The sequence below is a fragment of the Winogradskyella sp. ABM4_392 genome, assembly GCF_056160445.1.
This window is the reverse complement of sequence record NZ_JBSWXE010000002.1, coordinates 519,045-565,105: the sequence shown is the minus strand read 5'-3', so window position 1 is coordinate 565,105 and position 46,061 is coordinate 519,045. Positions and strand designations below refer to the sequence as shown.

Here is a 46,061-nt window from a genome sequence, read left to right as displayed (position 1 = left end):
CCCGTTTGCGCCGATGGTACTGCACTTGTGGAAGAGTAGGTCGCCGCCTTTTTTGAAGACCCTTACTAAAACTAGTAAGGGTCTTTTGTTTTTTATATTATTTTTTCTTGTTAAATATGCTATCCATTATTGTATTTAAACCAATATAAAGTATTGCAATAGCTGTAATACAAATTAGAATGGCTACCATTAAAATAGGATAGTATAATGGTTTTTCGCTATTGCTAAAAGCAATATGAAGAAGAGTTGGTCCTAAGAACATCAGGAATAGACAAACAACTAAGCGTTTTATGCCTTTTCTAAGAAGTTCTTTATCAGTTTTGTTGTTTTCTTCCATTTTCGATACTTAGTCTTACGGATTTATATTTTTTAAGTAGTGATTCTGCTGTGGCTAGTGGTATGTTAAGTTCTTCCATTATTATTTTTATACCTCGATTTACAAGCTTATTATTACTAAGTTGCATATCTACCATACGGTTTCCTTTTACATGTCCTAACTGTATCATTACCGTAGTGGTAATCATATTAAGAACTAACTTTTGTGCAGTTCCAGCTTTCATTCTTGAACTTCCTGTTAAAAATTCTGGTCCAACAGTCACTTCAATTGGATATTGAGCTGTAAGACTTAAAGGACTATTTTTATTGCAAGTTATACAGCCTGTAATGATATTTTCGATATTACACCTTTCTAATGTATGAACTACATATGGTGTTGTACCGGATGCAGCTATACCAACAACAACATCCTTTTTAGATATTTTATATTGTTCTAAATCTTTCCAACCTTGAATTGTAGAATCTTCTGCATTTTCTACAGCTTTTCTAATTGCTGTGTCTCCACCAGCAATTACCCCAATTACTAAATCGTGTGGAACACCAAAAGTTGGTGGACATTCAGACGCATCTAAAATTCCTAATCTACCACTTGTGCCTGCACCTATGTAAAATAGTCTACCACCACTTTGTAATTTTTCGACAATAACTCTAATTAATGTTTCGATTTGTGGTAAAGCTCTTTCTACAGCTTTAGGTACGGTTTGATCTTCGTTGTTGATGTTAGTTATAATCTCTTTGATTGTCATCTTTTCGAGATGATTGTAATGAGATTCTTTTTCTGTAGTTTTTTCAAAATTCATAGGCTAAAATTACAGAATTTAAGATGTAATTGTTGTTATTGAACTGTATAAATTAATTCATCTACTTCAGATAATCTAAAATAACCAAACGGATAGTTTTCAGGGTTTGTATTATTTATACAATTACCTCTAACTGTAGCTGGTTGCGTTTCAAAGGGACCTCCAGACTCTTCACTTCCTTGTTGTAATAATATAAACATATAGTCGTAAAACTGTTCTGAAACCCCATAATTTCTTATAGTTACAATATCATTTGTAGCTAAATCTTCCTCTGTATAAAATCCAAATATTTGATTTCCGTCTGTAAAGCGGTCTTCATATACTTCTAACGTTGGGATGACGGCAATGTCACTTATAAACTCAAAAAAATAGTAATTTTCAATATTTGCAGGATCTGTATAAAATGCTTTTAATTCAATATCCTCACCAGAAAACCCACCTTCGTCATTTTGTTCTACATAATCGATTGGAACGACTGACTTTAAAGTTTCTGTAGCCGTATAAGTTTCACCTTCGTAAATAATAGTTAATACGTAAGTGTTGTTTATAACAGGTATAAAGTTATTGTTTCTATATATCCCTGTTTGACCATCTTCAGCGAAATTAAATATATTGTTATTAGCATCTGTAATACTTACTATGGCATTATTGGCTGGTGGAACTGAGTCATTAAAAAAGGGTGCAGTCAATGTTAATTTTATGCTTTGTTCATTTCCTGAAGTATTTTTGAACCAGTTAATTGATGCATCAATAACCAACCTTGGTTCAGCAGTATTTAAGTCCACATCTATAACATCTTCACAATTTGTAAACACAAGAACAATTAGGAAAAGGGTTATAATCTTTTTCATGATTTAAAATTTAAAATTATAAGAAATAGAGGGTACGATACCAAAAATAGCAAGTCTTACAGCTTCATTAACTCCAGTAATTCTATCTTCTCTAAATGTAATATTAGCAGCATTTCTTCTGTTATAAACGTTATATATTCCAAAAACCCATTCACCTTTAAATCGCTTTTGACTATCTGGATTTGGGTTATAGGTTGCAGAAACATCTAATCGATTATATGATGGTAATCTACTTGAGTTTCTGGCTTCGTAACTTGGTATTACAATACCATTATACTCATATTGACCGTTTGGAAAAGTGGCAGGTTGGCCAGTTTGAAAAATAAAATTGGAACTCAATTTCCATTTTTTATTTAAATCATAGCTTGCTGTAAGAGAGATATCATGCGTTTTGTCAAAAGGAGTATTGTACCATTCACCATTATTAATACCTGTTTCTGTTTCTGTTCTTCCTGGTGTTTTTTGTTCAGATTTTGATAACGTATAAGCTAACCATCCTTTTAATCGTCCTTCATTTTTTCTAAATAGAACTTCCAGGCCATAAGCTCTAGCTTCTCCATTAAGAATAACTTGTTCTATGGCATTGTTTGCAATAAGATCTGCCCCATCAATATAATCTATTCTGTTGTCTATGGTCTTAAAGAACGTTTCAATTTCTAATGAGAATGTATTGTTTTTAAAAGTTCTAAAATAACCTAGCGCATACTGATCTAAAAGTTGTGGTTTGATATACTTACCACTTGGAGTCCACACATCTAATGGTGTTGGTGAATTTGTATTAGATAGAAGGTGAAGATATTGAGACATTCTATTGTAACTTGCTTTTATTGACGAATAATCATTAAGCTGATATGCTAAAGAAAAGCGTGGTTCAATATTGGCAAAAGACTCAATAACATCACTTCTACTAAAGGACTCTGTGTCTATTGGTTCTGCTTTTTCATAAATGCCTAAATCTGCATTGAAAATAACAGGATTGTCATTTTCATAACTATTTAATTCGTCTTGACCTAAGCGATGAAATGTACTGAATCGAGCTCCATAACTAAGACTAAGCTTTTTACTTAGTTTATGTTCTGCATCAAGATAGACAGCATTTTCAAAGGCATATTTATCTATTAGCTTAAAAGGATTAATACCAGAATCTTCGGTATTAGGGTTAATTTCTCCTGGATTAAATTTATAATAGATACTATTTAGACCATATTCTAATTTAAAATTATTGTTTATATAATGTTTTAAATCATACTTAACATTAAAGTTTCTTATACCAGATTCCCATTCAAAACCTACAAAATTTAAATCTAAGCCATAATAATAATCAGAGTAAATGAGCGACAGGTTAGAAAATAATTTATCTGAGAATAAATGATTCCACCTAAAATTAACTACAGTATTACCGTAAGTGTTTTCAAAACTATCCTGAATACTAAATACGTCTCTACCAAAATAACCTGATAAGAAGATGCTGTTATTATTATTTAAGCGGTAACTTAATTTGGTGTTTAAATCATAAAAATAGGCCACATTATCAAGGTCGAAAAGCGGAAGAAACAAATGGGCATAACTACTGCGACCTCCAAACAAAAAGGACCCTTTATTTTTTTTAATAGGTCCTTCTGCTAACAGTCTACTAGAGATTAAACCAATGCCTCCATTCATGCGAAAGTTACTACTATTGCCTTCTTTTTGATAAATATCTAAAACAGACGATACACGTCCACCATATTTTGCAGGAATTCCACCTTTGTAGAGTTTAATATCTTTTATAGCATCTGGGTTAAAAACAGAAAAGAATCCAAATAAGTGTGATGAATTAAAAATTGTGGCTTCATCTAATAATATAAGATTTTGGTCTGCGGCACCACCACGTACATTAAAACCTGAAGAACCTTCACCTGCGTTAGTAACACCTGGTAAAAGTGTGATGGATTTAATAACATCAACTTCACCTAAAACTACAGGCATTTGCTTTATCGTATTTATGGATAAGGCATTAACACTCATTTGTGGTTTTCTGATGTTAAGTTTTTCAACATTTTCGGTAATAACCACTTCGTCTAAACTCTCAGCAGCCTCTGTAAGTTGAAAATTTTTAGATAGGTCATTAGTTAACTCGATAGTTTGGCTTATGGTTTTAAACCCTAAATAGCTTATTTGAATGTTGTAAGTTCCTTTAGGAAGTGTAATAGAGTAGAAGCCATATTCATTGGTCATGGTACCAGATTGAATTTCTGGAATAAGAACATTCACACCAATCAAGGTTTCGTTACTTTCACTATCTGTAATCGTTCCGCTTAATGTAAATTTTTCTTGTGCTGTTAGTACACTTGGGCAAAAAAATAATAAGAGTAGTATAACTCTAAAGGTTAAAGCCATAGTTTATAAAATTGATGTTGATTATAAAACGATTGTATAGCGCATTTGTAACACAAATTTACGGATATAAAAAAAGCTTCATTTTTCAATGAAGCTCTTTTTAACAAAAGTTTAATTTAATATGGAATTGAGTGTATTGCTAGGTCGCATAGCACTGCTTGTTAGGGTTTCGTTAGGGAAATAGTAGCCTTCAATTTCTACCGGTTCTCCTTGACAATCTATAAGTTCTGCTACAATTTGTTCTTCTTTAGATGAAAGTGTATTAAAAATTGTGGTGAACTCTTCTTTTAAATCAGCATCTTTATTTTGGTTTGCTAAAGCTTCTGCCCAATATAATGCTAAATAGAAGTGGCTACCTCTGTTATCTAGTTCGTTTACTTTACGAGAAGGCCCTTTTTTATTTTCTAAAAGTTTCTCGGTGGCATCATCTAAAGCTTCACCTAAAACACGTGCCTTAGCATTGTCATTAACTTCAGCATAATGATCTAAAGAAACAGCAAGTGCTAAAAATTCACCAAGAGAATCCCATCTTAAGTGGTTTTCTTCAACAAACTGCTGTACGTGCTTAGGAGCAGAGCCACCAGCACCAGTTTCAAATAAACCTCCACCATTCATTAATGGAACAATAGACAACATTTTTGCACTGGTTCCTAATTCTAAAATTGGGAATAAGTCTGTTAGGTAATCTCTTAAAACATTTCCGGTTACTGAGATTGTATCTTTACCATCCTTGATGCGTTCTAGAGTAAAATTAGTAGCTTCAATAGGTGCAAGAATTCTAATATCTAAACCTTCAGTATTGTGATTAGGAAGATATTTATTTACCTTTTTGATTAATTCTGCATCATGAGCTCTGTCTTCATTTAACCAAAACACAGCAGGTGTTTGCGATGCTCTTGCTCTTGTAACTGCTAATTTAATCCAATCTTGCACTGGTGCGTCTTTAACCTGGCACATTCTCCAAATATCACCAGTTTCAACGTTATGACTTGTTAAAACAGTTCCGTTAGCGTCAATAACTTCAACCTTTCCATTTGATGTTATTTCAAAGGTTTTATCATGAGAACCATATTCTTCAGCTTTTTGAGCCATTAAACCAACATTTGGTACAGTACCCATGGTTGTCGGATCGAAAGCTCCGTGTTTTTTACAGAAGTCTATTGTAGCTGTATAAACACCAGCATAACTACTATCTGGAATAATAGCTTTTGTATCTTGTTGCTTACCATCTTTGTTCCACATTTGTCCTGAAGTACGTATCATGGCAGGCATAGAAGCATCAATAATAACATCGCTCGGTACGTGTAGGTTGGTAATACCTTTATCAGAGTTAACCATAGCTAAATCTGGACCTTCGTTAAAAGCAGCATCAATATCTGCTTTAATTTCCTTGCGCTTAGCTTCTGGTAATTCCTCAAGATTATCTAATAAGTTACCTAAACCGTTATTAACATCAACACCAATACTTTTTAAGGTGTCAGCATGTTTTTCAAAAACAGGTTTAAAATATGTTCTTACAGCATGACCGAAAATGATAGGGTCAGAAACCTTCATCATCGTAGCTTTCATGTGTAAAGACATTAAAATATCTTGAGCTTTAGCATCTTTAATTTCTCTTTCTAAGAAACGTAAAAGCGCTTTTTTACTCATTACGGTAGCATCAATAATTTCTTCAGCTTGTAATGCTAAATTATCTTTTAAGATAGTGGCATTACCATCTGTATCTGTGTGTATTATTTTTACTACAGTAGCTTCAGTTGTGGTATATGATTTCTCGTTGTGTGCAAAATCTCCTTCACTCATTGTTGCAACATGAGTTTTAGAATCTGCTGACCAAGCTCCCATACTGTGTGGGTTTTTCTTAGCATAATTCTTAACAGCTTTTGGCGCACGTCTGTCTGAGTTTCCTTCTCTCAAAACAGGGTTTACTGCACTACCTTTAACTTTATCGTAGCGAGACTTGATTTCTTTTTCAGTATCATTTTTTGGCTCGTCTGGATAATCAGGAAGTTTATACCCTTTTGCTTGAAGTTCTTCTATAGTATCTCTTAATTGAGGAATAGAAGCACTAATGTTTGGTAACTTTATAATATTAGCTTCTGGCTTTTTCGCTAATTCACCCAACTCGCTAAGGGCATCTGATACTCTTTGTTCTTCAGTTAAATAATCAGGAAACACGGCTAAAACTCTAGCTGCTAATGAGATATCTTTAGTTTCAATAGTTATACCAGAAGATTTGGTAAACGATTGAACAATTGGTAAAAAAGAACGTGTTGCTAAAGCTGGCGCTTCGTCTGTTTTTGTATAAACAATCTTTGCTGTTTTGGTCATAGGTTGTTAAATATAATGTGAATATGCTTAAGCTTATTTTTAAGCTGTGCAAATATACAAAATTGATGCAGTTTAGCGGTTGTGAGATTGCTAGTAATTGAAGGATAATTTTGAGAATTTATTTAGCAAAATACTCAAACAATTAAATTTATTATTTAATCTTTATTTTGAAGGTATTTAATAGCCCTTCAATATTATTTTTTGAAAATTGGGCGTCTTTAAGATTGTTTTCAGAGGGATTAATATTGAAGTTAAAAGCTGTTGAAAAATCTGCTTTTTCAAGGTTGGTGTTATTAAAAATTGAATTCATTAAGTCGCACCGAGAAAATTTTGATTCTTTTGCTTCTGTAAATGTAAAATCAACTTGATGCATCTTACAATTGCTAAAACATGTTTTGTTGATGTTCATATCAGAAAACGAGCTAAGATTAAGGTTGCAATTTTGAAAGTTGAAGTCGATTAGAAACTCACTACAATCTTTAAAATTAATACCAACGAGCTTGCAGGAATTAAAACTTACGTCATTAAATGTTGTATGCTTTACGTTGATATTGCTAAAGTTGCAATCCACAAATTCACATTCCAGAAAGACGTTGTTAGAAATATCTGAATTCTCAAAATTGCAGTTTGTAAAGGTGCAATAGCTGTATTCTGCTTTTGGAAGTAGGTTGGTGGTGTAGTCTTTATTGCTAAGGTTCTGGTCAGATATGCTTTGTAAATTCATAAAACAAATATAGAGGAAAGTAGGATACGAATTTTCGTCAGTTAGAGTGAATTTTACGCTTACAAAGCTTAAAATTTGTATCGAAAACAAGAAAATTCATCATACTAGTTTACTTCTCGATACAAAATTCCATAAGAATTTCACTCGAAGTGACAAGTATTAATCTTTAGGTATATAAAAGTAAAAAGCCATATCACTACAGTAAAACTGTTCTGACATGGCTTCTTTTTGAAACAGTACTAACGTGACCTATTTAGCTTTCACTAACTCAGCTGTATGATTTTCATCATCATCCTTTTCAGTTCAAGTGTTCCTACTTCAAGTGAAACGTTTCATATCTTTCAAAATGTATTGACCTGATACTACTAAGTTTCATAAGACTTGTTTTTCTTGATGATTTCTTCTTTGTTCTTCACTTGCGTGTCCTACACGTCCAAAAACATTGCTCATCCTTTTCGCGTTCACTTTCGCTTCCGTTACTTTTTCAAAGCTTTCCGCTTACGCTTTATAATCTGCAAGCATACTATAAAACTTAAGCTTCATGATTAACTATCCAACACTTGCCTACACAAGCGGTTCGCCAACCTCAAAAAACAATCTTATTATTTTAAAGAACGTTACTTTAAACAATTAACATAAATTTAAAATTTCTTTTAAAACCAAACACTGTTTGTTGTTGATTGTTTAGCTAAAGTAGATTTATATTTCGAATATGCAAATTTTTTAACGGTTTAGATATGCACATTTTATAAACCGTACTTATCAACAAAAGTTAATAACTAAAAAAGCCTTCAGTAATGAAGGCTTTTTTAATGTTATGTGTGTTAGATTATCTTCTAACTTCTTTAATTCTTGCTTTTTTACCAGTAAGACCTCTAAAGTAGAATATACGTGCTCTACGCACTTTACCACGCTTGTTCACTTCAATTTTTTGTAAAGCTGGTAAGTTAATTGGGAAGATACGCTCTACACCAATAGTACCAGACATTTTACGGATTGTAAACGTTTCTGAAGCTCCGCTACCTTTACGTTGTAATACAACACCTTTAAAGAACTGTGTACGCGTTTTATTACCTTCTTTAATTTCGTAGTATACTGTGATTGTATCACCAGCACTAAATTCTGGTAAGTCTTTTTTGGTTACAAATTCGTCTTGTACAAATTTTACTAAAGAATCCATGTTTTCTCTTTTATAATGGTTGTTTCAAATCAACATTCACGGTTTTCGCCAGAGGTTAATCCAAAAGTGGGTGCAAAGATAATTATTAATTGGTAATTGGCAATTATTAATTAATAATTTTGAAAAGATTATTCATCCAGTAAATCTGGTCGTCTTTCTTTGGTACGTTGGTAGGCTTGTTCTTCTCGCCATTTTTCTATTTCACCAAAATTACCACTAAACAATACTTCAGGGACTTTCATGCCTTTATAGTCTCGTGGTCTTGTATAAATAGGTGGTGCCAACAGATTATCTTGAAACGAATCGGTTAGGGCAGAAGTCTCATTGCCCAAAACACCTGGTATTAATCTAATAACGGCATCGCACAACACAGCTGCACCCAATTCTCCACCAGACAACACATAATCTCCAATTGAGATTTCTCTTGTTATAAATTTATCGCGCACACGTTGGTCTACACCTTTATAATGACCGCAAAGTATGATGATGTTTTCTTTTAAGGATACTTGGTTGGCTATACTTTGGTTAAGACGCTCACCATCTGGTGTCATGTAAATAATCTCTTCATAGTTGCGCTCTGCTTGCAAACCAGAAATACATTTATCTATAGGCTCTATCATCATAACCATACCTGCACCACCACCAAATTGGTAATCGTCCACAGATTTATAATTATCTGTAGTGTAATCTCTAAGGTTATGAAAATGTACTTCTACCAAATCTGCTTCTATGGCACGTTTAAGAATAGATGCTTCAAACGGACTTTTTAAAAGTTCTGGTAAAACAGTAATGATATCTATGCGCATGGTCTTTATAAATGGAATGCAAAGGTAGGTTTTTTAAGTAATTTTAATTCTATAACACCTTCAAGTTTTGAGGTTGTGTATAAATGAATTTATCACTCTATCTTCTAAGAAAAGCGGATAGAATTAAAGTAAATAATATAAAGCTATGATTCCTCCAATCCAAAATATCATACCAAGATAGTATAGTATAATTGCTTCATTTTTTTCTTTTTTTGTTATACCAGGAATGCTTCTAAAGTAATTAAAACCAGAAAACATCATTATGAAAATTCCACCAAAAAAAATCAAAAGCTTATGTTCTAGCTTTAAACCTTTACTCATGACAATTATTTAGGAGTTGAAAAAGTTGAACAAAGTTTTTTTATAATCAAGTTCTTATAATCTTATAAGATAAAAAAAATCCGCAATAATAAATTGCGGATTTTCAATATTTATAAAAGGTAATTGCTAAGCCTTATTCTTATTAATCTCATCTTGAAGCTGACGTCTTACTTTTTGTTCGCGTTCTAAAGCGTTGCGTCTGTGTTCTTCAAACTCAGTTTCTACTTCTTCGAGTTTATGTTTAGCTTCCTTGGTTAACGAGTTACTGTTTTTAAACTTATAAATAAAGAATAATAAAAAGGCAGTTAGTGCAGCAATGATACTCCACATAATAACATTATAATTAGTTTTGCTAGTTTGCATACCCAATAATGCCATGTTGTTTTTTTCTTCGTTGGTTTGGTCTAAAGTGGTTTGTGTGTTTCCAAGCTTTGCTTTTAGATCGTTAATTTCTTTAACTTGATTGGCAACAGTTGCTTCAGAATTGGTTAAATCTTTATATGTTGTTTTAAGCGAATCTAAAACGTTGGCCTTTAATTTTAATAACCAAGCTTGTTTTACAGCTTCGTAAGGTTGCCCATTGGTGCCTTTAAAGTTTCCAGATTTTCTAAAAACATATTCAAATTGACTATCAATAGTACCACTGTTTAATGAGTACTGTTCTTCAGTATCGGCTTGCTGAGTTTGTGCGGTTAAGGTTTGTAGGTTAAAGGTAACTATAAGAATTACAGTGACTTTAGCTAAAAACTTCATATTGTAATTGTTTTGGTTGTGTTCGGTTAATTAGGTGCCAAGATAATGAATTTATGTGCATTTGTTTCAATAAATAATTAAAACAAATGCAACATCATTTAACTTAACAGTTCATATACGCACTTTGTGTTGCTTTGGATGTTTTAAAACAAAAAAAATCTTGCCAAACGACAAGATTTTTCTTTTTCCTTTTTCAAGAGATTCTAATAATAAGTATAGCGTCTTACCTTAGAAATATATTTTGCAAGTCTAATAACTTGATGACTGTATCCATATTCGTTATCGTACCATATATATAAGATAGCATTTTTACCATCTGCTCTAACAATGGTAGCTTTACTGTCATAAATTGATGGTGCTGAGCTACCGACAATATCGCTAGATACTAGCTCGTCACTCATTTCATATTTTATTTGCTCTACTAAGTCGCCTTCTAGAGCGTATTTTTTCATGATGGTATTCATGCTGTCTACAGAAGTTTCTTTTTCTAATTCTAGGTTAAGAATAGCTAAAGAACCATTTGGTACAGGTACTCTAATCGCATTAGATGTTAATTTACCCTCTAATGATGGTAATGCTTTGCTTACTGCTTGTCCAGCACCAGTTTCTGTAATTACCATATTAAGACCAGCAGCTCTACCACGTCTATATTTTTTGTGGAAATTATCTACCAAGTTTTGGTCGTTTGTGTATGCGTGAATGGTTTCTAAGTGACCAGATTTTACACCAAAAGAGTCTTCAACAGCTTTTAATACAGGTGTAATGGCATTTGTAGTACAAGAGGCTGCAGAGAAAATTTTCACCTTATCAGGATTGTGCTCTAAGTGGTTAACACCATGTACAATATTAGGTACTCCTTTTCCTGGTGCAGTAAGTAACACTTTCTCAACACCTTTAGCTTTTAAGTGTCTGCCTAGTGCCTTGTCATCTCTAAACGCACCTGTATTGTCAATTACTAATGCGTTATTGATGCCATATTTTGTGTAGTCGATATCTTCTGGTGCGTTTGCTGAAATGATGTTTACCGTAGTACCATTAATAATTAGTGCGCTATTTTTTACATCAACGCTAACCATACCAGAGAAATCTCCATGTACAGAGTCGTTTCTTAATAACGATGCACGTTTTTCTAATACGGTTTCGTTAATCTCACCACGTGTAACGATAGCTCTTAATCGCAGTTGGTTACCTTTGCCAGTACGTGTCATAAGCTCTCGCGCAACAAGTCTACCAATTCTACCAAAACCATAAAGAATTACGTCTTTAGGTTCTAACTCCTTAGACTTATTCGCTTCTTTTAATTTAGCTGCAACAAAAGCAGTGGCATTATCGTACTTCTGATCTTCTAAGTGATACTCATAAGTTAACTTACCAATATCTAATTTAGCTGGTGGTAAATTTAATTTTTTGATTGCCTGAGCAATTTCTACAGAATCAAAAATTGAAATTGGTTTCTGAACAAATTCACCTGCATATTCGTGCAAGTTTAAAATTTCGCTCACTTTTCTGTCAATTAATTGATTTCTGAATAATACAAGCTCAATGGAATTGTCGTACCAAAGGTCGCTCACTGTTTTAATAAATTCAACCGTTGCTCTTCGACGGTCTGCCTGAAACGCTAACTCTTTTTCGTAAGTGTCGTTAAAACCCATTTTTTATTGGTTTAGTGTTTTTTAATTTGGCGCAAAAATACATATTTCAAACGTTTTCGTAATACTTTTTACCGAAAATAAAAACCCTTCAAAGAATTGTACTTTGAAGGGTGATTTTAATCTGTTTTTAAGGTCTTTTATCTAAAGTTGTAGACTACTTTTTCACCTTGTTTGTTTATGACCTCGATCTGAAGAGGGTCATTCATACTCCTCGTTTTCATTGCATTTTGAGCATCATCTACTGAGTATAGTTTTTTACCGTTAATACGCGTAACGATACTACCTTCTTCTATGCCTTCTCTGTTCCAATAGGCTTGGTAGCGCTCATCGAAGCGCGAAATTTTCACACCATAATCGGTTTTGAATTTCTTTAAGTCATTCTTTGAAGCATTTCTTATAATACCTATGGTTTGAAGTTCAAAAATTGGATTTTTTAATAATGTCACAGGAACTACTTCTTGGTTACCATCTCTTATTAGTGTTACATTAACCACATCGTTTGGACTTTTAGTTTTTAAGTAGCCAGCTAAATCTGAGAACTTATTAATCTCAACATTATCTAGTTTTTTGATAATGTCACCTGTTTTAATTCCAGCTTTTTCAGCACCAGTATCCTCTGTAACATCACTAACGTAAAAACCTTCCGTCATGTCAGTACCTATTTGTTCAGCTGTTTGACTATTTAGAGCGCTTCCGATTACACCAAGAATACCATTTTGCACATTTCCGTACTCCATAATGTCGTTTACAATTTTGCGTGCAATGTTGCTAGGCACAGCGAAAGAATAGCCTATATAAGATCCATCTCGAGAAGAGATTGCTGTATTAATACCAATTAAATCTCCATTTGTGTTAACTAGAGCTCCGCCAGAATTTCCAGGATTCACAGCTGCATCGGTTTGAATAAATGACTGCGTATTTTGACCGCTTAAATCTCTCGATTTTGCACTTATAATTCCAGCTGTCACAGTAGAATTTAAATTAAACGGATTACCTACAGCTAAAACCCATTCGCCAATTTTAGCACTATCTGAGTCACCAAAGGCTAAAAATGGTAAATCTTCATCTGCTTCAATTTTAATAAGTGCGATGTCTGTGGCTTCGTCAGTACCAACTAATTCTGCCATGTAGGTTTTGTTGTTATTTAATGTGATGCTAATCTCATTTGCATTTTGTATCACGTGGTTATTGGTTACAATATAACCTGTTGGTGAAATAATTACACCACTACCTGTACCAACTTGTGCACGAGGTTGTGATCGACCAAAAAAGTAATCGCTCATCGTAACAGGTGCAGATACAATTGCAGTATTTTTAACGTGTACTACTGCATCTAAAGATTTTTCTGCGGCTTCAACAAAGTTTGGTGTTATTGCGGCAGAGTCATTAATTGTGGTGTTTGTTGGGACATATATAGGTAAGTCAGAAACCTGTTCTACAGCTAACTGCTCTGGTTGTTGTTCTTCAATAAAAAGCTTGTAACCACCTAAGGTTAGTAGACCACCTAATACCGAAACACCTACTAATGTTAGAATCTTCTTCATAATTTTTCAGGATTTAAGTTTTCTTATTAAACGTTTAAATTTAAATATATATTGAATTTTAGTTTTCATTTTAACGACTATTTAACTTCAACTTTAACTGCCTTTTAACATCGTTAGTTACAGTCTTTAATTCTTATATTTGCTCAGAATTATGACAATGACATTTTATAAATATCAAGGTACGGGAAACGACTTTATAATTGTTGATAATCGTTTGCAACGCATAGACAAAAACAATACCAAACGTATAGCGGAATTATGCGACAGACGTTTTGGCATTGGAGCAGATGGTTTTATACTATTAGAAAATGACACATCTTCAGATTTTAAGATGGTGTATTATAATTCTGATGGTAACCAAAGTACTATGTGTGGCAATGGTGGCCGTTGTATCGTCGCTTTTGCAAAGTTTCTTGGCATTATTGAAAATGAAACTGAATTTTTAGCTATTGATGGTTTACATAAAGCTATAATTAAAGATGATATTGTGCATTTGCATATGCAAGATGTGGAAACTGTTGAAGTTTTTGATAATCATTTATTTCTAGATACAGGGTCTCCACATCATGTAGAAATGGTTTCTAATATTGAAACATTAGATGTGAAATCTAGAGGGTCTGCTATAAGATATGGCGCTCCTTATAATGAAGTAGGAAGCAACGTTAATTTTGTTGAACAATTGACAGAAAATCGATTTGCTGTTAGAACTTATGAGCGAGGAGTAGAGGATGAGACCTTGTCTTGCGGTACTGGTGTTACAGCTGTAGCCCTAGCAATGCATAATAGTAATAAAACTTCTAACACTGAAGTTGAACTTAAAGTTGAAGGAGGTGAGCTTAAAGTACACTTTATGAAAAGTCCTGAAGGTTATAAAGATATTTGGCTGGTTGGTCCAGCAGAGCAAGTATTTAAAGGTGAAATAGAATGGTAAGTTTAAAAGGAAAACATATCTTTTTAAGAGCCTTAGAGCCCGAGGATCTCGATTTTATCTATGAAATAGAAAACGATACTTCACTTTGGGTACTAAGCGATACGCAAACACCTTATTCTCGATTTTTGATAAAGCAATATTTAGAAAACGCACAGCAAGACATTTTTGAAGCCAAACAATTGCGATTAGCTATTTGTACTGCTAAAGGAAAAGCTATCGGTCTTATAGATGTGTTTGATTTTGATATAAAAAACAAACGTGCTGGCATAGGTATTTTAATCAAAGATGAAGCTAATCGTTATAAAGGATATGGCAAAGAAGCTTTAAGTTTGCTAGTAGATTATTGTTTTAAAATCCTTCATTTGCATCAGGTATATGCTAACGTTTCAGAAAGTAATGAAGCTAGTTTAAAATTATTTGAGAACAATGGTTTCAAAAAAATAGGATTAAAGGAAGATTGGAGTTTCGATGGACAACAATTTTCAAATGAATATATATTACAGCGTATTAACAGATAATCTATGTATATAAAGAAAATACTTTGGGCAGTTGCCGTAATCGGTTTATTAATTTTTGGTGCTATTGCTTACTACATTTATGGTGCTATGTTTCAGCCCAATACAAATTTTGAAGCACAAACAGCTTATATTTATGTGCCTACTGATGCTAATTATATGCAAGTAAGACAGCAGTTAGAACCGTTGTTAAAAGATATAGGTTCTTTTGATGCATTGGCTAAACAGAAAAAGTACACATCTAACATAAAAGCAGGTCGATTTGCCATTTCTAAAGGAATGAATAATAATGAGATTATTAATTCTATAAGAAGTAGAAACTTACCTTTAAAAATAGCATTCAATAACCAAAATAGTCTAGAGGGTTTGGCAGGAAGAATTAGCACTCAGATTGAAGCTGATAGTTTGTCGCTGCTTAAAGCTATGACAGATAAAGATTTCTTGGAGAAGAATGACTTCACAGAGGCAACAGTATTAGGCATGTATTTACCAAATAGTTATGAGTTTTTTTGGAATACTTCAGCGGAAGGCTTTAGAGATAAAATGCTAAAAGAGTATAACCGGTTTTGGAATGAATCTAGGTTAGCAAAAGCTAAGGAATTAAACTTATCTCCAGATGAGGTAATGACTTTGGCATCAATTGTACATGAAGAATCTAAACAAGCAGATGAGCAACCAAGAGTTGCTGGAGTTTATCTCAATAGATTACGAATAGGTATGCCATTGCAAGCAGACCCTACCTTGAAATTTGCAGCTTATCAGTTACCAAAATATAAGAATACAGTGATAAGACGAGTTTTAAATATTCATAAAGAAATAGATTCCCCTTACAACACTTATAAGAATTTAGGTTTGCCACCAGGACTTATAGCAATGCCAGACTTATCTGCTGTAAAAGCTGTTTTAAATCCTGAAAAGCATAATTATCTCTATTTTGCAGCTGATGCAAAACGTTTAGGTTATCATAAGTTTGCAAAAACTCTGGCACAACATAATAATAATGCCAGAGAATATCAAAGGTATCTGTCTTCACAAGGTATTAATAGGTAAGGCTTGAAGTGTGTTATAACACATATCATATTTCTGCTTTGTGTTAGTGGGTCTGTTTTCGCTCAATCCAAAATAAATCAGTTTTTAAAGCCAAGTGACTCCCTTAACAAGTCACGAAGAAATACGGTTCTTATTTCCGAAATTTCTTTAGCTACTACCGCGTTGATAGGTCTAAATCAATTATGGTATGCCGATTATCCGCGTTCAAAGTTTAAAACACTAGATGATAGTAGTGAGTGGTTGCAAATGGATAAGTTAGGACATGTATTTTCTTCTTATCAATTGGGTAGATTGGGTGCAAATACGCTTAATTGGGCAGGTGTAAGTAAAAAAAATCAAATCATCTATGGTTCAGCATTAAGTCTTGGATTTTTAACTACTGTTGAGGTCATGGATGGCTTTTCTGAAGAATGGGGTTTTTCATGGACTGATATGGCTGCTAATACTCTTGGTACTGGACTTTTTGTTGGTCAGGAATTATTATGGGAAGAACAGCGCATACTATTAAAGTATTCGTTCCATCAAACAAGATTTGCAAAGCAGCGACCAGATAAGTTAGGAAATGGTTTAGCTGAAGAATTTTTAAAAGATTATAATGGTCAGACCTATTGGTTGAGTGCAAATCTTAATTCGTTTTTAAAAACTGACTATATACCAAATTGGTTAAACCTTGCCTTTGGTTATGGTGCAGATGGTATGCTTACTGGTGAACCTGACGACCCTTTGTTTATAAATCAAAATAGAACACGGCAATATTACCTAAGTCTAGATGTCGATTTAAGTAGAATTAAAACAAAATCTCATTTTCTAAAAACCATTTTTGACGTTTTAAACGTAATTAAGGTGCCTTTCCCAGCATTGGAATTAAATAGTAAGGGACGTTTAAAGATGCATTATATCTACTATTAATAACTTTTAACAAACCTTAACAGGTTGATTTTCAATATTTAAATAAAATTCGTATATTTGCACGCGATTTTGATAAATACTTATGGGGAAAGTTTTATCAGTTAAAAATTGGCTGTTATGATAAAAAATAGCGTTAAGAATTACTTGTTGCCATTTTCAATTTGCTTAGTAATTGCATTGGCACTTTATCCAAATTCCTCTCTAAATGCAGAAATGTATTCTACAGAAGGTTTGGATTTAAACTACAATATCAAGTCAGATTTAGCCATGTCCCAAGGTAATGATGCTGCTAAATCAGATATTTTTACACCACATTTAGGTAAGTCCTTCGAAGGTTTTAAAGAAGCACTTGCATTTAAAGAGTCTAGAGGAGATTACTTTACTGTAAACACATTGGGTTATTTAGGGAAATATCAGTTTGGTGCTGAAACTTTAAAGTTAATTGGTGTTTATAACCCTAATCAGTTTCTATATAATCCAGAACTTCAGGAAAAAGCATTTATGGCAAATGCATCACGAAACAAATGGATTTTGAGAAAGGATATTAAGCGTTTTGAAGGTAAGTATATCGGTGGAGTTAAGGTAACTGAATCTGGTATTCTTGCAGCAGCACATCTCGCTGGTCCAGGAACGGTTAAAAAGTTCTTACGTAGTTATGGTGACTACAACCTTTCTGATGCTTATGGCTCTACTGTAAAATACTACATGAAAAAGTTTTCTGGTTACGATACAACTATTATTAAGCCAAACAAAAAGGCTAAAGCAAGAATTTAACTTTTTTGAACAATAAATATAGCAGGCCTTTTATGTAGGTCCTCTTTATTGTGTTTCCAATCTTTAGCTGGTTGTGTTTTTATAAATTCGCTAGGTAGTGTAAGATCACAAGCCACACAAACTCTGGTTTCAGGATGTAATACATTGGCTAAATCATCAAGCATTTTCATATTTCTGTAAGGGGTTTCAATAAAAATTTGAGCTTGATTGTGCTCTGAAGATAATCGCTCTAAACTTTTTAATTTAGACTTTCTTTCAGCTTTGTCTATTGGTAGATATCCGTTGAAACAAAAACTCTGCCCATTCATACCAGAAGCCATTAAAGCTAATATTATTGAAGAAGGTCCAACCAAAGGCACAACTTTTATATTCATATTGTGTGCTAAGCTAACAATATCAGAGCCTGGATCTGCAATAGCAGGACAACCAGCTTCAGAAAGTAATCCAATGTTATGACCATCTAAGCATGGGTTTAAAAACGTATTGCGTTCTTCTTCTGTTGTATATTTATTAAGTACACTAAGCTTAAGTGAAGGCTGTGATTTGCTAGGCGAAATACGTTTGATAAATCTGCGTGCTGTTTTTTCGTTTTCAACAATATAATAATCAATATCTTCAATTACTTTTTTAATAGAGATTGGTAAAACCTCTAAAGGAGGATTATCTCCTAATCTTGTTGGGATGAGATATAGCTGGCCTTTTGAGCTTGTCATTTAATTTATAACGAATTTTTTAGTGAGTTTTTTACCGTTTTCAGATTTAAGTTTTATGATATAAAAACCACTTTTTAGTTCTGAAATATTTATGCTTGTAAAAGTATCATTATTATCTTTTAAAATGGACTTTATTAATTTTCCTTGTATGTCATAAATATCAATATTTGTTGAATTACCAGATGTGTCATTTGGAAAGTCTATATTTAAAGTAGTATTAGCAGGATTAGGATATATAGATATTGAATTTTGGGTATTCTCATCGATACTAAGAAGAGAATCCGTAACTTTAAAAATACTGCCACCAAGACTAGAAACATAGAGCTCTCCGTTTATATCTTCACCAAAAGCTACCCAATTACCAGAAAAACCTTCAAAAGTTGAATTCCAACTACCGTTTTCAAATTTTAAATATCCAATTTCTTGCGTACATACGTCACCAAACAAATATGTGCCAACCAGATTAGGGTAAGTTGAGCCTCTGTAGACATATCCACCAGTGATGGAGCATCTTCCTCCAGAATGAGTGTATTCAGCTACAGGAAAAGTTAGCGTGCTACTACTTGGGCAACCGCTAGTGTTATACGTATTATTACCTTCGTAGCATCTCCACCCATAATTGAGTCCAGCATCAGTAAACGCAGCCTGATTAATTTCCTCTCTGGCATTTTGCCCAACATCTGCAATCCATATATCATCATTTGCGCTATCGAAGGAAAATTTCCATGCGTTACGTAGTCCATATGCCCAGATTTCGTCTCTGGCTGAGGGATTACCAACAAAAGGGTTATCTGCAGGAATATCGTAAGGATTTGAAGCTGTTGAGTTGTTTACATCAATCCGTAAAAGCTTGCCAAGTAAACTGTTCAGATTTTGACCGTTGTTTTGAGGATCTCCACCAGAGCCACCATCTCCACTTGAGATGTATAAATAACCATCGGAACCAAATTGTAATTCGCCACCATTGTGATTACCGAAAGGTTGAGAATAAGATAGTATAATAAGTTCAGAATTTGGATCTGCAATGGTAGGATTGACTCCGATTCTAGAAAATCTTGAAATTACAGTATCACCTGAGTTGTTCGTGTAGTAAACAAAAAAATAACCATTGGTGTCAAAATCTGGATGAAAAGCTAAGCCCAACAAGCCCTGCTCATTACCATTACTACCTACAATATTATCAATATCTAAAAAGTTGGTACTTTCAACTGTTCCGTCAGAATTTACGATTTTAATAATACCGTCTTGTTCAACTACAAACAACCTATCATCACCAGCATGTTTTATGTTAACAGGACGATTAAATCCTGAGGCAAAAGATTCTAATTCTATGTCTTGGGCAAGTGAAAAGTAAAAACACAAAATGCATAAAAGAGTAATTGTTTTTTTCATAGCCATAGTTTTTTGGAAGTGTTGACGTTTCTAAGTTACAAAAAATCAAAGACTTGGTTTTAATCTTCTAAGAGCCTTTTTGCAATAATTACTGAAGTTGTTTCGATTAAATCAAAAACATATTCAAAATCACCCATATCACCATAATAAGGGTCAGGTATATTTTTGTTGGAGATATTAGGGTTTTCTTCAAGGAATAGTTTCACTTTTCCTATATCCGAATTGTTCCTTGCCAAGCTAATAATATTAGTGTAGTTAGAGGTATCCATTGCATAGATATAATCAAACCTGTCAAAATCTGAAGCTTTAAATTGCCTGGCTGTTTGGTGACTAATATCTATATTATTGTTTTTTGCAACCTTAATGGATCTGCGATCTGGTTGATGACCAACATGATATGCTGCTGTACCAGCAGAATCAACATAAAATTCAGAAGTATTAAGTTTGGATTCTAAGATACCATGAGCTAATGGTGAACGACAAATATTGCCAAGACACACCATTAAAATTTTAGTCATGTTTTAGATGTTTAAAGCGATAATTTTTTGGCTAAATCTTCAACGTATTTTCTGAATTGTTTATCAGTAGAAGATAGGTTGTCAACGGTTTTACACGCATGTAAAACCGTGGCATGATCGCGTTGCCCAATTTGAGAGCCAATACTTGCTAATGAAGCTTTAGTGTATTTTTTTGCAAAAAACATAGCCAACTGACGTGCTTGTACAATATGGCGTTTACGCGTCTTAGATTGCAGTGTGCTCACATCCATTTGGAAATAATCTGAAACGACTTTTTGAATATAGTCTATAGATACTTCGCGTTTTGTGTTTTTTACAAACTTATCTACAATATCCTTTGCTAGGTTTATTGTAATTTCTTTTTTGTTGAAAGATGATTGTGCTATTAAAGAGATTATAGCACCTTCAAGTTCTCTCACATTTGTTTTTATGTGCTTAGCAACATACTCTACAATTTCATCTGGCATTTCTACACCATCTCTGTAAAGTTTGTTTTTAAGAATAGAAACTCTGGTTTCAAAATCTGGAGTTTGTAACTCAGCTGAAAGTCCCCATTTAAAACGAGATAATAAACGTTGTTCAATATCTTGCATATCAACAGGTGCTTTATCACTTGTTAAAACAACTTGCTTACCGTTTTGATGTAAGTGGTTAAAGATATGGAAGAATACATCTTGTGTGCCTGTTTTACCAGATAAGAATTGTACGTCGTCTATGATTAAAACATCAATGATTTGATAAAAATGAATAAAGTCATTTCTGTTATTCTTTTTTACAGAATCAATATATTGTTGCGTAAACTTTTCAGCAGAAATGTAAAGAACAGTTTTTTCTGGATATTTATCTTTTATATCGACACCAATTGCATGTGCTAAATGAGTTTTTCCTAAACCAACTCCTCCAAAAATTAAAAGCGGATTAAAAGATGTTCCACCAGGTTTGTTAGCTACTGCAATTCCTGCATTTCTTGCCAAACGGTTAGAGTCGCCTTCTAAGAAATTTTCAAAAGTATAACTTGGGTTAAGTTGAGACTCAATTTTTACGTTTCTAATTCCTGGAATTATAAACGGGTTCTTAAGTTCTGGACTCTTGTTGTTAAAAGGCACATCTACATCTTGAGACTTTACAGGTGTTCTGTTAGAACTTGGAATTTTTTCTGTAAACGGTTGTTTGTTGCCATAGGTGTTTTCCATTTTAATAACGTAAACCAATTTGGCATCATCACCTAACTCCTTAGTAAGTGCAACTTTAAGAATTTTAACATAATGCTCTTCCAACCACTCATAGAAGAACTTACTTGGTACTTGAATGCTCAACGCGTTACCAGCAAGTTTTACAGCTTGTATGGGTTCAAACCATGTTTTATAGGCTTGAGGTTGTATATTATCCTTAATAAAAACGAGACAATTACTCCATACAGAATCCGCTGTGATCTCCATTAGTTAAATTTAGATTTTAAAATTGTTAGTTAGATTAGCAAAAAAAAAGAGAATTAGGATTCTCTTAGCATTTTGAACATGACAAATATGTGAACAAAATTTTTAAAAAAAAAATCAATTCTAATTGAATTTAAAGAATTTTTTTCCCATGTTTAAAATCTTCTAAAACTACAAATTTTTTATTAAAAATTATCTTAAATTTTGAATTATAACGAAACAGAAATACGCGTCCGCTATGGAGAAACAGATCAGATGGGTGTTGTGTATCATGCCAATTATGCTGTATACTTTGAGGTAGGTAGAACAGAATGGTTAAGGGAGTTTGGATTAAGCTATAGTGCTATGGAAGCAGAAGGTATAATGCTTCCGGTAATTTCACTTAATATAAACTACAAAAATTCAGCACGTTATGATGATGTGCTTAAAGTAAAAACTAAGTTGAAGAAAATGCCAACTGCATCCATAGAATTTGATTATGAATTAACAAATCATAAAGGTGAATTATTGGCAACTGGCGATACTGTTTTAGCTTTTATTGACGCAAAAAGAAATAGACCTACAAGATGCCCAAAATATCTTTTAGATAAACTGCAAAATTATTCGTTATAATTCATCAATTTCAACACCATAAAATTGATTAAATAATTCAAATATCTTTGAAGCGTTACCTTTTCTGACAGATATTTCTAACAAACAGTCAAGTTCTAACGTTTGTTTTAATATTTCTATCTGATTTTCTTTAAGAATACGCATCACCTTACTCATGTTTTTGTATTCAAACTTTATTGAGAAATGCTTATTAATTGTTTTTTCAATAATATCTGATGCCTCAATAGCAAATTGAGCACCGGTTTTGTAGGCATTGATTAAGCCGCCAACTCCAAGTTTTACTCCACCGTAATACCTAACTACAATAATAAGAATATTCGTTAGCTCAAATGATTGAATTTGTCCATATATTGGCATTCCAGCTGAATTTTTAGGTTCACCATCGTCATTTGCCCTAAAAGTTATTTTTTCTGTTCCTAATTGATAAGCATAACACCAATGCCTAGCAGAGTGATGTTCTTTTTTAACCCCTTCAATATGGGTTTTTATTTCATCTTCATTTTCAACAGGAAAAGCATAACCAATAAACTTGCTGTTTTTGTCTTTAAATAACTCTCCAATCGAAGGTTTAGAAATGGTTTTATATATGTCTGCTGAGTCCATAATTAAACACGAAACTACCATATTATATTAAGGAATATGACAAATAGTTGGTTTTATTGAAAATATAACAATGAACATTCTTGATTTTTTTAACAAAATTGAGTCTTTAAAGCGTTAGAAATATTTACATTTTTGACTATCATTCTATATATTAGCAAAAAAAATTAAAGCGATGAAAAAAATTACTTATTTAGCTATTCTGCTCCTTATTAATCTATCATTTGGGCAGGAAACAATTGGACTTATTTTTGAAGATATTAATGCTGAATTGGCAGATGGTTATACGTTATTTAAGCCTACCTCTGATCAACGTGTTTTCCTCATTAATAATTGTGGAGAAGTAGTTAACCAGTGGACTTTTTCTGGTAATAATGCAAGAAATGCATACCTTCTAGAGAACGGTAATCTATTACAAAGTAGTGGGTTGCAAGCAGAAATTAGAGACTGGAACGATAATGTACTTTGGAGTATAACATACCAAGACGAGTTTGGTTGGAGAATACATCATGACATAGAGCCTTTACCAAATGGTAATTTTTTGGTTTTGGTAAGACAAAGTTTAACAGATACTGAGATGTTTGCTCAAGGGTTAGATACATCGTATGATAATCCTACGCTAGTTTTAGATAGGGTTGTTGAGATAGAGCCAGTAGGAATAGACTCAGCTAATATAGTTTGGGAGTGGAGGTTAATAGATCATATTATTCAAGATTTTGATAATACAAAACCGAATTATGGTGTTGTTGGTGATAATCCTCAATTATATAATATTAATTATGTAAATGGAAATGGCTCTAACCCGATTCATGCCAATGCAATAGATTACAATGCAGATTTAGATCAAATTGCTGTTTCAGCGAGACATCTAAGTGAGGTTTTTGTAATTGACCATAGTACTACAACAGCAGAGGCAGCTTCCCATTCAGGTGGTGTTTATGGGAAAGGAGGCGATTTTCTATGGAGATGGGGAAATCCTGAAGCCTACGATCAAGGTGCTGCAGCAGATAGAACACTGGGTAGACAGCATGATATTAAATGGATAACAGAAGGACCGCACGCAGGTAAGATGTCTGTTTTTTGTAATGATGGATATGGTAGTGATATGACTGCTTCATCGGTTCATATAATAGACCCTAGCCATACAAATGGTGTATATTCAATGAGTGCAGATAAATTTCTGCCAACTACATATGATTGGTCTTGGGATGGCACAATTATGTCTGAAGTAATGCACGCAGGTGCCCAAAGTGGTTTTCAGACTTTACCAAACGGTAATGCACTTATTTGTGAGTCTGATATAGGTAGACTTACTGAGATAAACAGTGCTGGAGATGTTATTTGGGTTTATAGAATACCAGTTGGTGCTGGAGTGGAGTATGCACAGTTTGATGAACCTTCAGGTAACGGATCGTTTAGAGCGCATCGATATCCATCAAATTATCCTGGTTTTAATGGTGTTACCTTTAATAATACAGGAAAAATTGAAGATATAAATGCCTTGACTGATGATTGTGTTAACCGCTTATCTATAGATGAAGTTCAGTTGATAGACTTAAAAGTTTATCCTAACCCTACACAAGGAATTGTTAACTTTGAGTTTAATGAAGTTGTTGATACGATAGAGGTTTTTAACCTCACTGGTCAATCAGTTTTAATAGTTAAAGAATCAAACAGAATAGATTTAAGTTCATTCTCAAATGGATTGTATATGGTAAAGTTGTCTACAGGAGCGTCAACAAAATTTGTTAAAGTTCTGAAGGATAACAATTAATTAAATTGATTTTAGTATTAAAAAAGAGCCATCATTTTTAGAATGATGGTTTTTTTATTTATAAGGTTACCAATATTATAGAAATTAAGGCTAAGCCAATACCAATCCAGTTTTTAGAGGATATTATTTCTTTAAAAAGTAATAAGCCTGTTAAGCACGATACAGCAACAATAGCAACATTGTTTATGGTAAAAATTGTAGAGCTTTCAAATCCGTCTACTCGCAAGGCTTTTAAAAGAAAGTACATAGAGCTGTAATTGACCAAACCAAGTGCAATACCAAACGGAATGCTTTTAGGATTGAATTTTTGTTTATTCTGTTTGGTTTTTAATGTTATTAAAACTAAGCCGATTAAAAAAGCACTTCCAAAAATAATAGCAAGAAACAAAGGCATAATGCCATCTGGTGCAAAATGATTAACACTGGTGTCAATAACTCCAGAACCTAAAAACAAAATAATAGGTAAATAAATAGCCTTAGTTAGTACAACGTTAGATTTTGGTTTTATTGAAGTAAGGTAAACAGCTAAAAGTGCTAATATTATACCTATGACTTTCTTGAAGCCAATACTTTCGTTATAAACAATAATACCAAATAGTATTGGTATAATCACACTCATTTTGCTGGCTACAGATGCCACAGATAGTCCATTTTTTTGAGCAGTAAGTGCCATAACATTAAAAATGCTAATAAATAAAAAACCTAAACCTAGCGCAACATAAAACCAAGTTTCTGATATAAAACTGTCGACATTTATAGGTTTGTCATATAGCAAAATTCCGCAAGTAAATGCTGTTATGTAATTAAATACAATAGCTTGAAGTGTATTTATATTGTACTTGTTGAAGAGTTTAAAGAGTACAAAAATAGCTGTAGATGATAAAACGCTAAGTATTAAAAAAATCAAAAGTGTGTACTATTAAGGTTAAACAGGTTTGTTACATCTTCACGAGTCTCATCAATGTTCCAAACTTTAATACCTAAAGATTTAGCCGTATCAGTATTTTCTTTTGTGTCGTCAACAAAGAAACACTGTTCTGGTTTTAAGTTGTTGTTTTCTAAAACAAAATCAAAAATATCTTTATTAGGTTTTCTAAGGTGAATTTCTTGAGATAAGTAAAACTGATCAAAACAGTTTTTAAAGTCTTCATAAAAACTAACGTTATCTTTTATAAAGTCTATATGCATATCATTCGTGTTGCTTAATAAAATGAGTTTATAGCGTTGTTCCTTTGCTAGTTTTTGAAGAAACTCTAAGCGATATTTTGGAAAATCTTTTAAGATATAATTCCAGGCTTCAATGACTTGGTTTTCGTTTAAATAAGGAAATTTAGATGTGTAGAAGTCAATAAATTCTTCTGTTGGTATTTTGCCAATTTCATATAAGATATTGGTGTTAATCATGTCTTCTTCAAACGTATCTATCTGAAACAAATTAAGTGCGTTTTGCATAGCACCTTCTTTGTCTAGGTTGATAAAAACATCTCCAAAATCGAAAATAAGCGTATCAATCATTCATATAGAATTTTATGCGGTCTTCTTTTAATTTTTTTTCAGAAATTAACCTGCCATTTATTTGTGGTGCTTTGATACCTGATTTAAATTCAGTTTTACCAATAAAAATTCGGGCTTCGTCCCATAGATTTTCATCAATAAAAGTTTGAAGCGTTTTAGCACCACCTTCAATAATCACAGAGTTTATATTATGTTGGTGTAGGTAATTACAAATCTGAGAAGCCAAAGGTTTATCAAAATTAATCTCAGTTTTAGTGAGTTTAATGGTTTTAGCTGAGGTGTCAAAAATTTTGTAACTCTCATCAAGTTTGTTAGTCTTGTCTATGGCAATTCTAATAGGATTTTCACCAGTATAATCTCTAACTGTAAGACTTGGGTTGTCTTCTAAGACTGTATTTGTTCCTACTAAAATGGCTTGTTCTTCAGCTCGCCATTTGTGTACCAGTTGTCTTGAGTAAGTGTTTGTAATCCAAACTGGTTTTTGTTCATCCTTAGTTTCTGGCGCAATAAAACCATCTTGGGTTTCGGCCCATTTCAAAATTATATATGGTCGTTTTTTATTGTGATAGGCAAAAAAACGCTTTAAATGTGCTTTGCATTCTCCTTCTAAAACACCAACAATAACATTGCAACCATGTGCCTTTAATTTGGCAATGCCTTTACCTGCGACTTCAGGATTATCATCAATACAACCAATTACCACATTTGGGATGTTGTGGTGTATAATGAGGTCGCTACAAGGAGGTGTTTTTCCGTAATGGCTACAAGGCTCTAAAAGCACATACATAGTGCTGTCTTCTAGTAAGGATTTGTTTTTAACAGAATTTACAGCATTAACTTCGGCATGTGGTCCGCCATAAGCGCTGGTAAAACCTTCTCCAATAATACTGTTGTTATGCACAATAACAGCACCAACCATAGGGTTTGGTCTGGTGGTTCCCAATCCGTTTTTGGCAATTTGTAAGCAACGTTTTATGTAGTACTCGTGTGTTTGCACTTAAAATTTAATTTTTACGTCTTCAGTTTTATTGATGGTATAGGTGGAAGAATAGCCTAAAACCTTGTACTTAATATCTCCTTTGTACTGCACTTTTAGTTTTTTAGATAGTAAACTACCTAACAAACCACCAAGATTACCTTTGTTTATAATGCTATCTGTAGCAATAGAAACTGTAAGTGGAATTTTGAACTTGTCTTTAGAAGGTACTTTAAATTCTTTTGATGTAAATGTGGCTATTTCTCTGTCGTTAATAAGCACTTTTAATGCATCTGTTTGAAGTGTGCCACCAACATCATTTGGGTTACTAAACTCTGCATCTGCACTAATGGTTATATTCTCAATATTAGAATCTAAAACCTTGATATTATCAATACCAATAAATTGAGGTTTTTCCTTCACAGTGCAGTTGAAAACAAGTGAAAAAATCATAAAAATGAATAATATTCTTTTAATCATAAAAAGGTATTTATAATTATCTTCATGCCGTAAAAACAGACAGAATAAAAGTTTTAATTAAGTTGGGTAAAGATACCATAGTTATTCGAGAAATAGAACAAAAGGATAATCCTAAAATTGCCAAGGCTATACGAAGTGTTTTAATAGAAATGGGCGTACCTAAAGTCGGTACAGCTTATGAGGATGTATCTTTAGATTGCATGACAGAAACTTACAGTAATTCCAAAACCAAATATTTTGTTTTGGCTCAAGGTCAAGAGATTCTCGGAGGTGCTGGTATTGCACCATTAGATAATTATGAAGGCAATTTTTGCGAGTTACAAAAAATGTATTTTATGCCAGAGGCAAGAGGAAAAGGTTTAGGAACTAAAATGATGAATGTTTGCTTAGAATTTGCTAAAAATGCAGGTTTTGAAAGTTGTTATTTAGAAACCATGCCTTATATGGATAATGCCAGAAAATTGTACAAAAAAGTTGGTTTCGAGTTTTTAGAAAAACCACTTGGCAATACAGGCCATTATTCGTGTACCGTATGGATGCTTAAAACATTTTAATTTTGAAAGCAAAGGATTTAAAAGACATATTTCATAAAGAATTAGATCAAATTTATGGTAAAGATGAGGTGGCAAGCTTTTTTTATTTAGGCTTAGAGCATTATTTTAGTGTAGCCAGAATTCAATTGCAATTAGAGCCTGAGTTTACCTTATCTCATGACGAAACTGATACCTTTTTTGAACTTTTAGAAGGGTTAAAACAGCAAAAACCAATTCAATATTTGTTGGGAGAAACTGAGTTTTACGGATTGCAATTTAAAGTGAATGAAAATGTACTAATCCCAAGACCAGAAACCGAAGAGCTTGTAGATTGGATTATAAAGGATTCAAAATTCAAAATTCAAAATTCTGAAACAATAAAGATTTTAGATATAGGAACAGGTTCTGGCTGTATTGCAATTTCTTTGGCTAAGCACTTGCCAGAAGCTCAGGTTTTTGCAGTTGATATATCAGAGTCTGCTTTAGAAATAGCTTCAGAGAATGCGGATAGTAATGATGTTGAGGTTAAGTTTATTAAAGCTGATATGTTAGAGTCTTCCCTTTGGGAAGATGTCGCTTTGCGACAGAAGGGCTCTTTCGATATCATCGTTTCAAATCCACCTTACGTTCGTGAGCTCGAAAAGCAAGAAATAAAGCCAAACGTTCTTGATAACGAGCCTCATTTAGCGCTATTTGTAGAAAACGATAATCCATTGCTTTTTTACAAAGTGATAACTGATTTTGCTGTTGATAAGTTGAAATCTAATGGCTCACTTTATTTTGAAATTAACCAGTATCTTGGACAAGAAACAAAGCAACTTTTAGTTGATGCCGAATTTAAAGCGGTTGAATTGAGAAAGGATTTAAATGGTAATGACAGAATGTTAAAAGGAACAAAAAAGTAACATGAATGTTATTCCTGCGAAGGCAGGAATCTAAACTAAAAAGAGTCCCATTTTCATGGGAAATAAATATGAAAAGTATATTAGTTCATTATGGCACTTTTATTTTTAGGAAAAACCCAATGTCCTCTTTGCGGAGAGATTATTTACAGTGAAAATGATGTTTATATGTTTAGTCATTTTATTTCTCAAAATCATCGACTTTGGCAATACTCGGACTCGTCTATTCATAAAAATTGTTTCGATAAATGGAAGGATAAAAATGAATTTTTAGAATTATATAAAATAAAAACAGGACAAAGTTATTTTTAAATTGTTTTAGTTTCCTTCCTTTGGAAGGATTAAGGAAGGCTTATGAAAAGTATATCAGTTTTTTGCGGAAGTAGCGACGGAAATGACAACGAAATTATTACAACGGCTTATACTTTGGGTAAAGAATTTGCTCAAAAAGATATAACACTTGTTTATGGTGCAGCAAAGATTGGTATCATGGGAAAAGTTGCTGAAGGTGTTATAGAAAACGGAGGTAAAACAGTTGGTGTTATTCCATCTTTTCTTAAAACCAAAGAAATTGTTCATACGGAGCTAACAGAGCTGATTACCACAGACAATATGCATGATAGAAAGATTATTATGTATGAAAAAAGTGATGGCTTTATCATTATTCCTGGTGGTTTTGGTACTATGGATGAGTTTTTTGAAATCACAACTTGGGGACAATTAGGCTTACATACCAAACCTATTGGGATTTTAAATATCAATGGTTATTATGATGCTTTGATAAAGCAATGTAAAGTCATGGTAGAACGTGGCTTTTTAAAACAAGAAAATTTAGATGCTGTTGTTATAGACACAACAATTGAAGGACTTTTAGATAAAATGAATAATTATAAACCATTGCCAGCACCAAAATGGTTGAATAAAGAAGGATTATAGAATGGATATAAAATCTAAGATTGAATCTTTGAGAGACGAATTACGTCAACACAATTATAATTATTACATACTCGATAATCCTACCATTAGCGATTACGAGTTTGATATGAAGTTGGAAGAACTTCAAGCTTTGGAAGAAGCCCATCCAGAATTTTATGATGAAAATTCGCCGACAAAACGTGTAGGTGGTACAATTACTAAGAATTTTAATACGGTTGTACACGATTTCAGAATGTATTCTTTAGACAATTCTTATTCTAAAGAAGATTTAATGGACTGGGAAAAGCGCATCAAAAAAATGGTAGATGGTGATGTGCAATACACATGTGAGCTAAAGTACGATGGTGCATCTATGAACTTGACTTACGAAAACGGAAAACTCTTAAGAGCAGTTACAAGAGGAGATGGAGTGCAAGGTGATGAGGTTACGGCTAATGTAAAAACCATTAATACAGTACCACTTCAGTTAAAAGGTGATTATCCAGAGCGTTTTGATATAAGAGGTGAAATCATTTTGCCTATTGAAGGATTTTTAAAAATGAATGAAGAGCGCATTGCTAATGATGAAGAGCCATATCGAAATCCGAGAAATACAGCATCAGGAAGTTTAAAGCTTCAAGATAGTTCTGAGGTGGCAAAGCGACCTTTAGAATGTCTTTTATACAGTATAAAAGGTAATAATCTTAAAATTTCTACGCAGTTTGAAGGTTTAGAAAAAGCTAGAGAATGGGGCTTTAAGGTACCACAAGAAGCGAAATTGGTCGGTTCTATTGATGAAGTTTTGGAGTATGTAAATTATTGGGATGAGCACAGGCACAATCTACCATATGAAATAGATGGAGTAGTGGTAAAGGTAAATAGTTTGTTTCAACAAGATGAGTTAGGTTATACAGCCAAAGCACCACGTTGGGCCATGGCTTATAAATTTAAAGCCGAACAAGTATCTACAAGATTAAACGAAATTACCTATCAAGTTGGCCGTACAGGTGCTATAACACCAGTTGCCAATTTAGAGCCAGTTCAATTGGCTGGTACAATAGTTAAGCGTGCATCGTTACATAATGCCGATCAGATTGAAAAGTTAGACATTAGGGAAGGAGACGAGGTGTTTGTTGAGAAAGGTGGCGAAATCATTCCAAAGATTATTGCCGTAGATCTTGCAAAACGTCCTGCAGATTCTCAGCCAACAAACTATATTACGCATTGTCCTGAGTGTCAAACAGAATTGGTAAGACCAGAAGGAGAAGCGAAACATTATTGTCCTAATTATAATGGTTGTCCACCACAAATAATAGGTCGTATCCAGCACTACATCTCAAGAAAAGCTATGGATATTGAAGGTCTTGGTGGTGAAACAGTAGCGCTTTTAGTAAAAGAAGGCTTAATTACAAACTATGCTGATTTATATGAGTTAACGGTTGAACAGGTCATTCCGTTAGAACGTATGGCAGAAAAGAGTGCGGAGAACTTGGTCAAAGGTATAGAAGCTTCAAAACAGATTCCATTTGAGCGCGTTTTGTTTGCGCTTGGCATTAGATATGTTGGAGAAACTGTTGCTAAGAAATTGGCAAAGCATTACAAATCTATTGATGCGTTAATGTTTGCTTCAGTTTTGGATTTGGTAACTGTAGATGAAATTGGCGAGCGTATTGCAGAAAGTGTTGTAGAGTTCTTTTCTTCTGAAGAAAATAAAACAATTGTAGAGCGATTAAAAGGATACGGAGTGCAATTAGAAATCTCTGCAGAGAAATTAGCTAACCAAACTGAAAAACTTAAAGGACAAACTTTTGTAGTTTCAGGTGTGTTTGAATCCATTTCTAGAAACGAGCTTAAAAAACTTATTGAAGACAATGGTGGTAAGGTGTCATCTTCTATATCGTCAAAAACTAGTTATGTGGTTGCAGGTGATAAAATGGGTCCAAGTAAGCGTATAAAAGCAGAAACTTTGGGTATTACTATCCTTTCTGAAGAAGAGTTTTTATCTTTTTTGAAATAAATTCCTACAATAAAATTAACTTTTTATCGATAAAAAGCATTTTTTTATCGTTTAATTGTAATTTTTTTATATATTCGCTTCATTAATAAGGGATTAATTAATGTTAGCAAATAAAATCTTAAAAGTACTGTTATTACTTTTAGGTGGTGTTTTTATAATACTTCAAGGTCTTGGCTATGAAGTACAAGGTGCCGCTATAAGTGCTCTGATGCTTGTGCTATTGACCATTTTGTATTGTGGTTGGACAGCAGATAAGTCTAAGCATTTCTTTTGGTTTTTGGTGATTTTTTCAATCGGTCACATTTTAAGTTATACAGGTTGGTTTATGCCATTGTTAGAGGTAGACCAACTGGATATACACTATTATGGTGCTAATATCCTCTTTATTTCTGCATACTTGTTTTTGATTGTCAAAATTCTATCAACTATCGATATTAATAAGGTCTTCAAAGAGTTATCAATACCAATTATAATTCTTCTTATACTTGATGTGTTTTGCGTGGTTATAGTTACTGATGCAACTGATGGTAAACTCTCTACATATGAATATATTTTAGAGTTTATTTATAATGGAGTCATTATGGCCTTGTTGTCTGTTGCTCTAATTGATTATATGTACAGAAATGATAATAAGTCCATGCTATTTCTATTAGGCTCTATTTGTGTAGTTTTTTCAGAAATAATTCAATTGGCTTATTATTATATTTTAGATGATAAAAATTTAGGATTTATCTATTCGTTTTTCTTAGTTGTAGCATTTATATTTTTCTACTTACAATCTCAACTTAAATACACTGGACCACAGCCTACGTATTTTGATATGGATGAACAGTTAGGATCTTGACTTTTTGCCAATTATTGGGATATCTTTCTTGTGATAATAAAGAATAATAGTACTTAGTAAAAATGTGATTAGTGCTGTGTAAAAGAGGACTCCATTATCGCCTTTAACTTCAATACCTAGTTGTGTTAAATGCATTACTATCGCTCCACCTAAAAGTCCTAGGGTTAAAAGAGCACCTGTCCAAACAGTTTTTGGTATTAATAATAAAATTCCTGCGATTAACTCTAATATTCCAATTCCAATTCTTCCATAAGGTTCTAGGCCTACAGTTTCAAAAATATAGACACTGTCTGGATGTGCAGTAAACTTAAAACGAAGTGTTTGAATTAATATAACAGCTACAGCGATTCTAAGTACTAAAATAATTTTGTCAGATTTCATATTTTCTTGGTTTAGTTGAAATCTTAGACGCTTCAATTTTAGAAACTTACAAACTTACTAAACGATTATTGTGGTGCTATCTGAATAAAGAGGTTTGCCTTGTTCAAAATAAAAGTCAATTCTACCTAAATATAATCCGTAAGCACCAACTTGGTTAACCAATACATTCTTGCCTTCACTATTTTGAGCTATCGTCGGTTTAGGTAAAAAAGTATGTGTGTGTCCTCCAATAATTAAATCGATGTCTTTTGTAGCTTTTGCAAGGTGTAAGTCGCAAACGCGATCTGGATGAGTTTTATAGTAATAACCAATATGAGAAAGACAGATAACCAAGTCGCAAGACTCTTCTTCTTTTAAGATACGCGACATATCTTGCGCAACTTCGATTGGATTGTGATAAACAGTTTCTTTATACATTTTTTTATCAACCAAACCTTCAAGTTGAATGCCCAAACCAAATACACCAATTCTAACACCATCTTTTACAAGGACTTTGTATGGTTTTACATGTGTGTCCATTACCGTATTTGAAAAATCATAATTTGCAGAAACAAATTCGAATTTTGCATGTGGTAATTGTGCATAAAGTCCATCTATGCCATTGTCAAAATCGTGGTTTCCAATAGTTGCCAAATCGTAATTAAGCATACTCATTAGTTTAAATTCTAATTCACCTCCATAATAATTGAAATATGGAGTGCCTTGAAAAATATCACCAGCATCTAACAATAATGTGTTAGGGTTTTCTTTTCTAATATTTTCAACTAAAGTAGCACGTCTTGCTACACCACCTTTGTTTGCATTTCTTTTGTCGTTTGGTCCAAAAGGGTCTATATGACTATGTACATCGTTAGTGTGCAGAATTGTAATATGTTTTCTGTTGGACACACAAGATTGAAGATTTAATGCGCCTAAACCAGCAAGTGCTGTAGCAGCAGTTGTTTGTTGTATAAAATGCCTTCTTTTCATTATTATTCTGCAGTTAACTTTGTGAAACGATTGTCAATTTTAGGATTGATGGTGTCTTCTTTTTTGAAATAATCAATCAATACATTTCTAATTTTGTAATCAAGTGTACATAAACTATCGTTTGGATGAAAGAATGTCATACGATCACCACCATTATATAGATAATCATTAGTGGCAACATAGTATGTTTCATCTTCTGAAACTTTTTTGCCATTAACCAATGCTTTTTTAATGTTAAAATCTTCATCTAAAAGTAATTCAACTTGCTTAGAGACAGGATGAGCACGTTTAGCTTTAGAGAGATAAGTAAACAGTTCATTGATTTGTTTTCCTTTTAATGCAACAACTACAACAGAATTTTCAAAAGGCATTACTTCGTAAGCTGTTCTTGTCGTAATGTTTCCTTGTGAAATTATAGCTCTAATACCTCCGTGATTCAGCAAAACAAAATCTATATTCTTTCCTGTACGTTTATTAAAAACAGGATTACTTTCGCTAAAAACAGCATCAGCCATAAGATTTCCAATAGCAGTGTTTAATTCTCCATCAGTTTTAGAATAGGTATCAGGTGCAAATGAGATGATGCTATCTAAATTCTTGTTTACGTTGTCTCTGTAAGGGCTTATAAAATCTTCTATCTCCTTATTTGATGTAATATTTTCGTCAATTTCTAGACGATTACCTTCAATTCTATTAGGTAGTTCTTTGCAAGAATATGCAAGGCTCAAAAAAAGAACTAAAAAAAGTGATTTTTTAATCATTGTTTTAAAAATAGTAGTAAAAAAATGGTTGTGCTTTTGTTAAATTTGCAACAAAGGCTAAAGATAAATGATTTTAAAAGCATTTAAGGAAAAATCAAATCAAAAATATGTAAACAAATTGTTGTCTGCTCGTAAAGCAGCTGTAAACAACAATAAAGTTAAGGTTATTGCGATTTTACTAAATGTAAGCGAATTTGAAGATTTTGAAGCCTTTAGGAATTATTTTAAAGAATTGAACTTAACATCTCCAAAGCACAAGATTGTTGCTTTTACAAAAGATGATAAGTATGAAGGAAGCCAATGGGAAACTTATTTTTCACCAAAGCATTTTGGGTGGAAGGGTAAAATAAACAATATCGACTTGCAAGCATTTATAGATGAACCTTTTGATGTATTGGTAAGTTATTATAAAAACGATACATCTGAGTTAGATTTAATAACAGCGGCATCTAAGGCCAACTTAAAAGTAGGACTTAGTAGAAAGGATGAACGTTTATATGATTTAATCATAGATGTTAATCCAAAAGACATTAAGACATTTAAAAACGAACTAAAAAAATATTTAAACATTTTAAACAAATTATAATGACCAAATTCATAGGCACAGGAGTAGCGCTAATTACACCATTTAAAGCAGATTTGAGCATAGATTTTGAAGCGTTAGAGCGATTAGTAGAGCATAATATAAACAATGGTACAGAGTACTTGGTAATTAGTGGTACTACTGGCGAGAGTGTTACGGTTACTGCAGAAGAAAAAAAGGAATTAATAAAGTTTATAAGCAAAGTAAACAACGGAAGATTACCTTTGGTTTTAGGTATTGGTGGAAATAATACAGCGTCTATTATAAACGAGATCAAGAATACGGATTTAACTAATATAGACGCCATTTTATCTGTATCTCCGTATTATAGCAAACCTACGCAAGAAGGCATCTATCAGCATTTTAAAGCCATTGCTGAGGTGTCACCAAAACCAATAATTTTATATAATGTTCCAGGTAGAACATCGTCTAATATCTTACCAGAAACAACAATAAGACTAGCGAAAGATTTTGAAAACATCATTGCAGTTAAAGAAGCAGGTAATAATGTACACCAATATCTAGAATTACTAAGAACCAAGCCGGAAGATTTCTTGGTACTATCTGGCGATGATGATTTAGCATTAGGTGTAGCGTTAGCAGGAGGTTCTGGTGTAATTTCCGTTATAGGGCAAGCATTGCCAAAAGAATTTTCAGAGATGATACGATTGGGTATTGCAGGTAAAGCTAAAGAAGCCTATAAAGTTCATTTCGATTTAATGCCTATAACGCGTTTAATTTTTTCTGAGAATAATCCTGCAGGCATAAAAGCAGTATTAGAAGCACTCGAAATTTCTAAATCTCATGTGCGTTTACCGCTTGTTGAAGCAACAGATCAGCTTAAAAAAGACATAAAAATTGCTTTAAAAGATTTAGGTAAAAGTTAAACTTAGTTTAAATTACATAGTGCATCTAAAACAACCATTATTTTAGCGTATAATTTTTGTTTTTAAAATCCGTTAATAATGCGTACTTTTGCATCCTGTTTAAAATTTATGAAGCAAGGAATTTACATACTTTTAGCAACCATTTTATTGGTGTCGTGTAGCGATTTTCAGAAAGCATTAAAATCTGAAGATATAGCAGAGAAATTTAAGATGGCTGATGAATTGTACGAAGCTGAAAAATGGAATAAATCTAAAAGACTTTTAGATCAGATTCTTCCAAAGTATAGAGGGAAACCTCAGGCAGAAAAGCTAACATACATGCATGCTAACTGCTCTTATGAGGTTGGAGACTATTACTATGCAAGCTATCATTTTGATAAGTTTACAGATATCTATCCACAAAGTGAAAAGGCAGAAGAAGCAGCTTTTAAGTCTGCAAAAGGATACTATTTTAATTCACCAGTATACTCTAAAGAACAAAAAGAAACTGTTGAGGCTATTGAGAAATTACAGTTATTTGTAAACCAATATCCTAACTCTCAATATTTAGCAGAGGCAAATACTTTGGTTAAGGAATTGGATTTTAAATTAGAAAAGAAAGCTTTTGAAATTGCAAAACAGTACGACTTAATAAAAGATTACAAGGCGTCTGTAAAGTCTTTTAATAATTTCTTGTTAGATTTTCCTGGATCTTCTTTAAGAGAGAAAGCCTTGTATTATAGGTTACATGCAGAGTATAATCTGGCGATATTAAGTGTAGATAGATTAAAGGAAGAGCGATTAAATTTGGCCAAGAATTATTATAAAGCTTTTGTGAAGGCTTATCCTAACTCAGAGTTTCTTGCAGAAACAATAGAGTGGAACAATAAATTAGAAGAAGAATTACAAAACATAACAACAAAAAGTTAATCATTATAACGATGGATTTAAAAAAGACAGATGCACCTGTTTCGACTGTTACGTATAACAGAAATGAAGTTGATGCTGCAACGGATAATATTTATGAAGCGATTTCTGTTATCTCTAAGCGTGCTGAGCAAATTAATACAGACATAAGACGTGAGTTAATAGACAAGCTTGAAGAGTTTGCAACTTACAACGATAGTCTTGAAGAAATTTTCGAAAACAAAGAGCAGATTGAAGTTTCTAAGTTTTACGAAAAATTACCAAAGCCACATGCGTTAGCAGTAAAAGAGTGGTTAGATGGTAAAATTTACCACAGAAATACTGAGGATACTCAACAATAATCCTTAGATGTCTATTCTAAGAGACAAAAATATTTTATTAGGCATTACGGCAGGTATTGCCGCATATAAATCTGCTAGTTTAGTCAGATTATTCATTAAAGCAGGCGCTAACGTTAAAGTTGTTATGACGCCTGCTTCTAAAGATTTTATAACTCCACTTACGCTATCAACCTTATCTAAGAATCCTGTATATTCATCTTTTGTTGACGAAGAAGATGATAATGAGGTTTGGAACAATCATGTAGAACTGGGATTGTGGGCAGACTATTTTATAATAGCTCCTGCAACAGCCAATACCATGGCAAAAATGGCAAATGGTGTTTGCGACAATATCCTTTTAGCAACGTACTTTTCTGCCAAGTGTCCTGTATATTTTGCACCTGCAATGGATTTAGATATGTACAAGCATGAGTCTACAAAAACATCTTTCGAAAAACTAACCGCTTACGGTAATAAAATGATACCAGCAGGAACTGGAGAATTGGCCAGCGGTTTGGTTGGAGAAGGTCGCATGGCAGAGCCAGAAGATATTGTAAGTTTTGTAGAAAAAGATATTTTGAAGCAATTGCCTTTGCATGGTAAAAAGGTACTTATTACTGCTGGCCCAACTTATGAGGCATTAGATCCTGTGCGATTTATCGGTAATCATTCTAGTGGAAAAATGGGTTTTGAAATTGCAAGAGCTGCAGCAAATCTTGGTGCTGAGATCATTTTGGTTTCGGGACCAACCCACCAAACTATATCGCATACACTAGTTACAGTAAAGCCTGTGGTTAGTGCGGAAGATATGTATAATGAGGTGCATCAACATTTTAATTCTTCAGATATTGCCATTCTTTCTGCTGCTGTAGCAGATTACAGACCAAAAAATGTGGCAGACAAAAAAATAAAAAAGAAGGATACTACGTTTAGTATTGAGTTAGAAAAAACAAAAGATATTTTAAAATCTCTAGGCGAGATAAAAAAGCATCAATTTTTAGTTGGTTTTGCATTAGAAACCAATAACGAATTAGAGCATGCCAAAGGAAAATTAAAATCTAAAAATTTAGATTTAATTGTGCTTAATTCTTTGCAAGATAAAGGTGCTGGTTTTGGAGTATCAACAAATAAAGTTACATTTATAACATCGTCTAACGATATTATTGAAAATCCGCTTAAATCTAAAGCTGAAGTTGCTAAAGATTTAATGCAACAGATATTAAAACAGCTAGATGCGTAGATTATTAGTTTTATTAGCCTTTTTATTCTCAGCCGTAGTGTTTTCGCAAGAGTTGAACTGTACTGTTAGTGTTATTGCTCAGCAAACGGGAAATGACAATAATGTTGTTTTTAAAACCTTAGAAAAGCAGCTCAATGAATTTATAAATAACACTAAATGGACAGAGAAAAACTTTGGTGCAGAAGAGCGTATTAATTGTAGTATGGTTATTAATATTAGTAACTACGAGAACGACAGCTTCAGTGCCACCTTACAAGTTTCTTCTTCTAGACCAGTATTTAATTCTACATATAGTTCTCCAGTCTATAACTATAACGACAGAGACTTCAATTTTCAGTATATAGAATATCAAAATATGGTATTTAATCCGCTACAATTTGAGTCTAATTTGGTGTCTGTATTATCTTTTCATGTATTTATGATTTTAGGTATGGATGCTGATTCATTTGCGTTAAATGGAGGTGATGAATTTTTTGCTCAAGCACAAACTATAGCAAACTACTCGCAACAATTAAACGGACAAGGCTGGAAACTAGAAGATGGTTTACAATCGCGTTTTGCTTTAATTGATAACTTATTGTCACCTACATTTAAAGAGATTAGATCTACAATGTATAGCTACCATATAGAAGGTATGGATATAATGGCTGAAGATGCAAAAGCAGGAAAGTCTAAAATTATTTCAACATTATCAGAATTACAGAAAATTCATAGAAGACGACCAAATTCTTACTTATTGCGTGTGTTCTTTGACGCTAAATCTGATGAAATTATGGACGTACTCTCTGGTGGTCCAAATGTTAATATTGTAGAAGTTGTAGATATACTTAATAAGATTGCACCGATGCATTCTCAGAAATGGCGAAAAATTAAGTTTTAATTTTCTCTTTATTTTTCGAATAGCCATTCTCAACTTAACTCAGATTCTATATTTTTGTAAAAACAAATTATAGATATTTGCTAACCTCACTTTACATAAAAAATTACGCTTTAATAGACGAACTCAATGTTCAGTTTAATAATGGATTAAGCATTATTACAGGTGAAACAGGAGCAGGTAAATCTATTTTATTAGGAGGTTTGTCCTTGGTTTTGGGTAAACGTGCAGACTTAAGCCAGGTAAAAGATAAAGACGAAAAATGCATAATAGAAGCAAGCTTTGATATTGCTAATTATAATCTTAAGGCCCTTTTTTCAAAATTAGATTTAGATTATGATGTGCAAACAATAATTAGAAGAGAAATTTTGCCTTCTGGCAAGTCGCGTGCCTTTATAAATGATACACCAACAACCTTAGATAGTTTGTCTGAGTTGAGTTCACACCTTATAGATATTCATTCACAGCATCAGACACAACAATTAATAGATAACGATTATCAGTTTAAAGTTATAGACGCTTTGGCTGATAATAAAGAAAACTTAGAAACGTATTCCAAAAAACTGGCTGATTATAAACATCTTCAAAAGTCCTTACAGACTTTAATGGATTCAAAAGCAGAAATGATAAAAGAGTATGACTATAATCTTTTTTTGATGAATGAGTTGAACGAAGTTAAACTAGAATCTATTAATCTTGAAGATTTAGAAACACAGTACGAACAGCTCAATAATGTTGAAATAATCGGAGAGAAGCTCGCTAACGCTAAAGGCTTCCTAAGTTTGGAAGATCAAGGAATTATTGATCAACTAAATGCCATAAAACAAGAGCTTAATAAAATTTCTGGTTTTGGTAGAGCTTATGAAGCTATTTCTGAACGTGTTACAAGTGTTCATATAGAACTCAATGATTTATTGTCGGAATTAGATGATTTAGAAGACACATTATCAAATGACCCTCATGAGTTAGAGCGTGTAAATTCTCAACTTCAAATTCTCAACAACCTATTTCAAAAACATTCTGTATCTCAAATTAAAGATTTAATTTCTATAAAAAATGAATTAGAATCTAAAGTATCTGATACGGAAGGACTGGATGATGCTATAAAGAATAAAGAAGACGAAATATCCAATCTTCAAAAAGAACTAAATAAAATAGCAGATCAAATTTCTAAAAATCGAGAATCTGTACTGCCAATTTTAATACAAAAACTTGAAAGTTTGCTTGCTGGTTTGGGAATGCCAAATGCCAAATTTAAGATTGAGCTTACAGATGCAGAACGATTTTTACATAACGGAAAAGATAATTTGCAGTTTTTATTTATGGCCAATAAAGGCTCTAGTTATAATGAATTGAAGAAGTCTGCTTCAGGTGGTGAATTGTCAAGGATAATGTTGGCTATTAAATCAATTTTATCAGAATATATTCAATTACCATCTATAATGTTTGATGAAATAGATACCGGAGTTTCAGGTGAAATTTCAAATAAGATGGGAGACATCATGAAACAAACGAGTGGCAGAATGCAAGTGTTTGCTATAACGCATCTACCTCAAATTGCAGCCAAAGGCAATTCGCATTTCAAAGTATTTAAAATTGAAAATGATAATACAACAGAAACACAATTAAAAAGATTGGGTGAAGACGAACGCGTTGTAGAAATCGCTCAAATGTTGAGCGGAATGGATATTACAGAATCTGCTCTGGCTCATGCCAAGCAATTATTGAATTAATACTATATTTACAGCATTAAAACTGACTAAAATAATACACTATGTATAACTTACTTAAAGGAAAAAAAGGAATCATTTTTGGAGCTCTTGACGAAAACTCCATAGCATGGAAAACAGCGGAGCGCGTACATGAAGAAGGAGGCGAATTCGTACTAACTAATGCGCCAGTAGCTATGCGTATGGGACAAATAAATGCTCTTGCTGAGAAAACAGGCTCGCAAATTATTCCTGCAGATGCCACTTCAGAAGAAGATTTACAGAATTTGGTAGAAAAGTCTATGGAGATTTTAGGAGGTAAATTAGACTTTGTTTTACACTCTATAGGTATGTCTATTAATGTTAGAAAAGGAAGACATTACACGGACCAAAAGTATGATTGGACTCAAAAAGGAACTGACGTGTCTGCAATGTCTTTCCACAAAGTTATGCAGACGCTTTACAAAGCAGATGCAATGAACGAATGGGGAAGTATCGTTGCGTTAACTTATATGGCAGCACAACGTGTATTTCCAGATTATAATGATATGGCAGATAATAAAGCTTACTTAGAGAGTATTGCTCGTAGTTTTGGCTATTTCTTTGGAAGAGATAAAAAAGTACGCGTCAATACAATATCGCAGTCACCAACCCCAACGACCGCAGGTAGTGGTGTTAAAGGTTTTGATGGGTTTATATCTTATGCGGAAAAAATGTCTCCATTAGGCAATGCAACAGCTATGGACTGTGCAAATTATACTGTGACGTTGTTTAGTGATTTAACACGTCGTGTTACACTCCAGAATTTATACAATGATGGAGGATTTAGTAATATGGGAGTTAGTGACGCTGTCATGGAGAAATTCACAACAGAATAACTTTGAATTAAAATATAATTCAATATTTAAAGCGTAACTTTAAAAAAGTTGCGCTTTTTTTGTTAAATAGATGTTAATCTTATATTTTGGTCATAGGTAGTTTATTTCTCAGTTATAGAATATGTTTTGTAGGTTATGAAAAGAATATGGATTTGGACTTTATTAGCATTTAATTTTACTTCAGCTCAGATTTCCTTCACAGAAAGTTCACAACAATTAGGTGTTTCTGCAAGTTGCGGATATACATTTTTGGGAAATGGTATTAGTTTTTATGATTACGATAATGATGGTTGGGATGATATTTCAATAGCCTCTTCCAATGGTGATCCAGTATATTTTTTCAAAAATATAAATGGAAATTTTGTGCCACACAATCTTAATATAATAACAAATAATCTTAGTGCTAAGCAGATTAACTGGGTCGATATAGATAATGATGGTGATAATGACTTGTTTATAACAAGTGATAATTTGGGTGTAAAGCTATATAAGAATACTGGTAATATGATAATGCAAGATATTACTAGTACTTCTGGGATGTTACCAGATGAGTTTCCTTATTATGGAGCTTCTTGGGGAGATTATAACAACGATGGTTATTTGGATGTTTTTGTGAGTATAAGAGATAATCTAATACCTAACATTTTATATAAAAATAATGGTAACAATACATTTACCTTGGCAAATTCTGAAGCAGGACTTTTGACTACAGGTTATATGTCTTTTTGTTCAGCATTTTTAGATTATGATAATGATGGAGACCAGGATATTTATGTATCTAATGACAAGTATGCTAACCGTAATTTAATGTACAAAAATAATGGTGATGGTACATTTACTGAAGTGGCAGCAGAAACAGGTACAGATATTAGTATAGATGCAATGACAGTAACAGTTGCAGATGTAAATAATGATGGATGGTTAGATATGTATATAACTAATGATCCCAATAATAATGTTTTTTTTATAAATAATGGAGATGGTACATTTACAGATGTTGCACAATCTTATAATGTTACCTTTAATAGTACTAGTTGGGGAGCTGTTTTTTTAGATGCTGATAATGATAAGGATTTAGATCTTTATGTCAGTGGTGAAAATAACGGAAGTATAACTAGCCAGTTATCTTCGGGTTTTTATGTAAACAATAATGATGGTTCCTTTAGTTTATATAATAATGCTGTGCCCAATGATTTTGCATACAGTTATGGTAATGCGTTAGGTGATACCGATAATGATGGTTACCCTGAAATAGTTGTCAATAATATAAGCCACAATAATATATTTCTTTGGAAAAACAATACACCAGACATCAATAATTGGTTAAAGGTAAAACTTGAAGGTACTTTAAGTAATAAACAAGGAATTGGCTCATTTATTGAAATTTCTATTGATGGTGAAAAGCAATATAGATACACACATTGTGGTGAAGGATACTTATCCCAAAATTCAGGAACTGAATTCTTTGGAACAGAACATCACACCATAGTTGATTATGTTAAGGTGAAATGGCTTAGTGGATTAGAGGACATTTTGTATGATGTGCCTGTTAATCAAACTTTAAATATTGTTGAAGGTTCTACATTATCTCTCACAGAATATGATCAACCAATAATTAATTATAATAATCCTGTAGAAAACACCTTCAATCTAAATTCTTCCACTACTATTAATAGCTACAGAGTTTTTGATAGTTTTGGAAAAGAGATTTTAAATGGAAAGTCTGATGAAGAAAATATTACATTATACCTTAGCGACTTATATAGTGGTATTTATTACTGTGAACTAAAGTTTGAAGGTTCATTACATAAAGTTATTAAATTGATTAAAAAATAAGTTGACTACGCATTATGAGATCAGCATTGAAATTATTAGCTCTGATAGTTTTTATTTTGAGTTCCCAAGTCTATAACTGTCAAATAAGTTTTCAAGATCAAGCATCTGCAAGGGGTGTTGGTGAATCTTGTGGGATTATAAATTATGGTGGAGGTATTTCTTTCTTTGATTATAATAATGATGGATTGGATGACATAACAGTAGCTACCGAAGATTCGCAAGGTTTATTAATTTTTAAGAATATATCAGAAGGTTTCTTTATTTCTGAAACAAGTTTAATTCCTAATAACACTTTTCAGCAAAGACAACCTGTCTGGGTCGATTATGATAATGATGGTGACTATGATTTGTATATCACTAGTGACACAGATGGTAATAGGCTTTATCAAAATAACGATAATTCATTAATAGATGTTACGAATACATCAGGTCTACCGATGCCAAATTTATTTTCTTTTGGTTCCTCATGGGGTGACTATAATAATGATGGCTATTTAGATGTATTTATAAGTAATAGAGATGTTAATTTTCAAATTCCAAATTACCTATTTAAGAATAATGGTGATGGTACTTTCACAAATGTTAGTCAGACTTCAGGTATTGGTGTAGGGAGCCATTTATCTTTTTGTTCTGCTTTTTTCGATTATAATAATGATGGTTGGCAAGACATATATGTGGCTAACGATAAAACACAAACACAGAATTTATTATATCATAATAATGGTGACGGTACTTTTACTGAAGTTGGTGAATCTTCAGGTACTAATGTGGCTATAGATGCTATGAGTACAACCATTGGAGATTATAATAATGATGGTTGGTTTGATATATATATAACGAATGGAATAGATGGTAATGTATTATTTAGAAATAATGGAAATGGTACTTTTACAGATATGGCAGTGATTTCAGGAACTACTTTTAATAGTGCAGCCTGGGGCTCTGTATTTTTAGATGCTGAAAACGATGGTGATTTAGATCTTTATGTCAGTGGTGAGTTTAATGGGTCAGTGACTGGATTTTTATCATCAGCTTTTTATGAAAATCTAACCAATAATACTTTTACTCTATTAAATAATGGGAGTTTTAGTAATGATAATCTTGAAAGCTTTTCTAATGCAATAGGTGATATAGATAATGATGGTTTTCCAGAGATTGTGGTGAATAACTCAAATAATGAAGACTTGTTCCTTTGGAAAAATCTAACTACAACCACTAATAATTGGTTGAAAGTAAAGTTGGAGGGTACAACAAGTAATAAACAAGGAATAGGGTCTGTAATTGAAATTAGTGCTAATGGGCAGAAACAGTATAGATACACGCTTTGTGGAGAAGGTTATTTAGGACAAAATAGTGCAACTGAGCTTTTTGGAATTGGATCTAGCACAATTATTGACTATGTAAAGATTACTTGGCTAAGTGGTATGCAAGATATATTGTATAATGTCAATCCAAATCAAACCCTTCTAATTACAGAAGGTTCTAATCCTCTAAATACTAATAGTTTTAATGATTTTAATGTTAATATTTATCCTAATCCTGCAAGAGATTTTTTATATATTAAGACTTTTGAAGAATATGGTGTTACATACGAAATCTTAGATATTAGTAGCAGAGTATTTTTGCGTGGT

Annotated in this window: 46 protein-coding genes (1 of these 46 only partly in view); 22 read left to right on the top strand and 24 right to left on the bottom strand. The window is 32.9% G+C overall.

Features of this window, described 5'->3' with window-relative positions:
- Positions 1–97: 97 nt before the first annotated feature.
- The 12 genes from ACXAFS_RS08695 to ACXAFS_RS08640 form a co-directional block, all read right to left on the bottom strand.
- Positions 98–337, bottom strand: a complete 240-nt coding sequence (locus tag ACXAFS_RS08695) for a DUF6095 family protein (RefSeq protein ID WP_475306414.1) — start codon at positions 335–337, stop codon at positions 98–100.
- Complete coding sequence (murQ, locus tag ACXAFS_RS08690) at positions 315–1,136, bottom strand: N-acetylmuramic acid 6-phosphate etherase (protein ID WP_475306413.1); 822 nt, start codon at positions 1,134–1,136, stop codon at positions 315–317. Before murQ ends, ACXAFS_RS08695 begins: the two co-directional genes overlap by 23 nt.
- Before the next feature lie 35 nt (positions 1,137–1,171).
- Positions 1,172–1,987: a DUF4249 domain-containing protein gene (locus tag ACXAFS_RS08685; protein WP_475306412.1), complete on the bottom strand. Its 816-nt coding sequence runs from the start codon at positions 1,985–1,987 to the stop codon at positions 1,172–1,174.
- A 3-nt stretch (positions 1,988–1,990) separates the two neighbouring features.
- Positions 1,991–4,366: a TonB-dependent receptor gene (locus tag ACXAFS_RS08680; protein WP_475306411.1), complete on the bottom strand. Its 2,376-nt coding sequence runs from the start codon at positions 4,364–4,366 to the stop codon at positions 1,991–1,993.
- A 111-nt stretch (positions 4,367–4,477) separates the two neighbouring features.
- On the bottom strand, positions 4,478–6,697 hold the full coding sequence (locus ACXAFS_RS08675; protein ID WP_475306410.1) for an NADP-dependent isocitrate dehydrogenase: 2,220 nt from the start codon (positions 6,695–6,697) through the stop codon (positions 4,478–4,480).
- 151 nt (positions 6,698–6,848) lie between these two features.
- A complete protein-coding gene (locus ACXAFS_RS08670; RefSeq protein WP_475306409.1) occupies positions 6,849–7,421 on the bottom strand; it encodes a pentapeptide repeat-containing protein in 573 nt (190 codons plus the stop codon).
- A gap of 829 nt (positions 7,422–8,250) precedes the next feature.
- A complete protein-coding gene (gene rplS, locus ACXAFS_RS08665) occupies positions 8,251–8,601 on the bottom strand; it encodes a 50S ribosomal protein L19 (RefSeq protein ID WP_475306408.1) in 351 nt (116 codons plus the stop codon).
- A gap of 128 nt (positions 8,602–8,729) precedes the next feature.
- The gene (gene trmD / locus ACXAFS_RS08660) at positions 8,730–9,407 is read right to left on the bottom strand and encodes a tRNA (guanosine(37)-N1)-methyltransferase TrmD (RefSeq protein ID WP_475306407.1); all 678 of its coding nucleotides are present in this window, start codon (positions 9,405–9,407) and stop codon (positions 8,730–8,732) included.
- A gap of 123 nt (positions 9,408–9,530) precedes the next feature.
- Complete coding sequence (locus tag ACXAFS_RS08655) at positions 9,531–9,728, bottom strand: hypothetical protein (RefSeq protein WP_475306406.1); 198 nt, start codon at positions 9,726–9,728, stop codon at positions 9,531–9,533.
- 126 nt (positions 9,729–9,854) lie between these two features.
- Positions 9,855–10,481 carry a tRNA (guanine-N1)-methyltransferase gene (locus tag ACXAFS_RS08650; protein WP_475306405.1) on the bottom strand — a complete coding sequence of 209 codons (627 nt, stop codon included), beginning with the start codon at positions 10,479–10,481 and terminating at the stop codon, positions 9,855–9,857.
- Positions 10,482–10,684: 203 nt separating this feature from the next.
- Positions 10,685–12,133 carry a glyceraldehyde-3-phosphate dehydrogenase gene (locus tag ACXAFS_RS08645; RefSeq protein ID WP_475306404.1) on the bottom strand — a complete coding sequence of 483 codons (1,449 nt, stop codon included), beginning with the start codon at positions 12,131–12,133 and terminating at the stop codon, positions 10,685–10,687.
- A 137-nt stretch (positions 12,134–12,270) separates the two neighbouring features.
- Positions 12,271–13,677, bottom strand: a complete 1,407-nt coding sequence (locus ACXAFS_RS08640) for a S1C family serine protease (protein WP_475306403.1) — start codon at positions 13,675–13,677, stop codon at positions 12,271–12,273.
- Positions 13,678–13,828: 151 nt separating this feature from the next.
- Here ACXAFS_RS08640 and dapF point away from each other — a divergent pair, with 151 nt between their 5' ends.
- The 5 genes from dapF (at position 13,829) to ACXAFS_RS08615 (ending at position 17,856) form a co-directional block, all read left to right on the top strand.
- Entirely contained in the window at positions 13,829–14,608 is a 780-nt protein-coding gene (gene dapF / locus ACXAFS_RS08635; protein WP_475306402.1) for a diaminopimelate epimerase, read from the top strand.
- Positions 14,602–15,126, top strand: coding sequence for a GNAT family N-acetyltransferase (locus tag ACXAFS_RS08630; RefSeq protein WP_475306401.1), 525 nt, complete (start codon positions 14,602–14,604; stop codon positions 15,124–15,126). The genes dapF and ACXAFS_RS08630 overlap by 7 nt, the downstream gene beginning before the upstream one ends.
- A 3-nt stretch (positions 15,127–15,129) precedes the next feature.
- Positions 15,130–16,173, top strand: coding sequence for an endolytic transglycosylase MltG (gene mltG, locus ACXAFS_RS08625; RefSeq protein ID WP_475306400.1), 1,044 nt, complete (start codon positions 15,130–15,132; stop codon positions 16,171–16,173).
- 3 nt (positions 16,174–16,176) lie between these two features.
- The gene (locus ACXAFS_RS08620; RefSeq protein WP_475306399.1) at positions 16,177–17,082 is read left to right on the top strand and encodes a DUF2279 domain-containing protein; all 906 of its coding nucleotides are present in this window, start codon (positions 16,177–16,179) and stop codon (positions 17,080–17,082) included.
- A gap of 117 nt (positions 17,083–17,199) precedes the next feature.
- The gene (locus tag ACXAFS_RS08615; protein ID WP_475306398.1) at positions 17,200–17,856 is read left to right on the top strand and encodes a peptidoglycan-binding protein LysM; all 657 of its coding nucleotides are present in this window, start codon (positions 17,200–17,202) and stop codon (positions 17,854–17,856) included.
- On the opposite strand, the gene ACXAFS_RS08610 is transcribed toward ACXAFS_RS08615, so the two are convergent.
- The 4 genes from ACXAFS_RS08610 to dnaA are packed head-to-tail and all read right to left on the bottom strand — an operon-like array spanning position 17,853 to position 21,918.
- Positions 17,853–18,569, bottom strand: coding sequence for an SAM-dependent methyltransferase (locus ACXAFS_RS08610; protein WP_475306397.1), 717 nt, complete (start codon positions 18,567–18,569; stop codon positions 17,853–17,855). The two genes, ACXAFS_RS08615 and ACXAFS_RS08610, sit on opposite strands and share 4 nt — an antisense overlap.
- Positions 18,570–19,961, bottom strand: a complete 1,392-nt coding sequence (locus ACXAFS_RS08605; protein WP_475306396.1) for a PQQ-dependent sugar dehydrogenase — start codon at positions 19,959–19,961, stop codon at positions 18,570–18,572. It abuts the gene before it with no gap.
- Positions 19,962–20,020: 59 nt separating this feature from the next.
- Positions 20,021–20,479: a low molecular weight protein-tyrosine-phosphatase gene (locus ACXAFS_RS08600; RefSeq protein WP_475306395.1), complete on the bottom strand. Its 459-nt coding sequence runs from the start codon at positions 20,477–20,479 to the stop codon at positions 20,021–20,023.
- Between the two features lie 11 nt (positions 20,480–20,490).
- The gene (gene dnaA, locus ACXAFS_RS08595; protein WP_475306394.1) at positions 20,491–21,918 is read right to left on the bottom strand and encodes a chromosomal replication initiator protein DnaA; all 1,428 of its coding nucleotides are present in this window, start codon (positions 21,916–21,918) and stop codon (positions 20,491–20,493) included.
- Positions 21,919–22,119: 201 nt separating this feature from the next.
- Between dnaA and ACXAFS_RS08590 the strand changes: the two genes are divergently transcribed.
- Positions 22,120–22,527, top strand: a complete 408-nt coding sequence (locus ACXAFS_RS08590) for an acyl-CoA thioesterase (protein WP_475306393.1) — start codon at positions 22,120–22,122, stop codon at positions 22,525–22,527.
- Here ACXAFS_RS08590 and ACXAFS_RS08585 read toward each other — a convergent pair.
- Positions 22,522–23,130 (bottom strand): IMPACT family protein, encoded by a 609-nt coding sequence (locus ACXAFS_RS08585; protein WP_475306392.1) that lies wholly within the window; start codon positions 23,128–23,130, stop codon positions 22,522–22,524. The two genes, ACXAFS_RS08590 and ACXAFS_RS08585, sit on opposite strands and share 6 nt — an antisense overlap.
- A gap of 172 nt (positions 23,131–23,302) precedes the next feature.
- Here ACXAFS_RS08585 and ACXAFS_RS08580 point away from each other — a divergent pair, with 172 nt between their 5' ends.
- On the top strand, positions 23,303–24,901 hold the full coding sequence (locus ACXAFS_RS08580; RefSeq protein WP_475306391.1) for an aryl-sulfate sulfotransferase: 1,599 nt from the start codon (positions 23,303–23,305) through the stop codon (positions 24,899–24,901).
- Positions 24,902–24,959: 58 nt separating this feature from the next.
- Here the strand turns inward: ACXAFS_RS08580 and ACXAFS_RS08575 are convergent, their stop codons facing one another.
- Genes ACXAFS_RS08575 through ACXAFS_RS08560 form a run of 4 tightly spaced genes read right to left on the bottom strand, consistent with a single transcriptional unit; the run spans position 24,960 to position 27,872 of the window.
- Entirely contained in the window at positions 24,960–25,808 is an 849-nt protein-coding gene (locus ACXAFS_RS08575; RefSeq protein ID WP_475306390.1) for an EamA family transporter, read from the bottom strand.
- Positions 25,805–26,416 (bottom strand): HAD family hydrolase, encoded by a 612-nt coding sequence (locus tag ACXAFS_RS08570; RefSeq protein ID WP_475306389.1) that lies wholly within the window; start codon positions 26,414–26,416, stop codon positions 25,805–25,807. The genes ACXAFS_RS08575 and ACXAFS_RS08570 overlap by 4 nt, the downstream gene beginning before the upstream one ends.
- The gene (gene ribD, locus ACXAFS_RS08565) at positions 26,409–27,413 is read right to left on the bottom strand and encodes a bifunctional diaminohydroxyphosphoribosylaminopyrimidine deaminase/5-amino-6-(5-phosphoribosylamino)uracil reductase RibD (protein ID WP_475306388.1); all 1,005 of its coding nucleotides are present in this window, start codon (positions 27,411–27,413) and stop codon (positions 26,409–26,411) included. The genes ACXAFS_RS08570 and ribD overlap by 8 nt, the downstream gene beginning before the upstream one ends.
- Positions 27,414–27,872, bottom strand: coding sequence for an LEA type 2 family protein (locus tag ACXAFS_RS08560; RefSeq protein ID WP_475306387.1), 459 nt, complete (start codon positions 27,870–27,872; stop codon positions 27,414–27,416).
- A 62-nt stretch (positions 27,873–27,934) separates the two neighbouring features.
- Here ACXAFS_RS08560 and ACXAFS_RS08555 point away from each other — a divergent pair, with 62 nt between their 5' ends.
- The 5 genes from ACXAFS_RS08555 (at position 27,935) to ACXAFS_RS08535 (ending at position 33,083) form a co-directional block, all read left to right on the top strand.
- Complete coding sequence (locus ACXAFS_RS08555) at positions 27,935–28,426, top strand: GNAT family N-acetyltransferase (protein ID WP_475306386.1); 492 nt, start codon at positions 27,935–27,937, stop codon at positions 28,424–28,426.
- 2 nt (positions 28,427–28,428) lie between these two features.
- On the top strand, positions 28,429–29,310 hold the full coding sequence (prmC, locus tag ACXAFS_RS08550) for a peptide chain release factor N(5)-glutamine methyltransferase (RefSeq protein WP_475306385.1): 882 nt from the start codon (positions 28,429–28,431) through the stop codon (positions 29,308–29,310).
- Positions 29,311–29,661: 351 nt separating this feature from the next.
- Positions 29,662–30,243: an LOG family protein gene (locus ACXAFS_RS08545; RefSeq protein ID WP_475306384.1), complete on the top strand. Its 582-nt coding sequence runs from the start codon at positions 29,662–29,664 to the stop codon at positions 30,241–30,243.
- 1 nt (position 30,244) lies between these two features.
- Positions 30,245–32,239, top strand: coding sequence for an NAD-dependent DNA ligase LigA (ligA, locus tag ACXAFS_RS08540; RefSeq protein WP_475306383.1), 1,995 nt, complete (start codon positions 30,245–30,247; stop codon positions 32,237–32,239).
- A gap of 100 nt (positions 32,240–32,339) precedes the next feature.
- Entirely contained in the window at positions 32,340–33,083 is a 744-nt protein-coding gene (locus tag ACXAFS_RS08535; protein WP_475306382.1) for a hypothetical protein, read from the top strand.
- On the opposite strand, the gene ACXAFS_RS08530 is transcribed toward ACXAFS_RS08535, so the two are convergent.
- Genes ACXAFS_RS08530 through ACXAFS_RS08520 form a run of 3 tightly spaced genes read right to left on the bottom strand, consistent with a single transcriptional unit; the run spans position 33,072 to position 35,194 of the window.
- The gene (locus tag ACXAFS_RS08530; RefSeq protein WP_475306381.1) at positions 33,072–33,464 is read right to left on the bottom strand and encodes a DoxX family protein; all 393 of its coding nucleotides are present in this window, start codon (positions 33,462–33,464) and stop codon (positions 33,072–33,074) included. The genes ACXAFS_RS08535 and ACXAFS_RS08530 overlap by 12 nt on opposite strands.
- Before the next feature lie 57 nt (positions 33,465–33,521).
- Entirely contained in the window at positions 33,522–34,433 is a 912-nt protein-coding gene (locus tag ACXAFS_RS08525) for a bifunctional metallophosphatase/5'-nucleotidase (protein WP_475306380.1), read from the bottom strand.
- Positions 34,434–34,435: 2 nt separating this feature from the next.
- A complete protein-coding gene (locus tag ACXAFS_RS08520) occupies positions 34,436–35,194 on the bottom strand; it encodes a 5'-nucleotidase C-terminal domain-containing protein (RefSeq protein WP_475306379.1) in 759 nt (252 codons plus the stop codon).
- Positions 35,195–35,261: 67 nt separating this feature from the next.
- On the opposite strand from ACXAFS_RS08520, the gene ACXAFS_RS08515 reads away from it, so the two are divergent.
- The 10 genes from ACXAFS_RS08515 to ACXAFS_RS08470 form a co-directional block, all read left to right on the top strand.
- Positions 35,262–35,780, top strand: coding sequence for a DUF6913 domain-containing protein (locus ACXAFS_RS08515; RefSeq protein ID WP_475306378.1), 519 nt, complete (start codon positions 35,262–35,264; stop codon positions 35,778–35,780).
- On the top strand, positions 35,780–36,664 hold the full coding sequence (gene dapA / locus ACXAFS_RS08510; RefSeq protein WP_475306377.1) for a 4-hydroxy-tetrahydrodipicolinate synthase: 885 nt from the start codon (positions 35,780–35,782) through the stop codon (positions 36,662–36,664). The genes ACXAFS_RS08515 and dapA overlap by 1 nt, the downstream gene beginning before the upstream one ends.
- 108 nt (positions 36,665–36,772) lie before the next feature.
- The gene (locus ACXAFS_RS08505; protein ID WP_475306376.1) at positions 36,773–37,573 is read left to right on the top strand and encodes an outer membrane protein assembly factor BamD; all 801 of its coding nucleotides are present in this window, start codon (positions 36,773–36,775) and stop codon (positions 37,571–37,573) included.
- Between the two features lie 11 nt (positions 37,574–37,584).
- Positions 37,585–37,911 carry a DNA-directed RNA polymerase subunit omega gene (locus tag ACXAFS_RS08500; RefSeq protein WP_076616447.1) on the top strand — a complete coding sequence of 109 codons (327 nt, stop codon included), beginning with the start codon at positions 37,585–37,587 and terminating at the stop codon, positions 37,909–37,911.
- 7 nt (positions 37,912–37,918) lie between these two features.
- Positions 37,919–39,130, top strand: a complete 1,212-nt coding sequence (gene coaBC / locus ACXAFS_RS08495) for a bifunctional phosphopantothenoylcysteine decarboxylase/phosphopantothenate--cysteine ligase CoaBC (RefSeq protein WP_475306375.1) — start codon at positions 37,919–37,921, stop codon at positions 39,128–39,130.
- Positions 39,123–40,010, top strand: coding sequence for a type IX secretion system protein PorD (porD, locus tag ACXAFS_RS08490; protein ID WP_475306374.1), 888 nt, complete (start codon positions 39,123–39,125; stop codon positions 40,008–40,010). The genes coaBC and porD overlap by 8 nt, the downstream gene beginning before the upstream one ends.
- 77 nt (positions 40,011–40,087) lie before the next feature.
- Positions 40,088–41,740 (top strand): DNA repair protein RecN, encoded by a 1,653-nt coding sequence (gene recN / locus ACXAFS_RS08485; RefSeq protein ID WP_475306373.1) that lies wholly within the window; start codon positions 40,088–40,090, stop codon positions 41,738–41,740.
- A 41-nt stretch (positions 41,741–41,781) separates the two neighbouring features.
- Entirely contained in the window at positions 41,782–42,594 is an 813-nt protein-coding gene (locus ACXAFS_RS08480; protein WP_475306372.1) for an enoyl-ACP reductase FabI, read from the top strand.
- A gap of 135 nt (positions 42,595–42,729) precedes the next feature.
- Positions 42,730–44,430: an FG-GAP-like repeat-containing protein gene (locus tag ACXAFS_RS08475; protein WP_475306371.1), complete on the top strand. Its 1,701-nt coding sequence runs from the start codon at positions 42,730–42,732 to the stop codon at positions 44,428–44,430.
- Between the two features lie 14 nt (positions 44,431–44,444).
- A protein-coding gene (locus ACXAFS_RS08470) for an FG-GAP-like repeat-containing protein (protein WP_475306370.1) crosses the window boundary here: on the top strand, positions 44,445–46,061 show its 5' portion. Its footprint extends 111 nt past the window's final position; only the first 1,617 of its 1,728 coding nucleotides appear in the window; the start codon lies at positions 44,445–44,447; its stop codon lies beyond the right edge, outside the window.

What these genes read in the sequence shown, in the direction of transcription:
- ACXAFS_RS08630 (WP_475306401.1), top strand. Translation starts at nt 14,602, where the DNA reads ATGGTAAGTTTAAAAGGAAAACATATCTTTTTAAGAGCCTTAGAGCCC.
- murQ (WP_475306413.1), bottom strand. Translation starts at nt 1,136, where the DNA reads ATGAATTTTGAAAAAACTACAGAAAAAGAATCTCATTACAATCATCTC.
- ACXAFS_RS08480 (WP_475306372.1), top strand. Translation starts at nt 41,782, where the DNA reads ATGTATAACTTACTTAAAGGAAAAAAAGGAATCATTTTTGGAGCTCTT.
- ACXAFS_RS08645 (WP_475306404.1), bottom strand. Translation starts at nt 12,133, where the DNA reads ATGGGTTTTAACGACACTTACGAAAAAGAGTTAGCGTTTCAGGCAGAC.
- ACXAFS_RS08515 (WP_475306378.1), top strand. Translation starts at nt 35,262, where the DNA reads ATGATTTTAAAAGCATTTAAGGAAAAATCAAATCAAAAATATGTAAAC.
- ACXAFS_RS08615 (WP_475306398.1), top strand. Translation starts at nt 17,200, where the DNA reads ATGATAAAAAATAGCGTTAAGAATTACTTGTTGCCATTTTCAATTTGC.
- ACXAFS_RS08520 (WP_475306379.1), bottom strand. Translation starts at nt 35,194, where the DNA reads ATGATTAAAAAATCACTTTTTTTAGTTCTTTTTTTGAGCCTTGCATAT.
- ACXAFS_RS08610 (WP_475306397.1), bottom strand. Translation starts at nt 18,569, where the DNA reads ATGACAAGCTCAAAAGGCCAGCTATATCTCATCCCAACAAGATTAGGA.
- ACXAFS_RS08655 (WP_475306406.1), bottom strand. Translation starts at nt 9,728, where the DNA reads ATGAGTAAAGGTTTAAAGCTAGAACATAAGCTTTTGATTTTTTTTGGT.
- ACXAFS_RS08570 (WP_475306389.1), bottom strand. Translation starts at nt 26,416, where the DNA reads ATGATTGATACGCTTATTTTCGATTTTGGAGATGTTTTTATCAACCTA.
- ACXAFS_RS08585 (WP_475306392.1), bottom strand. Translation starts at nt 23,130, where the DNA reads ATGGACTCAGCAGACATATATAAAACCATTTCTAAACCTTCGATTGGA.
- ACXAFS_RS08580 (WP_475306391.1), top strand. Translation starts at nt 23,303, where the DNA reads ATGAAAAAAATTACTTATTTAGCTATTCTGCTCCTTATTAATCTATCA.
- ACXAFS_RS08600 (WP_475306395.1), bottom strand. Translation starts at nt 20,479, where the DNA reads ATGACTAAAATTTTAATGGTGTGTCTTGGCAATATTTGTCGTTCACCA.
- ACXAFS_RS08640 (WP_475306403.1), bottom strand. Translation starts at nt 13,677, where the DNA reads ATGAAGAAGATTCTAACATTAGTAGGTGTTTCGGTATTAGGTGGTCTA.
- ACXAFS_RS08650 (WP_475306405.1), bottom strand. Translation starts at nt 10,481, where the DNA reads ATGAAGTTTTTAGCTAAAGTCACTGTAATTCTTATAGTTACCTTTAAC.
- ACXAFS_RS08530 (WP_475306381.1), bottom strand. Translation starts at nt 33,464, where the DNA reads ATGAAATCTGACAAAATTATTTTAGTACTTAGAATCGCTGTAGCTGTT.
- ACXAFS_RS08545 (WP_475306384.1), top strand. Translation starts at nt 29,662, where the DNA reads ATGAAAAGTATATCAGTTTTTTGCGGAAGTAGCGACGGAAATGACAAC.
- dapF (WP_475306402.1), top strand. Translation starts at nt 13,829, where the DNA reads ATGACAATGACATTTTATAAATATCAAGGTACGGGAAACGACTTTATA.
- ACXAFS_RS08560 (WP_475306387.1), bottom strand. Translation starts at nt 27,872, where the DNA reads ATGATTAAAAGAATATTATTCATTTTTATGATTTTTTCACTTGTTTTC.
- ligA (WP_475306383.1), top strand. Translation starts at nt 30,245, where the DNA reads ATGGATATAAAATCTAAGATTGAATCTTTGAGAGACGAATTACGTCAA.
- rplS (WP_475306408.1), bottom strand. Translation starts at nt 8,601, where the DNA reads ATGGATTCTTTAGTAAAATTTGTACAAGACGAATTTGTAACCAAAAAA.
- ACXAFS_RS08670 (WP_475306409.1), bottom strand. Translation starts at nt 7,421, where the DNA reads ATGAATTTACAAAGCATATCTGACCAGAACCTTAGCAATAAAGACTAC.
- porD (WP_475306374.1), top strand. Translation starts at nt 39,123, where the DNA reads ATGCGTAGATTATTAGTTTTATTAGCCTTTTTATTCTCAGCCGTAGTG.
- dnaA (WP_475306394.1), bottom strand. Translation starts at nt 21,918, where the DNA reads ATGGAGATCACAGCGGATTCTGTATGGAGTAATTGTCTCGTTTTTATT.
- ACXAFS_RS08675 (WP_475306410.1), bottom strand. Translation starts at nt 6,697, where the DNA reads ATGACCAAAACAGCAAAGATTGTTTATACAAAAACAGACGAAGCGCCA.
- trmD (WP_475306407.1), bottom strand. Translation starts at nt 9,407, where the DNA reads ATGCGCATAGATATCATTACTGTTTTACCAGAACTTTTAAAAAGTCCG.
- mltG (WP_475306400.1), top strand. Translation starts at nt 15,130, where the DNA reads ATGTATATAAAGAAAATACTTTGGGCAGTTGCCGTAATCGGTTTATTA.
- dapA (WP_475306377.1), top strand. Translation starts at nt 35,780, where the DNA reads ATGACCAAATTCATAGGCACAGGAGTAGCGCTAATTACACCATTTAAA.
- ACXAFS_RS08475 (WP_475306371.1), top strand. Translation starts at nt 42,730, where the DNA reads ATGAAAAGAATATGGATTTGGACTTTATTAGCATTTAATTTTACTTCA.
- ACXAFS_RS08500 (WP_076616447.1), top strand. Translation starts at nt 37,585, where the DNA reads ATGGATTTAAAAAAGACAGATGCACCTGTTTCGACTGTTACGTATAAC.
- coaBC (WP_475306375.1), top strand. Translation starts at nt 37,919, where the DNA reads ATGTCTATTCTAAGAGACAAAAATATTTTATTAGGCATTACGGCAGGT.
- ACXAFS_RS08535 (WP_475306382.1), top strand. Translation starts at nt 32,340, where the DNA reads ATGTTAGCAAATAAAATCTTAAAAGTACTGTTATTACTTTTAGGTGGT.
- ACXAFS_RS08505 (WP_475306376.1), top strand. Translation starts at nt 36,773, where the DNA reads ATGAAGCAAGGAATTTACATACTTTTAGCAACCATTTTATTGGTGTCG.
- ACXAFS_RS08685 (WP_475306412.1), bottom strand. Translation starts at nt 1,987, where the DNA reads ATGAAAAAGATTATAACCCTTTTCCTAATTGTTCTTGTGTTTACAAAT.
- ACXAFS_RS08605 (WP_475306396.1), bottom strand. Translation starts at nt 19,961, where the DNA reads ATGAAAAAAACAATTACTCTTTTATGCATTTTGTGTTTTTACTTTTCA.
- ACXAFS_RS08695 (WP_475306414.1), bottom strand. Translation starts at nt 337, where the DNA reads ATGGAAGAAAACAACAAAACTGATAAAGAACTTCTTAGAAAAGGCATA.
- ACXAFS_RS08525 (WP_475306380.1), bottom strand. Translation starts at nt 34,433, where the DNA reads ATGAAAAGAAGGCATTTTATACAACAAACAACTGCTGCTACAGCACTT.
- ACXAFS_RS08680 (WP_475306411.1), bottom strand. Translation starts at nt 4,366, where the DNA reads ATGGCTTTAACCTTTAGAGTTATACTACTCTTATTATTTTTTTGCCCA.